Genomic DNA, 57,671 nt, shown 5'->3' on the forward strand with positions numbered 1-57,671 from the left:
GGGCGGCCACGGCGGTCGCGACGCGGCCGAGACCGGAGGCCTGCGCCGCCAGGACCACGGCGACGACGGTCAGCCCCTGCGTCAGCATGCCGAGGCCGAGCGCGGCGGCGTTGATCCGGGCCTGCCCCCGCTCCAGCCGGGACAGCCGCGCGTCGGCGTCCATCGCCGCCGCAAGCGCCCGGTCGCGCGCGCCGTACGCCGCGAGGTCGGCCGCGCCGTGCACCAGGTCGGCCACCCGGGCGGCCAGGTCGGCGCGGGCCGGGGCGATCCGCGCCGACCAGCGCCGCGCGGCGGCGGCCGTGCCGGCAGGCAGCAGCACCTCGGCGACGAGCAGGCCGGCGGCGAGCGCGAACGCGGCGGCGGGCAGCAGGAAGCCCGCGATGACGACGGCGGCGACGCCGGTGATCAGCGCGGCGGCGGCCGGCAGCAGGCAGCGGACGAGCAGGTCCTGCACGGCGTCGGTGTCGTCCACCATCCGGCTGAGCAGGTCGGCCCCGCGCTGCGGCAGCGGCCCGGCCGGGATCAGCGCCCGGTAGAGGCGCTCACGGGTGCCCGCCTGGGCGCGCAGCGCGACGTCGTGCCCGGCCAGGCGCTCGCCGTAGCGGAACACGCCGCGGGTGGTCGCGAACGCCCGCACCGCCACGATCGCGACCGACAGCGCCGCCAGCGGCGGCTGCTCGGCGGCCCGCGTGATCAGCCAGGCGGCCGACGCGATGAGCGCGACCCCCGCGAGGTCGGCCGCCGCCCCGGCGAGCGCGGCGAGCACGAGCCGCCTGCCCATGCCCGTGCCTGCGACCACCGACCACGGGGAGAACTCCGCGCGGCTCATCGGGCCTCCCCGCCCCGCACCGGAACCGGGTGGACGAGGACGCCGCCGTCGAGGCGGACGACCCGGTCGGCCAGGTCGATCATCGCCGGACGGTGCGCGACGATGATCGCCGTACGGCCCTCGGCCAGCCGGCGCGTGGCCGCCACGACCGCCGCCTCGCTCCTGCCGTCGAGCCGCGCCGTTGGCTCGTCCAGCAGCAGCACCTGGGCGGCGGGGCGGCAGAAGGCCCTGGCCAGGGCGACCCGCTGACGCTGGCCCGCCGACAGGTTCGCGCCGCGCTCGCCGAGCGGGGTGTCGTATCCCTGCGGCAGGGCGCTCGCGAACTCGGCCACCTGCGCCGCCTCGGCGGCGGCCCTGATCTCGTCGGGACCTGCGGCCGAGCCCAGCGCGATGTTGTCGGCCACCGAGGTCGCGAACAGGTGCGGGCGCTGCGGCACGAAGGCGAGCCGCCGCCGCCACTCGTCCAGGTCGAGATCGGCCAGGTCGGTCCCGTCGGCCAGCACCCGCCCCTCGGACGGGGTCACGAACCCGAGCAGCAGGTGCAGCAGCGTGCTCTTGCCCGCGCCGCTCGGGCCGGCGATCGCCACCCGCTCACCCGGCCGGATGACCAGCGAGACGTGGTCGAGCGCGGTCTCCTCGCGGCCCGGATAGCGCACGGTGACGTCCTCCAGCCGGATCTCCGGCGGCCCGTCGTCCGGGGTCGCACGCCGCGCGCTCCGCCTCGCTCCGGCCGGTGCCGCCGCCCGCCCGGCCTCCCGCGCGGTTTCGGCGGCGGCCTCGCCCGGAGGGCCGATCACCGCGAACGCCTCGTCGGCGGCGGCGACGCCCTCCATGGCGGCGTGGAAGCGCGTGCCCATCGCGCGCAGCGGGAGGTACGCCTCGGGGGCCAGCAGCAGCACGAGCAGCGCCGTACGCAGGTCGAGCGAGCCCGACAGCAGCCGCAGCCCCACGGGCACGGCCACCAGCGCCAGCGACAGTGACGCCACGAGTTCGAGCACCAGCGACGACAGGAACGCCACCCGCAGCGTGCGCATGGTCGCCGCGCGGTGCGCCTCGGCCACCTCGCGGATCACCGACGCCTGATAGCGGGCCCGGCCGAACGCCCGCAGCGTCGGCAGGCCGCGCACGACGTCGAGGAAGTGGCCGCCGAGGCGGGCCAGCGCGCGCCACTGCCGTTCGGTGACGGTTTTGGTGGTCCACCCGACCAGCGCCCCGAAGACCGGGATCAGCGGCAGCGTGAGCACCACGATCACGGCGGTGGCCAGGTCGGCCACGAAGAGCCGGACCACGACCGCGAGCGGCACGATCCCGGCCACGGCGACCGACGGCAGATAACCCGTCAGATAGGGGTCGAGCGCGTCGAGCCCCCGGCCCGCGAGCGTCACCAGCTCGCCCGACCGGTACGCCGGGCCGAGACCCTCCACCCGGCCGAGGAGGAGCCGCCGCAGGGCCGACTTCAGCGCGGTGGCCGCGCGGCCCGCGAGCACACCCTGCGCCCATCCGAGCAGCCCGCGGCAGGCGACGACGAGCGCCAGGGGAAGCAGGGCGGCGACGGCGAACCGGCCCGACAGCACCCCGGCCAGCAGCTCCGCCTGCACGAGCACGAGCAGCCCGGCCAGCACCGCCGCCACCAGGCAGCAGGCGAGATGGACGCGGACGCCGCGCTCGGCACGGGCCAGCCGGAGGAGGTCCTTGTGCAACGGTCCCCAATCAGAAGAACGTCGGCAGCGCGCCCCTGGAGAAGGTGCGCCACACCCATACTTGCGCGCCCACGAGGATCGGGGCGATCGGCACCACCATGACACTGAGCACACTCAGTGTCTGATCCGGGGCGGCGTTGCCGAGCATGTGGCCGGTCGCGGCCGCCATGACCAGCACCGCGGGCGCGGCGGCGGCGCAGGCCGACAGCAGCAGCGTCCGCCCGGTGCCCGGCGCGCCCTCCTGGAGCCGCCAGGCCGCGAAGGCGCGGCCGTGCCAGGCGAGCAGCGCGAGCAGCGCCAGGCCCCCCGCCACGGCGGGCACGTCGAAGGGCGAGGCGGGCAGGCCGCGCACGACGGCCATCAGGATCGCGCCCCAGGCGAGCGCCAGCCCGGCCGAGCCCGCCCACAGCGCGCCGTCCCACACCAGCCGCCAGGCGGCGCCGCCGGCCCTGCGGCGGAACCACAGCCCCGCGTCGCGCACGATCCAGGCCAGCAGCAGGGCGACGACGAGGGGATACATGCGGCTGAGCGCCCGGCCCTCCAGCACGGGGAACGCGCCGAACAGCACGCCCGCGAGCGCGACCAGCCACACCTCGTTGGCGAGCACGAACGGGGCCATCGCGCCGACGAGGCGGTCGCGGGCGGCCGGGGCGCGGCCCAGCACGGGCAGCAGCACGCCGAGCCCGATGTCGAAGCCCTCCAGGGCGAAGTAGCCGGCCAGCAGGACGGTGAACGTCAGGAACCAGAAGATGTCCATGGGAAGCGTGTCCTCTACAGCGAGGGGGCGGGGACGGACCCCGCGGTGACGGGAGCGTCCGCGGCGCCGAGCATGACGCGTCCAGGGCCGCGCCGTACGGCACGGGCGATGAGGACGTAGTCGACGAGGGCGAGCAGTGCGAGCACGCCGGCGAATCCCGCGAAGGAGGCGGTGATGTCCGCCCGGGTCAGCCCGGGGGTGAGGGCGTCGGCCACGGAGAGCTTGCCGTAGACGAGCCAGGGCTGGCGGCCGACCTCGCGGACGAGCCAGCCAGCGATCGCCGCGACGAACGGCAGCGGGGTCATGAGCATGAGGAACGGGTGCAGCCGGCGTGAGCGGGCCAGCACGTCACGGATGAGCAGCGGCGTCAGCACGAACATCACCCCGAACTGGCCGAGCTGCCCGATCATGATCATCAGTTCGAGCGAGACGCCGGGGACCGCGCCGTGGAACTTGTCCGGCTGGAGGGAGCCGACCGGTCCGAACTGGGCGTACCCGAACCCGACCGTGAACAGCGACCCGACGAAGGCGGTCAGCACGCCGATGCGCAGCGACCGGTAGAAGAACTCGCGCTCGGGGGTGCGCCGGAACAGGTGGTAGGCGCTGGCGCCCATGACGACGAACCCGCCGGCCCACAGGCCGGCGCTCAGCACGTGGGGGAGCGAGAAGACGAGGGCCGTGTTGGTGAACAGGGCGCCGAAGTCGCGCAGCACGAGCCGTCCGCCCACCTCCTGTGATCCTGCCGGGTTCTGCAGGAAGGAGTTGGCGACCATGATGAACAGCGCCGAGGCGTACGCCGTCAGCGTCACCAGCCAGATGCAGGCCACGTGGAGCCCGCGCGGCAGCCGGTGCCAGCCGAAGATCCACAAGCCGAGGAACGTGGACTCCAGGAAGAACGCCAGCAATGTCTCCATGGCCAGCGGCGCGCCGAACACGTCGCCCGCGTAGTGGGAGAGCCCGCTCCAGCTCAGCCCGAACTGGAACTCCATCACGAGCCCGGTGACGACGCCCAGCGCGTAGTTGATCACATAGATCTGCCCCCAGAAGCGGGTCATCCGCTCGTACAGGGGGTTCCCGCCGATGGCATAGCGGGTGTGCATGATCGCCACCAGCGGGGCCAGTCCCAGCGTGAGCACGACGAACAGGAAATGGAGTGCTCCCGTGACCGCGAACTGCGCACGGGCGAGATCGACGACGTCCATGATTTCTCCATGCGTAGGCTGTCTACATATAGACAGCCTACATGTAGACTCGACGCATGACTAACCGGGATAGGCTGCGGCCGTGAACGCCGATGCGCTCCGGGGCCATATGGACGCCCTGCTGCTCTCCGTGCTGGAGCGTGAGCCGCTGCACGGCTACGCGATCATCGAGGCGCTGCGCGAGCGCAGCGGCGGTGCGCTCGACGTGCCGACGGGCACGGTCTATCCCGCGCTGCGCAGGCTGGAGCGCGCCGGGCTGCTCGCCGGCGAGTGGGCCTCCGACGGAGGCCGCAAACGGCGGACCTATCGCCTCACCGACGCCGGGCGCACGGCGCTGGCGGGGGAGCGGTCGGCCTGGCGGTCGTTCACGACCGCGATAGGGAGGGTTCTCGACCCGCTGCGCTGAGCGCGGAGATCGCCCGGGTGCAGCGCAGGCAGTGCGCGGCGTTGTACAACTGGGCGATCGCGCACGCGTAGCTGACCATGGCCACGCCAAGGCCGGGCAGGTAGTCGGTGAACCCCACCGGGCCCTGCGAGGCCACCGCCAGCGTGATGCCCATGACCCCGATCAGCGGCGTCTGGATCCAGACGAACACCCCGAGCCACCGGGTGAGCCGTTCGGGCCCGGGGACGTGCCGCGATCCGCGCCCGAGCGCGAGCAGCGCGAGGCCGCCCACCACGCCCACGCCGAGCTGGAACGCGTCCACCGTCCTGGCGAGCGGCCCGAACCACACCGGCTTGATCTGCTCGATGTGCGGGCTCTCGGGGAAGATCCGCCAGATCACCGCCCACAGGAACGCGGTCAGCGGCACGCTGAGGAACAGCAGCACCGCCGTCCGCCTGCCCTGGCTCACCGCCAGCTCCCCCTGGAAACCCGGCGCGATCTCGGCGACGGCGCCGAAGTCGGTCACCGCCAGCCGTTCCGCCTCGTCCCGGGGGAGACCCTCGGCCTCGTACGCCTCGGCCGCGTCGAGCAGGCTGTCGCGCGCCTCGGCCAGCAGGTCGCGCTTGGCCCGGCCCGGGCCCCGCAGCGTGTGACGCATCGACGCGACGTACTCGTCGATCGGACCCGCGTTCCTCATCATCCCTCCCCGGTCTGCCGCAAGCGTACGGGCGGGACGTGCCGCCCGCATCAGGGGCATCCCTGACCCGGGCCTAAGGTCCCACCCGGTCCGAGCCGTACGGCACTGCCGTCGCGGGGGCGGCGGGCGCTTTGCTTGAGCAGGCGGGACGGGCAACGAGACGGCCGGCGAAGGCCTCCGGACGGGCAAAGGGGATGAGCTGCACCGCTCCGGTTCGCAGATACGCTGTTTCGAGGTGAACCCCGCCCCCAAAACATGGCCCTGTCCCTTTTGCGGCGCGAGGGACACGGGGGTTTTCTGGGTACAGGGATGCTCATGGGCGGTGTCTTCTGACCGTTTCGCCGCGGCAACACCCTGTTAACCCTGGTCGGCGAGACTGAGAGCGGAGAGCGAGGCGGAACGTGAACCAGCCGAAGATCGTGGTGGGCATCAACGGGTCGATGGCGTCGCAGGCCGCACTGCGGTGGGCCGCCGCCGAGGGTTCGCTGCGCGGCGCGCGGGTCGAAGCGGTGTACGCCTGGGAGTGGACGGGCGGGCTGCACGCCCACTACGCGCCGATCGCGAGCCGCACCTCACGGGAGGACGAGCGCAGGACCGCCCTCGACATCGCCGCCCAGGCCGTCGCCGAGCTCGGCGAGCGTGACGTCGAGCCGGTCGTGATCGAGGGGCCGCCCGCCCAGGTCCTGCTCCGCGCGACCGAGGGCGCCGACCTGCTGGTGCTGGGCGCGCACGAGGCCGAGTCGGAGCCCTACCCCGTGCTCAACCCGGTCGTCTCCGCCTGCCTGCTGCGGGCCAGGTGCCCGGTCGTCGTCGTGCTGCCCGGAATGGAGCACGACCGCCGTCCCGGGGTGCTCGCCGGAAGCCGGTCCTGACCCCTGTCTGATGCCGGGGGCCGGACGTCCTCCCGGTATCGGGACTTTCCGCCCTGCCGGAGCGCACGGCACGGGCGGACTCTGAGCGTATGGACCCCAGCAGCCCGGTCGACGCCCCGGGCATCGTCGTCGGGTACGACGGCTCCGACTTCGCCATGCAGGCGCTCGACTGGGCGATGGACGAGGCCGAGTTCCGCGGCTCGGCGATCACCGTCTGCCATGCCTGGCAGTCGCCGTACGGCACGGACGACGAGGAGGCGCGCCGGTCGCTGCAGCACGCGGCCGAGCACGTGCTGTGGCACGGCGCGGAGTGCGCCCGGCAGTGCACGAGCGGCGTCCGCGTGCGGGAGGACCTGTTCGAGGGGCCGGCCTCCGACCGGCTCGTCGCGCTGTCGGAGACGGCCGACCTCGTCGTCGTGGGATCGCGCGGCCTGAGCGGCGTGGCCCGGCGCGTGATGGGGTCGGTCGCGGGGCACGTCGCGACGCACGCCCTGTGCCCGGTGATCGTGGTGCGCGGCCGGGGGCCGCTGCCGCATCGCAGGCACCCCGGCCCGATCGTCGTGGGCGTCGGCGGCGGCGACGACCACGTCCTCGCCTTCGCCTACCACGAGGCCGCCCTGCGCGGGCTGGAGCTGATCGCGGTGCACGCCTGGCGCTACCCGGCCGCGGCCTGGAGCGCGGGCATGGCGCCCATGGTGATGTCCGACGTCCCCGGCAGGGAGGCCGTCGAGGCGCTGGAGGCCGCCGTGAAGCCCTGGCGCGCGCGATATCCCGAGGTGCGCACGCTGCTCAGGCCGGTCGAGGGGCCCGTGCTCGACGTGCTGGCCGGCGCCTCACCCGGCGCGACCATGCTGGTCGTCGGCGCGACCCGCGCCCGTGGAGTGCTCGGCAGGCTCGGGTCGGTCACCCGGCCGCTGATCGACGCGGTCACCTGCCCGGTCGCCGTCGTCCACTGCTGAAGCGCGGCGGCCGCGTGAGGACCGATCCATCCCGGATCGCGCCGCGCAAGGGCAGCAGCCCTACGGTTGCGACGTCTGCTAATCGGCAAATTCATACAAGTTTGTGATAAAGACACTTTTTGGTCCTGGTGTCGAGGTGATCTCCCCCTAAAGTCCGGGGCATGCGTGCTCTATCCCGGGCCTGCCCCGATGACCACCTCGGTGGCCGCGACTCGAGACGCGGTGTCGGCCGCGCCGCTCGCGCGGTCGCCGCGTTCGCGGCCGCAGGCCTCCTGACCGCCGGAGTCACGGTCGCGTCGACGTCGCCAGCCTCGGCCGAGCCGGGCGACGTGGTGATCAGTCAGGTGTACGGAGGCGGCGGCAACTCCGGCGCCCCCTACACCAACGACTACGTCGAGCTGTTCAACCGCGGCACCGCCGAGATCTCGCTGGACGGCTGGTCCCTCCAGTACACGAGTGCCACCGGGACCGGCCAGTTCGGCTCCCAGAAGCAGAACCTGTCGGGCTCGCTCGCCCCCGGGCAGTATCACCTGATCCAGCTCTCCGCCGGAACGACGCCGAGCGGCCCCCTGCCGTCCCCCGACACCGTCGGCACGCTGAGCCTGAGCGCCACGGCCGGCAAGGTCGCGCTGGTCCGCTCGACCACCGGCCTCGCCTGCAACGGCGGCTCCTCACCGTGCACCCCCGAGCAGACCGCGCAGATCGCCGACCTCGTCGGGTACGGCACGGCCAACTACTTCGAGGGCTCGGCGGCGGCCCCGGGCCTGAGCAACTCCACCGCCGCCGTGCGCGCCGGCGGCGGCTGCGCGGACACCGACGACAACGCCGCCGACTTCACCGCGGGCACGCCCGCGCCGCGCAACACGGCGACGCCGCCCGCTCCGTGCGGCGGCGTCTCCCCGTCGCCGTCCGCGACCCCCTCCGCCGGCCCCTCCGCCTCGCCGTCGCCGTCGCCCTCCCCGTCGCCCACGCCCACCGGCGATCCGTGCGACGTGCCGGCGAACCGGCAGATCGCCGAGGTCCAGGGCAGCGGCGACGCCTCCCCGCTCGCCGGGCAGACCGTCCGCGTCGAGGGAATCGTGACCGGCGACTTCCAGACGACCGGTCAGCAGAGCGGCTTCTACTTCCAGGACCCGACGCCGGACGCCGACCCGGCCACCTCCGACGGCCTGTTCGCGTTCGCGCGGGACACCCTGAAGGACGTGAAGGTCGGCGACCGGGTGCTCGTCACCGGCCGGGTCACCGAGTTCAACGGGCTCACCGAGCTGTCCCCGGTCACGGCGGTGGACGTCTGCGGCACCGGCACGATCACGCCGAAGGCCTACGACCTGCCGCGGGCCGGCGACGACACCTTCGAGCCGTACGAGAACGTGCTCGTGACCTTCCCCGAGGCGCTGACCGTGACCGACCACTACAACCTCGGCCGATACGGCGAGGTGACGGTCGCGGCGGGCGGCAGGCTGTTCCAGCCGACCGACCGCAAGGGCGTGGACCCCGCGCTGGACGCCCGCAGGACGCTGCTCGTCGACGACGGCTCGAACACCGAGAACCCGGCGACGATCCCCTACACGAGCCCGGAGGTCGTCCGGCTGGGCGACACCGCGAAGGGGATCACCGGCGTGCTGAGCTACGGCTTCGGGGCCTACCGGCTGGAGCCGACCAAGCCGATCACCTTCCAGCGGACCAACCCCCGCATGCCCGCGCCCGCGCCGGTCGGCGGGAACGTCCGCGTCGCGAGCCTCAACACGCTCAACTGGTTCACGACGCTCGGCTCGCGCGGCGCCAACACGGCCGAGGAGCAGCAGCGGCAGCTCAAGAAGATCGTCGCCACGCTCAAGGGCCTGAACGCCGACGTCGTCGGGCTCATGGAGGTCGAGAACAACGGTCAGACCGCCGTCGACGCGCTGGTCGCCGCACTGAACGCGGAGGTGGGCGCGGGCACGTACGCCGCGCTGACCCACCCCTACCCGGGCACCGACGCGATCCACGTCGCCGCGATCTACAAGCCGGCCAAGGTGACCCCAGTCGGGGCGACGCGGTCGTCGGCCGACCCCGTCTTCCGGCGGCCGCCGCTGATCCAGACCTTCCGCCGGGTGGGCGGCGGCCAGCCGTTCACGCTGCTCGTCAACCACTTCAAGTCCAAGGGCTGTGACGCGGAGGCCCCCAGCGGCGACACGGACCAGGGCGACGGCCAGGGCTGCTACAACGCCGAGCGCGTACGGCAGGCCAAGGCCGTGCTCGGCCTCATCGGCTCGATGGACCTGCCGAACCCGCTGGTGATCGGCGACCTCAACGCCTACGGCGAGGAGGACCCGATCCACATCCTGGAGAAGGGCGGCCTGACCAGCCTGTCCAAGCGGTTCGTGCCCGAGGACCAGCGCTACAGCTACCTGTTCGGCGGGCTGTCGGGCGAGCTCGACCACGCCATGGCCGGCAAGCAGCTGACCAAGCGGGTGACCGGGGCGACGATCTGGCACGTCAACTCCGACGAGTCGCGCATCCTCGACTACAACCTGGAGTTCAACCCGCCGAGCCTCTACCGGCCCGACGCGTTCCGCTCCTCCGATCACGACCCGTTGCTGATCGGGCTGGAGCTGCCCGGCGGCAAGCCCTGACGACCGGCACGCGAAGGGGCCCCCGTCGCCGGGGGCCCCTTTCCGTTCGTCAGGCGTCGGGATCGACGATGTCCCGCTTGGTCTGGGGCGGCTCGCCCGGCTTGCCGCCGAGACGCGGATAGCGCAGGTCGAAGGCGGGCCGCTCGGAGCGGATCGACGGCATCGACAGGAAGTTGTGGCGCGGCGGCGGGCAGGACGTCGCCCACTCCAGCGAGTTGGCATGCCCCCACGGGTCGTTCACCGTCACCTTCTCGCCGTGCCGTACGGTCCACCAGATGTTGTAGAGGAACGGCAGGGTGGACAGGCCGAGCAGGAACGCGCCGAGGCTCGACACCTGGTGCATCCAGGTGAAGCCGTCACTGGCCGCGTAGTCGCCGTACCGCCGCGGCATGCCCTGCGCGCCGAGCCAGTGCTGGATGAGGAACGTCAGATGGAACCCGATGAACAGCATCCAGAAGTGGATCTTCCCGAGCGGCTCGTTCAGCATCTTCCCGGTCAGCTTCGGCCACCAGAAGTAGAAGCCGGAGAACATGGCGAACACCACCGTGCCGAACACCACGTAGTGGAAGTGGGCGACCACGAAGTAGGTGTCGGTCACGTGGAAGTCCAGCGGCGGCGACGCCAGGATCACCCCGGTCAGCCCGCCGAGCAGGAACGTCACGAGGAAGCCCACCGACCACAGCATGGGCGTCTCGAACGTGAGATGGCCCCGCCACATCGTGCCCGTCCAGTTGAAGAACTTCACCCCGGTGGGCACGGCGATCAGGAACGTCATCAGCGAGAAGAACGGCAGCAGCACCTGGCCGGTGGCGAACATGTGGTGCGCCCACACGGTGACCGACAGCGCGGTGATCGCGATCGTCGCGCCGACCATCCCGACGTACCCGAACAGCGGCTTGCGGCTGAAGACCGGGATCACCTCGGTGACGATGCCGAAGAACGGCAGCGCGATGATGTAGACCTCCGGGTGGCCGAAGAACCAGAACAGGTGCTGCCACAGCATCGGGCCGCCGCTCGCGGGGTCGTAGATGTGCGAGCCGAGCTTGCGGTCGATCTCCAGCGCCAGCAGCGCGGCGGCGAGCACCGGGAAGGCCAGCAGCACGAGGATCGAGGTGAAGAACACGTTCCACGTGAAGATCGGCATCCGGAACATCGTCATGCCCGGGGCGCGCATGCACATGATCGTCGTGATGAAGTTGACCGAGCCGAGGATCGTCCCGAGGCCCGACAGCGCCAGCCCCATGATCCACAGGTCCCCGCCGAGCTGCGGGGTGAACGACGCGGACGACAGCGGCGTGTAGGCCGTCCAGCCGAACGTCGGCGCGCCGCCCGTGAGCGACGACGCCAGCACCATCAGGCCGCCGAACAGGAACATCCAGTAGCTGACCATGTTGAGCCGGGGGAAGGCCACGTCGGGCGCGCCGATCTGCAGGGGCATCACCGCGTTGGCGAACCCGGCGAACAACGGCGTCGCGAACAGCAGCAGCATGACGCTGCCGTGCAGCGTGAACAGCATGTTGTATTGCTGCAGCGTGACGAACTGCATGCCCGGTTCGAACAGCTCCGCGCGGATGACCATGGCTTCCAGGCCGCCGACCAGGAAGAAGAAGAACGCGGTGATCATGTAGAGATTGCCGATCACCTTGTGGTCCGTGCTCGACAGCCACGAGACGAGCAGGGCGCCGGGGCCCTTCTGTCCCGTCAGGTCGGTCGGCCGTACGGCGTGAGTCGTCATCGGCGTGCTCCTTCTACGTCAAGGAGGTCTGCTGCCCAATCACACGAGGCTCATCGCGAAATGGAATGCTGGGATCGACCGGCTGGTTATGCCCGCTGAAGACCGAGCGAAAGGAGTCGCCCGTGGCGACCATCGAGGTAACTGAGAAGAACTTCAACGACATCGCCGACAATGGCATCGTACTGCTCGATTTCTGGGCGTCCTGGTGCGGCCCCTGCCGGTCGTTCGCGCCGATCTTCGAGAAGGCGTCCGAGGAGCACACGGACATCACCTTCGGCAAGATCGACACGGAGGCGCAGCCGGGCCTGTCGGAGGGCTTCGAGATCACCGCGATTCCGACGATCATGGCGATCCGCGATGGCATCGTGGTGTTCGCCCAGCCGGGCGCCCTTCCCGCGCCCGCGCTGGAGGACCTGATCAGCCAGCTCCGCGCGCTCGACATGGACGCCATCCGCGCCCAGATCGAGGCGGAGGCCAAGAACTCCTGAGGCAGCGGGCCGCGCCCCCGGAAACGGAAACCGCCGTCACCCCGTCCGAGCGATCGGAGGGCGACGGCGGGTTCAGCGGTCCTGTGCCGGTGCCGGTCAGCTCGACCGGTAGAGCTCCGCGACGCGGAAGGCGAGGTCGAGCGACTGGCCGCGGTTGAGGCGGGGGTCGCAGGCGGTCTCGTAGCGCAGCGCCAGGTCCTCCTCCACGATCGCGTGCCCGCCGCCCACGCACTCGGTGACGTCGTCGCCGGTGAACTCGATGTGGATGCCGCCGGGGTGGGTGCCGAGCGCGTGATGCACCTCGAAGAAGCCCGCGACCTCGTCGAGCACGTCGTCGAGGCGGCGGGTCTTGTGCCCGCTCGGCGCCTCGAAGGTGTTGCCGTGCATCGGGTCGCACACCCACGCCACGGTCGCGCCGCTCGCGTTGACCTTCTCCACCAGCGTCGGCAGCGCGTCGCGGACCTTGCCCGCCCCCATCCGGGTGATGAAGGTGAGCCGCCCGGGCTCGTTGTCGGGGTTGAGCTTGTCGATCAGCGCGATGGCCTCTTCGGGCGTGGTCGTCGGGCCGAGCTTCACGCCGATCGGGTTGCGGATGCGGCTGAAGAACTCGACGTGCGCCCCGTCGAGCTGGCGGGTGCGCTCGCCGATCCACACCATGTGCGCCGACACGTCGTACGGCAGGCCGGTGCGCGAGTCGATCCGGGTGAGCGCCCGGTCGTAGTCGAGGATCAGGGCCTCGTGGGAGGAGTAGAACTCCACGGTGTGGAACTCCTCCGGGTCGGCCCCGCAGGCCCGCATGAACGAGAGCGCCTGGTCGATCTCCCGGGCGAGCTGCTCGTAGCGCCGCCCCGCCGGGGACTCCGCCACGAAGTCCTGGTTCCACGCGTGGACCTGGCGCAGGTCGGCGTAGCCGCCCTTGGTGAAGGCCCGCGCGAGGTTCAGCGTGACGGCGGAGGAGTGGTAGGCGCGCAGCAGCCGGTTGGGGTCGGGACGGCGGGCCTCGGCGGTGAAGTCGAAGCCGTTGACCATGTCGCCCCGGTAGGCCGGCAGCTCCAGGCCGTCGCGGATCTCCGTGGGCTTGGAGCGCGGCTTGGCGAACTGCCCGGCGAGCCTGCCGATCTTGACGACCGGCACGCGGCCGGCGTAGGTCAGCACGATCGCCATCTGCAGCAGGGTCTTGAGCTTGTTGCGCACGTTCTCGGCCGTCGCGCCCGCGAAGGTCTCGGCGCAGTCGCCGCCCTGCAGGACGAACGCCTCCCCGCGCGCCACGGCGGCCATGCTCTCCTTGAGCTGGTCGCACTCGCCGGCGAACACGAGCGGGGGCAGGGACGCCAGCTCCGCTACGACCTTGTCCAGCTCACCGCGGTCCGGCCAGTCCGGCTGCTGGGCCGCGGGAAGATCACGCCAGGCGTCCAGGGCAGGGCCGCTCACGGGGTCGAGGTTCGTTGCGCTCACGGGAACCAAGGTTATTGCACCCGGTCCTGTGCGGGCCCCGTCCTGTCCATTTGCTGAGATCTTTTTTCTCGCAGCGGAAGACGTACGTGCTCGGGCAGGACGCCGAGACCGATGAACCGCGGCACCAGCGAGCGCACCGCCGGCACGCGGGTGAGAGCCGGGATCCGCCCCACGGGACCGGCGAGCGCCGGCCGGATGAGGCGGTCCTGCACCACCCGCTGCGCGGTCTGCACGACGATCGTGGGCACCTTCCTGCGGCGCTGGACCCTGGCGAGCACGGCGGCGGGCACCCGGCCGCGCAGCAGGGCGGGCCCGACGACGTTGGCGGCGGCGACGGCGTCCGCCACGGCGAGGTTGATCCCGACGCCGAAGACCGGCGACATCGCGTGGGCCGCGTCGCCGATCAGCAGCAGCCCGGGCAGGTGCCAGCGGGTGAGCCGGTTCACCTCGACGCTCAGCACACCGGTCTGGTCGAAGCCGTGCAGCTCGCCGGTCCTGCCGCCGAGGAAGGGCAGCAGCCGTCCCACCTCGCGGCGCAGCTCGCCGACGCCCTTCGCCTCCAGCGCGGCGAAGCCGCCCTTGGGGATGATGTAGGCGAGCTGCCAGTAGGTCTCCCTGTTGATCGCGACCATGAGCCGTCCGGCGGACGCCCGCAGGAACGGCTGCTCGGGATCGCCCTCCGCCCGCGGCAGCCGGAACCACACGACGTCCATCGGGGCGCCGAAACGCTTGGGCGCCAGCCCGGCCGCCCGGCGCACGTCGGAGTGCCGGCCGTCGGCGGCGACGGTGAGCACGGCCCTGATCTCGTGCTCCTCGCCCCGCTCGTCGCGGTAGCGGACCCCGCGGACCGCGCCGTCGTGCCGTACGAGGTCGACGACCTTGGCGTTCATCAGGAGGTGGAAGTTGGGATAGGCGGCCGCCTCGCGGGTGAGGAGGTCGAGGAAGTCCCACTGTGGGACGAAGGCGATGTACTGGTACTTCCCCGGCAGGCGCCGCAGGTCGGCGATGGGCACCTCGCCGTCGTCGGTCCGCATGGACAGCGTGTGCGCCTTGCGGTGCGGCAGCCGGTGGAACGCCTCGCCCAGGCCGATCTCGTCCAGGATCTGGAGGGTCGAGGGATGGATGGTGTCACCGCGGAAGTCGCGCAGGAAGTCCGCGTGCTTCTCCAGCAGAGTGACATCGACGCCCGCGCGTGCCAGGAGCAGTGCGAGCATGGCCCCCGCGGGCCCGCCGCCCGCGATCACACATGTCGTCTCCATAATTCATCACCCGCTGAAATTGTCTCACGCGGGGGGCCGGGCCGCCAGATGTGGGCCTACCGGAGCGCGTGCGGGACCGCTATTTTGTGATCAATGGAGTCGGCCTTTATGGAGTCCGCTGTGAGTGCTCGTGTGAGTCACCTGCCCCGCGTCGCGGCCGGGACGATGGTCCTGTCCCTCGTGGCCTCGCTGACCGTAGGGGCGCCCGCGGCCCTCGCGGCGACCGGCGACTCCGAGCCGCACACCGGCAACGGGTGCGGCTCGCAGTCCCTCACGCTGGAGGCGTGACCTCAGACGTGCGCGTGGTTCCTCGCCCCCGCGCGCAGCAGGTCGAGGCAGGCGGCCAGTGACCGCGTGGTGATGTCCCTGATGCGGGCGTAGGACTCCTCGGGATACTGCCGGGGGCCGTCCTCCACCAGCATGATCAGGTAGAGGTAGACCCGATAGAGGGCGATCCGTACGCGCGCGGCCTGGTCCAGCCGCACGGGGCCGGCCTCCTGCCGGTAACCCATGAGCATCGGGTCGTCCTCGCGCAGCTCGTCGAAGATCGTCGGAGTGACGAAGTCGGCGAGCGGGTCGCCCCAGAACGCCCTCTCGTGGTCGATGAGCGCCTGCACGCGGTTGTCGCCGTCCAGGAACACGTTGCCCGGCCACATGTCGAAGTGCACCAGCGACGGCGTGGTGACCTGGTCGAGGACGTGCGCGTTCATGTGGACGAGCCCGACGATCTCCACGATCGTGGCGGGGAGCGGGGTGTTGTAGTAGACCGCGTCGTCCAGCAGGGCGCCGACCATGATGAGGAACGCCTCCCGCCAGGTCCGGCCGGTCAGCCCGGCGTACGGGTAGCCGAAGACGCCCGTGCCCGGGATGGAGTGCAGGCGGGCGAGGTGGCGGCCCAGCTCGAACCGGAGCGCGCCCTCCTCCGCGGGGCTGAGCGTCGTCCGGTTCCACGGCACCCCGTCGAGCGCGGACAGGATGAGGTAGTCGCCGCCCAGCAGCGGGTCGTCGAACGACGCCTTGAGCAGGGCGGCCATCGGCAGCCCGGCGGGCTGGGCGAGGTGGTAGACCATCGCCTCGGTGCGCAGCAGGTGGCGCTCGTAGGCCAGCAGCCGCAGGTCGGGCGGCGGCCCCACCTTGAGCACCACCTGACGTCCGTCGTCGAGGCCGAGCCGCCAGACGGCGTTCGCGAAGCCGTCGGTGAGCTCCTCCGACGAGGTCACCCCGCAGCCGAGCGCGTCGCGGGTGACCTCGTCGAGCCGGGCGGGGGACAACCGCCTCTTCGTCCTGCTGTCCATTCAGCCTTCCAATGACGCAGTGGTGACCGCGATGGCCCACGTGGCCTCGTGCTTGTCCCCCGGCTGCAAAACGATCAGGTCGGTGCCCGAGTTGAACGCGTCGGGCGGGCAGGTCATCGGCTCCACGGCCAGCCCCTGGTGGCCCAGCCCCGTGCCGGTGCAGATCTGGACCCACGGCAGCACCGCGGGGTCCCAGGTGAGCTCAACCCCGCCCTCCGGCCCCAGCACGCGTACGCGTCCCTCCGTCACGCCCGTGAAGGCGTGGTCGACGGCGGTGTCCCCGATCACGCGCGGCGTCCTGAAGTCGTAGGGCGTTCCCTCGACCTCCACCAGGTCGGTGGGGGCGAGCAGGTCGTCGGTGAGCAGCACCCGCCCGGCCGGCAGGCCGAGCTCGTAGGCGGTGACGTCGGGCCCGGCCAGCAGCCACGGGTGCGGCCCGCAGCCGTACGGCGCCGCCGTCTCGCCCACGTTCTGCGCCGTCAGCGTGGTCGACAGGCCCTCGGCGGACACCGAGTGGCGCACCTCGAGGGAGATCCTGTGCGGGTAGCCCTCGGTGGGCTCCACGACGTGCGTCAGCCGTACGTGGCCGTGGTGGTCCTCCACCGACAGCAGCTCCGCGCACTTCCAGTCGACGCCGGAGACGAGGCCGTGCAGGGCGTGGCCGCGGTCGGGCTCGTTGACCGGCAGGTGGCGGCGCTGCCCCTCGAAGACGTACGTGCCGCCGACCACCCGGTTGGGCCATGGCGCCAGGATGGTGCCGCTGTAGTAGGGGACCGGCCCGCCTTCCGGCCAGCTCGTCAACAGTCCGCGGCCCTCGTGGCGCAGCACCCGGAGCGCGCCGCCCCGCTCGCTGATCGTGGCCTGGTATCCGCCGCCGGCAATCGTGTAATCGGGCACGGGGGAGTCCTCTCGCTGACGCGACGTCAAGAAGCTGGTCATCTGACGGTATGCAGGGACTTTATCCCAGCTCATCGCCCTTGATCCAAGCGGGGTGGGAGGATTGTGGGAGCGCTCCCACTTCGGGTAAAGCTAAGTCTTTTCGGCGGACGCGTCAACTTATTCGCGGGATTATCGCGTAGATCGGTATAAGTGCACTGATTTGCCGCACAGCGGCACTTGCGTGCACGTGCATGGGCGAGCGCCCACCACCGCGTGCTGAAAGTTTCAGCGGTTCCGGGCAGCCGTCATCGCACCGCCGCGCGACGGGTCCCGGAGGCCGGTGTCCCGGAAAAGCATCCCGGAGACAGGAGGGCACAGGAGGCGGTGCCGGCCGGGCCTCTGGACAGGGCCCCGGACAGGGCGTGGCAGCAAGGGGCCCGGCGGCACGGTGCCTCCCGGCACTGCGCGCTCGGCACTGCGCGCTCGGCACAGGGCCCCGGAAGCCGGGCGCTCGGCACTGCGCGCTCGGCACAGGGCCCCGGAAGCCGGGCGCGGGGCATGCCGGCCCGAGTGGGCGGGGGAAACCGCTTCGCTCATCGGGCCGGCGTGCTCGCCGAGCGTGTTATCGGGTGCTGTTCATCGGGTCGTGTTGGTCGGGTGGTGTCGCTCCATGCTGTTCGCCGGGTCGTCGCGGGCTCGTCGCGGGCCCGGCGCGGGGGTCAGCGCAGCTCGCCGCTCTTCACCACGTCGCGGTACCAGAGCGCGCTGTCCTTGGGCGTACGCTGCTGCGTCGCGTAGTCCACGTATACGATGCCGAACCGCTGGCTGTACCCCTCGGCCCACTCGAAGTTGTCCAGCAGCGACCACACGTGGTAGCCCTCGACCTGCGCGCCGGCCTCCATGGCGCGGTGCATCGCGCTCAGGTGGGCGCGCAGGTAGGCGATCCGCCGGTCGTCGCGGACCCGGCCGTCGGCGTCGACCCCGTCCACCGTGGCCAGGCCGTTCTCGGTGATGACCATCGGCACGCCCGGGTAGTCCCGGTGCACCCGGACGAGGATGTCGTGCAGGCCCTCGGGGTAGATCTCCAGCCACTCGGCCTGGGCCCGCTCGTGCAGGAAGACACGTTCGCCCTTGCCGTCCACGAAGACCGGCGTGTAGTACTGCACGCCGAGGACGTCGATGGGCTCGCTGATGACGCCGAGGTCGCCGTCGAGGATGTGGTCGGCCATCGGGCCGCGCTCGGAGATCCAGCGCAGCGTGTCCTCGGGGTAGCGGCCCTTGAAGATCGGGTCGAGGTAGAGCCGGTTCTCCAGCCCGTCCTGGTGGTGCGCCGCCTCGCGCGCCTCCGGCGTGTCGTCGGCCGGGTAGGTCGGGTGCAGGTTGAGCGCCGGGCCGATGCGGCGTCCGGGGTGCCGCTCGTGCAGCACCCGCGAGGCGAGGCCGTGGGCGAGCAGCAGGTGGTGGCAGGCGACGAACGCGCGCGCGTCGTCCTTCACGCCCGGCGCGTGGGTGCCGAAGCGGTATCCGCAGTCGACCACGGTCTTGGGCTCGTTGATCGTCAGCCAGTCCCTGATCTCCAGGGCGTCGAAGCAGATCTCGGCATACTCGGCGAAGCGCTCGGCCGTGTCCCGGTTCTCCCAGCCCCCTCGGTCCTGCAGCTCCTGCGGCAGGTCCCAGTGGAAGAGCGTGGCCATCGGCCGGACGCCGCGTTCTGCCAGCCCGTCCACGAGCCGGCGGTAGAAGTCGAGGCCCTTCTGGTTGGGCTTGCCCGAGCCGGTCGGCTGGATCCGCGGCCAGGCGATGGAGAAGCGGTAGCTGCCCAGGCCCAGATCGGCGATCAGGTCGAGGTCCTCGTTGTAGCGGTGGTAGTGGTCGGCGGCGTGCTCTCCGCTGTCGCCGTCGCGTACGTTGCCGGGGACCGCGCAGAACGTGTCCCACACCGATGGCCCGCGGCCGTCCTCCGTGGTCGCGCCCTCGATCTGGTAAGCCGCGGTGGACGCGCCCCAGACGAAGTCGGCCGGAAACCGTGCGGGTGAGTTCATGGCTTCATCCATTCTCGGTGAGGAAACGCGCGGGTGATTCGAGCGCCGTGCGGAGCTCCCCGAGGAACTCCGCGGCATCGCGACCGTTGATGTAACGGTGGTCGTATGCGAGGCCAACTGTGGCGGTCTTGCGTACGGCGAAGCCCGGACCGTCCTGGACGACCTCCGGACGCGGTGCCGTCAGCGACAGCGCGCACGTCTGGCCGGGGAAGACGATCGGGACGGCGAACACGATGCCGTCGTGCGTGTGCAACGTGAGCGTGATGGCGCCTCCCTGGAGGTCGCGTTCCCGGAACGACCCGGTGAGCGCCGTCTTGCGGAAGCCGACCAGGTCACCGGCGATCTCGGACAGCGGCCGGTTGCCCGCGTCGCGGACGACCGGGATGAACAACCCCCGGCCCACGTCGACCGTCACGCCCACGTCGGCGGTGGCGGCCCTTCTCGCCCGGGGGCCGGGGCCGGGCGCCGCGAAGAACATCGGGAAGCGGTCGAGCAGCCCGCCGGTCGCCTTCACCACCATCTCGGGCAGCCCGACCAGCGTGCGCAGCCGGCGGGTGAGGTCGCGGGCGAGCGACAGGACCTCGGTCACGTCCACGTTCATCGCCGTGAAGGCCGCCGGGATCTCGCGCCGGGACCGTTCGACGACCTCGGCCGTCCGCTGCTGCGCCCGCGACAGCGTGATCCACTGCGCGTCGTCGTCATCCGCCAGGACGTCCCCTGCCTGGGCGTCCGCCGCCAGGACGTCCCTTGCCTGGGCGTCCGCCGCCTGGGCGTCCCCTGCCTGGGCGGCGTCCGCGGCGGCGGGGGAGGGCTCCTGCGCGGCGAGCAGCTCCTCGACGTCGGTCCGCCTGATGACCTTGCGGCCGAGGGCGTACACCCGATCCATGGCGACGCCGTGCGCCTCGATGAGTTCGCGCGCGGGCGCCGTGACGATCACCCCGGAGACGTCGCCGGGCGGCGCCGCGGTCTGCGGCCCGCCCGGGTTTCCGTCCGCGGCCTGCTGAGCGGCCTTCCCCGCGGCCTGCCGGGCGGGCCCGGCCGTGGTCTCCCCGGCGTCCTCGTCCGCGCTCGCGAGCAGGCGGGCGATCACCTGCCCGGGCTCGCACTCGGCCCCCTCGGCGAGCAGCCGCCGCAGGACGCCGTCCGACGGGGCCTCGACCTCCTCGGTCGCCTTCGACGTCTCGAGCAGCACGATCGGATCGCCGTCGCGCACCGTCTGCCCGTCCTCGGCCAGCCACTCGACCAGCACGTACGACGTGTCGTTGTTGTTGAGCTTGGGCACCCGGAAGTCGGTCACGACAGCGCCTCCCTCACCGCGGCCCTGATGCTGTCGGACTGCACGAGCACCTCACGTTCCAGATGGGGGGCGGCGGGGATCACCCCGTCCGCCGAGTTGACCAGCGTGATCGGGCCCCCGAGGCGGCCCCACAGGCGCGGATAGAGCGCCGTGGCCACCTCGGACGCCCAGGAGCCGCCCTCGGTGCCGTCGTCCACGACGCAGACGTGCGGCGCGTCCTCAAGCCCCGGCAGCCGCGGCACGGGATAGAGCTGGGCGGGCACCAGCAGCTCGCAGACCAGGTCGTCCTCCAGGAGGAGCGCCCGCATGGCGTCGAGCGTCCGGTGGACGAGCCCGCCGTGGGTGACCAGCGTGCAGTCGGGCCGGCCGGCGCCGTCGACGCGCACCCGCGCCACGTCGTCCACCAGCTCGACGGTGAACAGGTCGTCCACCTGGTGCATCTGCCGCGTGTAGAGCACCTTGTCCTCGAAGAACAGGCAGGGCCGCCCCAGGCCGAACATCCGGGCGAACAGCTCGCCCGCGTCGTGGAACGGCGTCATCTCGAACAGCGACAGCCCCGGCACGCCGATGAAGTGCTTCTGCGGGTTCTGGCTGTGGGTCGGGCCGTAGCCGCGGTTGCCGCCCGTGGGGCAGCGCACCACGAGCGGGATCGGCACCGGCCTGCCGTACATGGAGGTGGACTTGGCGGCGAAGTTCGTGATCTGGTCGAACGCCAGCGCCACGAAGTCGGCGAACATGATCTCGACGATGGCCTTGTCGCCGGCCAGGGCCAGCCCGGCCCCGACCCCGGCGATCGCGCCCTCGCTCAGCGGCGTGGACCTCACCCGGGAGCCGAACCGGCCGGACAGCCCGCGGGTCACCTTGAACGCGCCGCCGTACGGGTCGCTGACGTCCTCGCCGAGCAGGTGGACCGAGGGGTCGGACTCCATGAGGTCGTGCAGCGCCTGGTTGAGGTGCTCGGAGACCCTGGTCACGCCGCTCCCCCCGGCCGGGCGTGGGGCCGGGCGGAGACCTCGGCGACCACGCGTTCGACGAGCTCCCGCTGCTCGGCGTCGATCCGGGCGAACCGCTCGGGATCGGCCTCGGCGTACCGGTCGTACCAGTCGGACTCGCGGGCCCGGCGGATCTCCTCCGGCGGGCGGGTGTCGTCGCCCTTGCTGTGCGGTCCGAGGCGGTGGGTGGCGAACTCGACCACCAGCGGGGACGGCTCGGTCCGTACGGCGTCGACCAGCGGCGCGAGCGCCTGCCTGATCTCGCCGACGTCGGTGCCGGTGATGTGGTGGTGCCGCACTCCGAAGGCCGCCGCCCGGGCGGCGATCGTGCCGGCCATCTGCGCGGACGTGGGGGTCGACTGGGCGATGCCGTTGTGCTCGACCACGACGAGCAGCGGCACCCGCCAGAGGGACGCCATGTTCAGCGCTTCGTAGACGGCGCCCTCGCCCCAGGTGCCGTCTCCGATGTACGCGCAGGCGAGCGCGCCCGTTCCGGCCAGTTTGAGCGCCACCCCGGTCGCCACGGGCAGGCTCTCGCCCTGCACTCCGGTCGAAAGGAACCGCTGGTGGTAGATGTGCTGGCTGCCGCCGACGCCCCCGCACAGCGCGCCATCCCGCCCCATGATCTCTGCGAGCAGGCCGTACGGGTCGGGGTGGCGGGCGAGGAAGTGGCCGTGCCCCCGGTGGTTGCTGAAGACGAAGTCGTCGTCGCGGAGCAGGGACGACACCGTGACCGGGATGTACTCCTGCCCGAGGCAGGTGTGGGTGGTGCCGCTCAGCACGCCCTGCTCGAACAGGCGGAGCAGGGCGCGTTCGAAGTGCCGGATGAGCAGGAGTGAGCGGAGGTCCCCGTCGTTCAGGGCATGCCCCGGGCTCCGGGACGGTGCGGCGGTGACGATCACAGGTGGTCCGCTCCTGGTGCGTCTCTGGTCGAGGGGTGCGCTCGACGCCGGGCCCCGTTGCCAGGGACAGGAGCACCACGGCATCCAGCACAGGAGCAGCGGCATCCGTTGACAGGAGCGCCAGCACCCTTTCGACAGGAGTAACGGGATCACCCTGTCTGGGAGCGCTCCCACGGAGGGTAGGTGCGGTAAGGGTCCATGTCAATCCCTGGCCGAACAGCAATTTTGGGAGATTACGACCGCATTGTCCGTGATCTGCGGCAATATCCTCACATTCACCGTCTTGGGGCTAATAACGGACAGAAACTTCCATGACACTTGACGAACGAAAGCCGTGATCCCTAGCCTCCACTGCCGTGGGAGCGTTCCCACTACCGCGTCCGAAAATGGGGGTTAAGGCGCGAGCGGCAGTGGATTCCGCGCCGCGCCAGGCACCAGTATGGAAGCTTCCGGCGGTGATTCCGCCGCCGGGTCGTTGGTCCGCGTCTTCGCAACGAATCGCCGGCGTGCCGAAGCGCAGAGCGCATAGAGGAATGCCATGTTCTTAATTAAAAATTCAACAGAGGTGCCGGCGTCGTGACCCGGACCGGTCTCTCACCGGCGAAGCAGGCGCTGCTCGCGCAGCGGCTCAGGGCCGGGAAAGCCGCGAGGGTCACCGTGCCGCCGCGCCCGGCAGGCACCCCCCCGCCGCTTTCGCACGCCCAGGAGCGCCTGTGGTTCCTGGAGCAGTACGCCCCGGGCACCACCGCCTACACCGTCCCCTTCGCCGTACGGCTGGACGGCGATGAGATCGACGGCGAGGCTCTGGAGCGCGCGCTCGCCGAGGTGGCCCGGCGCCACGAGAGCCTGCGCACCCGGTTCGTCACCACCGACGACGGGACGCCCGAGATCGTGCTGGACGACGAGCCCGTCGTGGAGCTGCGGCTGACGGAGGCGGACGACCCCGCCGCCGCGCGGGAGGAGGTCCAGGCGCAGCTGGCCCGGCCGTTCGACCTGGCGACCGGCCCGCTGGTGCGGTTGCTCCTGGTCCGGCTCGGCGCCCGCGAGCATGTGCTGCTCCTGACCATGCATCACGCCGTCACCGACGGCTGGTCGTGCGACATCGTGCTGGAGGAGCTGCTCGCCCTGCACGAGGCGTACCGGACCGGCGCCGACGCCGGCCTCGCCGACCCGCCGGTGCAGTACGGCGACTACGCGCTCTGGGAACGCGGACGGACCCACGAGGACGACATCCGCTACTGGCGGGAGCGGCTGGCCGGGCTGCCGCCGCTCGAACTGCCCACCGACCTCCCGCGCCCGCCCGAGCAGGGGTCCGCGGGGGCGGCCCACGGCATCACGCTCGACCGCGAGCTGGCGGACGCGCTCACCGCGCTGGGCGGGGCCAACGGCGCGACGCTGTACATGACGCTGCTCGCCGCCTTCCAGGTGCTCCTCGCGCGCTACTCCGGCCAGGACGACTTCGCGGTGGGATCGCCCGTGTCGGGCCGCGACCTGCCGGAGCTGGAGCGGGTCGTCGGGCTGTTCATCAACTCGCTGCCGATGCGGGCCGACCTGTCCGGCGACCCGACCTTCACCGAGCTGCTCGGCCGGGTGCGCGAGACCGCGCTGGACGCCTACACGCACCAGGAGCTGCCCTTCGACCGGCTGGTCGGCGAGCTCGGCGTCGAACGCGACGTGAGCAGGTCGCCGGTGTTCCAGGTGATGTTCGCGCTGCAGAACTACCGGTCGGCACCGCTGCGCACCCAGGGCCTGACCATGTCGGCCTACCCGTTCGAGGTGACCGCCAGCCGGTTCGACCTCGCGCTCTACCTGATGGACCAGGGCGACGGCCTCCACGGCAGCATCACCTACCGCACCGAGCTGTTCCGCCCGGCCACGATCGCGCGGATGGCGGAGTGCTTCGAGCACCTGCTCAGGTCGATCGTCGCCGATCCCCATGCCCGGGTGTCCGACCTGGAGCTGCTCCCGGCGGCCGAGTGCGACCGCGTGCTCGCGTTCGCGGGGGCGGGCCCCGAGCCCGAGACGCCCCCGGCGGACGCGTTCGGCGGGGCCTCGTCGCTGCACGAGGCGATCGCCGCACAGGCGGCCCGCACCCCGTCCGCCACCGCCGTCGCCTGCGGCGGCGACGCCCTCACGTACGCGGAGCTGGACGCGGCGGCCGACCGGCTCGCCCGGCGGCTGCGCGGGCACGGCGTGGGGCGCGACGACCGTGTGGCGATCTGCCTGGAGCAGTCGACCGGGCTCGCGGTCGCGGTGCTCGGCGTGCTCAAGGCGGGCGCGGCCTACCTGCCGCTCGACCCCGAGCACCCGCGCGGCCGGCTCGAGTTCGTCCTGGCCGACGCCGCGGCGTCGATCGTCGTGACCAGCCCGGACCTGCGCGACCGGCTGCCGGACGACGTCACCGCCGTTCACCTCGGCGAGGAGGCGCCGGAGCCCGTCGACCCCTGGGAGCCCGCGACGCCGGGCGACCTCGCGTACGTGATCTACACCTCCGGCACCACCGGGCGGCCCAAGGGCGTCGCGGTGCAGCACCACGAGGTCATGGTCTATCTCGCCGGGGTGCGCGAGCGGCTGGGCGTGGAGCCCGGCTCGTCCTTCGCGTTGCTCCAGTCGCTGGCCTTCGACTTCGGCGTCACTGTCTTCTACCTGTGCCTGATGACCGGCGGCACGCTGCACCTGGTGCCCTCGCGCACCGCCGGTCCCGAGCTGGCGGAGATCTTCCGGCGGACCGGGATCGACTACCTCAAGATCACGCCGTCGCATCTGGCGGCGCTGCTCGCCGACGCTGGGCCGGGCGACCTGCTGCCGAGGAAGCTGCTGCTCCTTGGCGGCGAGGCGGCCCCGCGCGGCTGGGCGGCCGAGCTCGCGGCGCTGGGCCGCTGCCGGGTCGTCAACCACTACGGGCCGACCGAGGCCACCGTGGGCGTGACCACCTACGACGTCGCCCGGCTGCCCGCTCCCGACGGCCCGGCCGAGGCGAGCGTGAGCCTGCCGATCGGCTCGCCGCTGCCCGGGGCGCGGGCGTACGTGCTGGACGAGCGGTTACGCCCGGTGCCGGCCGGAGTGCCGGGGGAGATCTACCTCGGCGGCGACCGGCTGGCCCGCGGCTACCTGAACCGGCCGGGCCTGACCGCCGACCGGTTCCTGCCCGACCCGTACGGCCCGCCCGGGTCGCGCATGTACCGCACCGGCGACCTCGGCCGCTGGACCGACGCCGGCGACCTGGAGTTCCTCGGCCGCCGCGACCTCCAGGTGAAGATCCGCGGTTACCGGGTCGAGCTCGGCGAGGTCGAGTCGGTGCTGGCCGACCACCCGGACGTCGCCCAGGCGGTGGTCGAGCCGCGCGGCGAGCAGCTCGTCGCCTACCTCGTGCCCACCGCCGGAAACGCCGCCGTCGACGGCGCGCGGCCGGAGACCGCGGACGTGCGCGCGTGGCTGGCCGACCGGCTGCCCGCGTACATGGTCCCCTCGCGGTACGCCTGGCTCGACGAGCTGCCGCTCAAGTCGCACGGCAAGGTGGACCGCTCGCGGCTGCCCGAGCCGGAGGCCGACGTCGCGGCGGCCGAATACGTCGCACCGGCGCCCGGCCCCGAGGAGGACGTGGCCCGCGTCTGGGCGGAGGTGCTGGACGTCGAGCGCGTGGGGGCGCTCGACGACTTCTTCGCCCTGGGCGGCCACTCGCTGCTCGCGATGCGGGTCATCGCCCGGCTGCGCAAGGCGCATCCGGACCGGCGGATCACGGTGCTCGACGTGTTCAAGCACCGCACCGTCCGCGAGCTGGCCCGGCTGCTCACCGCCGAGGGGGACGTGCCGCGGTCGCTGCTGCACCGGCTCACCCCCGCCAGGGCCGCCGCCACGACCCTGGTGTGCGTGCCGTACGGCGGGGGCAGCGCCGTGGTCTACCAGCCGCTCGCCGACGCGCTGCCGGACGACTGGGCGCTGTATTCGGTCGCCGTGCCCGGCCACGAGCTGGGGGAGGAGGCACGGCCGTTCGACGAGGTCGTCGTCGACTGCGTGGCCGAGATCTCCGAGATCCTGGACAGGAACGGCGGCTCGCTCGTGCTGTACGGCCACTGCGGCCTCGGCGTCATGCTGTCCTCCGAGATCGCCCGGAGGCTGGAGGCGGACGGCCGCACCGTGGACGCGCTGTATCTCGGCGGCGTGTTCCCCTTCGCCCGGCCGGGCCGCGGCCTGAACTGGCTCGGGGCCTTCTTCGACCGCCTCACCAGCGACCAGCAGCGGGTCAACGCCCTGACCGCGGCCGGGCTCGACGTGGAGGAGCTCGGCCGGGAACAGATCAAGCTCATCGTGCGCAACCGCCGCGAAGGCACCCGCGCCGCCGAGCGCTACTTCACGCAGATCTTCGAGGAGGGCGGCGGCCCGGCGCTGCGCGCGCCGGTGATCGCCGTGGTCGGCGAACGCGACCCGGCGGCCGAGTTCTACCAGGAACGTTACAAGGAGTGGCACTGCCTGTCAGAACAGACGGCGTGCGTCGTCCTCGACGAGGCCGGTCACTTCTTCCTGCGCTACCGCAACGAGGAGCTGGCCGAGATCGTCACCGGCATCCACCGCAAGCTCGCCTCCGGGCGTACGGAGGGGATGGAGCGGGACGACACCCGCACCTGGTGGCTGGAGGGCGTCTCGCGCAGGTCCCCCGAGGCCGGGGCCGAGACGGGAACGGCCCTGGACGGCACGGGCGGCACGGGCGCGGGGCAGGACCGAGCGGACGGCGTGAACGGCGCGGCGGAGACGCGGGTGCGCGTCGGCCCGCCGCCCAGCATGCGGCGCTTCCTCGTCGTCGCGGCCGGGCAGCTCGTCTCGATGACCGGGTCCGCGCTGACCGAGTTCGCCATCCCGCTGTGGATCTATCTCACCACCGGGTCGCTCGCCAGGTTCGCGCTGTTCTCCGTGCTCGGCCTGCTGCCCGGCATGCTCGTCGCCCCGCTGGCCGGCGCCATCGTCGACCGGTTCGACCGGCGCAAGGTCATGATGGCAGGGGACGCCGCCGCCGGCGGCACCCAGCTCATGCTGGGACTGCTGCTGTGGACCGGCAACCTCCAGGTCTGGCACATCTATCCGCTGCTGGTCTGCCTGTCCGTCGCGCTCACCTTCCAACGGCTCGCGTACGGCTCGGCGATCCCGCAGCTCGTGCCGAAACGGTTCCTCGGGCACGCCAACGGCGTCGTCCAGATGGCCACCGGCACCGCACAGCTCATCGTGCCGCTGATCGCGGTCGGGCTGATGGCGGCGATCGGGTTGGAGGGGATCCTCGTCATCGACGTGGCCAGCTACGTCGCCGCCACGCTGACCGTCGCGCTGATCCGCTTCCCGGCGACCATGGCCTGGAAGCGGCGCGAGAGCGTGCTCGCCGAGATGCTGGGCGGAATCCGCCACTCCTGGGGCAACCGGGGCTTCCGCGCGATGCTGTTCTACTTCGCGGTGCTGAACATCTTCCTGTCCCCGCTGTTCATGATGATCTCGCCGCTGGTGCTGTCGTTCGGCACGCTGGCCGAGGTCGGCCGGGTGTCGTTCGCGGGCGGGCTCGGCGCGTTCCTCGGCGGCCTGGCCATGGCCGCGTGGGGCGGGCCGCGCCGCAGGCGGCTGCTCGGCGTGCTGCTGTCGACGCTAGCGCTGTCGGTGTTCTGCCTGCTGACCGGGCTGCGCCCCGACCTGTTCCTCATCGCGGTCGGCGCGTTCGGCATGTCGCTGTGCCTCACCCTGCTGAACGGCGTCTACGCCACGATCATCCAGGTCAAGGTGCCGCAGCGGTTCCACGGCCGGGTCATCGCGCTCAACACGCTGGTCGCCTGGTCCACCCTGCCGATCGGGTTCGGCCTGGTCGCGCCGTACGGCGCGCAGGTGTTCGAGCCGCTGCTCGCCCCGGACGGGCCGCTCGCGAACACGGCGGGCGTGCTGCTCGGCACCGGCGCGGGACGCGGCATCGGCTTCATGTACGCCTGCTTCGCGGTGGCTATCGCGGTCATCGCGCTGGTCGCGCTGCGGGTCCGGGTGCTGCGCCGGTTCGACGTCGAGGTGCCCGACGCCCTGCCGGACGACATCGTCGGTTACCAGGCGCTGACCGAGCGCATCGCGGCCGCCCGTACGGAGGCCAAGACGGAAGCCCGGACAGGCGACACACGGGCGGACGACACCAGGGCAGGCCGCGAGCCCGAGAAGGAGCACGCATGACGGGGACGCCGAGGACGACGAGGACGACGAGGGCGCGCGGCGTGCCCACGCTCACCGTGCCGGAGCTGCTGCGGCTGCGCGCGGAGCAGGAGCCCGACGGCGTCGCGATGATCGTCGAGGGACACGGGGCGCTCACCTTCGCCGAATGGGACCACAGGTCGGCCGCGCTCGCCGCCGGGCTGGCCGCCCGGGGCGTCGCCCCGGGAGACCGGGTGGCGCTGCACTTCGGCAGCCGCGACTGGATCGACTTCGCGGTGGCGTTCTTCGGGGTACTCAAGGCGGGCGCGGTGGCCGTGCCGATGTCGGACCGGCTGGCCCCGGCCGAGCTGCGCTACATGGCCGGTCACTGCGCGGCGTCGGCGGTGCTGCTCGGCCGCGATCTGGCGGCGCCAGAGGGAGAGCACTGGAGCGCGACCCCGGCGGAGCTGGAGGCCGGTTTCGATCCGGAGACGGCGCCGGATATGCCGCGGGTGCGGCCCGGCGACCTGGCGCAGATCCTCTACACCTCCGGCACGACCGGGCGGCCCAAGGGGGTCGGCGCCAGCCACGCCAACCTCGCCTACGGGTGCGTCACGCAGCCCAAGCACCGCAGGTTCGCCCACTCGCGCCATCTGCTGCACGCCTTCCCGATCGGCACCAACGCCGGGCAGACCATGCTGATCAACGCGCTGGACGCCCGGCCGGCCGTGCTGACCCCGGCGAGGTTCACCCCCGGCCGGTTCGCCCGGCTGATCGAGACCTACCGCCCGGGAACCGTGTTCCTGGTGCCGTCCATGGCGATCGAGCTGCTCGACGCCGGGCTGCACGAGCGGCACGACATGTCCAGCGTGGTGCTGCTCGGGTCGGCGGCGGCCGCGCTTCCCCCCGCCTTGTCGGAACGGCTGTCGGCGGCCTTCCCGAACGCGACCGTGACGAACTACTACACGTCCACCGAGGCCGCCCCCGCCCAGACGATCATGATTTACGACCGTACGCGGCCGGCCGCGCTGGGGCGGCCCGCGTTCGGCGGCTCGCTGCGCATCACCGACGAGGAGGGCAACCCGCTCCCGCCCGGGGAGACCGGCGAGGTGTGGATGCGGTCGCCCACCGCCACCCGCTCCTACTACGGCGACGCCGAGGCCAGCGCCCGGTCGTTCCGCGACGGCTGGGTGCGCATGGGCGACGTCGGATACGTGGACGCCGACGGCTACCTCTACCTCGTCGACCGGGAGAGCGACGTGGTGAAGACCGGCGCGTTCAAGGTGTCCACGCTCCAGGTGGAGGCCGCGCTTCACGAGCACCCGGGCATCGCCGAGGCGGCCGTGTTCGGGCTCCCGCATCCGGTGCTGGGCTCCGTGCTGGGCGCCGCGATCGTGCCCAGGACGAAGCCGAGCACGGAAAGCCCCGGGTCGTCCGAGAGCCCCGGGTCGTCCGAGAGCCCCGGGTCGTCCGAGAGCCCCGGGTTGTCGGAGAGCCCCGGGTTGTCGGAGAGCGAGGTGCGCGCCTTCCTGATGGACCGGCTGGCCTGGCACGAGCTGCCCGAACGGGTCCTCGTGGTCGACAGCCTGCCCAGGAACCAGTCAGGCAAGGTCATCAAGAAGGAGCTGCCCGCGCTGCTGGGCGGCCTGAGCAGCACGACGGAAGGCGAGTGAGATGTCACCGACACTCATCGGCGAGGGGGAGCAGGCCTCCCTCGCACAGCACGGCATGTGGATAACGGAACGGATGGGCTGCGGGGGCCGGGTGTACCACATGCCGCTGGCCGTCCGTTTCGACGGCCCCCTCGACGTCGACCGGCTGCAGGCCGCCTGCCGCGACGTCGTACGCGCGCATCCCCAGCTGGCCGCGGCCCTGGGGGAGCGGGACGGCGAGGTGCGCCTGGTGCCCGCCGCCGTGCCGCCGCCGATCGGCTTCGAGGACGCCTCCGGGTTCGAGGACGCGGGATACGAGGCGGGCGAGCTGGTCGACCGCGAGACGTCGCTTCCCCTGGACCTGGGCGCCGGGCCGGCCGCCCGGTTCACCGTGTTCCGGCTCGCGCCGGAACGGCACCTGCTCGTCTTCGTCGCCCACCACGCCGTCTTCGACGGCATGTCGAAGGACATCCTGGTGCGCGACCTGGCCGCCGCGTACGCCGGGCGGCCGGTGCCCGCCCTTCCCCTGACGCACGGCGAGATCGCCGAGCGGGAGAACGCCCGGGTGGCCGAGCTGCTCGGCGAGGCCGCCGAGTTCTGGCGCGACCGCTGGAACGACCGGCAGGATCTGCGGCTCCCCGGGTTGTCCGGGGTCTCTATCCGCGCCGCTGCCGGTGAAGCCGTCGACTTCGCGCTGCCCGCCGATCTCGCCGTCGCCGCGGACAAGCTGGGCGTCACCCGGTTCGAGCTGGTGCTCGCCGCCGTGCACACCCTGCTCGCGGCGTACGGCAACGAGGACGCGGCGGTGGCCGTCGACCTGTCCACCCGGACCGAGGAGACGCGGGACCACATCGGCCTGTTCGTCAACGAGCTGCCGGTGCCCGCCCCCGCCCCGGCCGGGAGGTTCGCCGACTTCGCCCGTGCCGTACGCGACGAGCTGCGGGCCACGTACCGGTTCCGGCAGGTGCCGCTCGCGCGTGCCGTCGGCGGCGTGAGCCCGCGCACCGCGCTGACGCCGGTGTCGGTCAGCTACCGCAGGCGCGACGCGAGCGCGCCGGAGTTCCCCGGCGTCGCGGCGTCGGTGGAGTGGATGGCGTTCAACCAGGCGGTGCGCGGCACGCTGCACCTGCAGGTGGTGGACGCGCCGGACGGCGTCGCGGCCCGGCTGCAGTTCAACCCGCTCGTGCTGAGCCGATCCGGCTGCGAGAGCGTCGCCGAGCACCTGCTCGCGCTGCTGCGCGCGGTGGCCGCCGCCCCGGACGCCGACGTGGCCGACCTGCCCCTCCCTGCTGTGGTCGAGCCGTCCTTCGGCCGGGTCGAGGAGCCGTCCGCCTCGGCGCGGGGCGGAGCGGCGGACGCCGTGCCGTACGCCGCCGAAGTGGGCGAGATCTGGCGCGAGGTGCTCGGCATGCCGGAGATCGGCCCGGACGAGGACCTGTTCGACCTCGGCGGGCACTCGCTGTCGATCACCCAGATCATCGCGAAGGTGCGCGAGCGGATGGACGTGGAGCTGTCCTTCGACGTGTTCTTCGACGACCCGACGATCAACGGCATCGCGGCGGAGGTCGCCCGGCTGCGGGAGGAGGCGTGATGCGGGAGCGCGTGGCCGAACTTGTGGCGAAGGCGAGCGGCGGCGACCTGGCCGTCGCCGACATCCTGGCGGCGGAGTGCAGCCTGCCCGCGCTCGGCCTCACCTCGATCGCCTACCTGCGGCTGATCGACATGCTGGAGACCGAGTTCGACTGTGACGTCGACCTGGACGGCGGCCACCTCGACACGCTCGACGGCCTGGTCGAGCACATCGCGGGGCAGCGGAAGTGACCGCGAGCCCGCCGGCGCAGGTCACCGGCCTCACGCCGCTGCCGCCGCGCACCGTGGAGTTCCGCGGCGCGCGGGGCGGGCAGGCCGCGCTGACCTGGGGCCAGCAGGGGATCTGGCGCTCCACGCAGTGGCTGGACGACGGCGACCCCTACTTCAACCTGGCCTGGACCCTGCCGGTGACCGGCGCGGCCGGTCTGGACGCCGTGCTGCGCGCCGTGGGCCGTCTCGTCGAGCGGCACGAGACGCTGCGCACGGCGTTCGTCCGCGTCCGGGACGACGCCGGGGAGAACGGCGCCGGAGAGAACGACGCGGGAGAGAACGACGCCGGAGAGAACGAGGCCCGGGAAGACGACGGGACGGACGGCGAGAACACGGTTCGCGAGAGCACGGTTCGTGAGGACACGGTTCGTGAGGACACGGTTCGTGAGGACACGATCCAGAGGGTGAGCCGCGAGGGCCGGCTCACCGTCGGCGTGTACGAGGCGGCGGCCAAGCCGATGAGCGCGGCCAAGGCGCTGGCCGCCGAGCTGGCCGCCACCGGGTTCGACTACGCGGCCGAGCTGCCGATCCGGTGCGCGGTCGTCTGCCAGCGGGGCCGGCCGCGTGCGCTGGCGCTCGCGCTGTCGCATCTCGCGCTCGACGGCTGGTCGCTGAACATGGTGGCCGCGGAGTGGCCGCGGCTCGTCGCCGGGGAGGACCTGCCCGCCCCGAGCCGGCAGCCGCTCGACCAGGCGGCCTTCGAACGGTCGGACCCGCCGCCCGGCGGCCAGGCGCTGCGGCACTGGCGGACCGGTCTGGCGTCCGCTCCGCGTTCGATGTTCGACTTCCCGATGCGGGAGCCCGAGGAGCCGCGTTTCGTCCGGCACGGGATGGACTCCCCGGCGGCGGCCGTCGCCGCCGAGGCGCTCGCCGCCCGCCACGGTGTGACGACCTCCAGCGTGCTCACGGTCGCGAGCGCAGCGCTGCTGGCCGCCGTCACCGGGCACAGTACGGCGGCGCTGCAGCTCATCGTGTCGAACCGGCACCACCCGGGCATGGAGGCGATGGCCGGGCCCGCCGCCCAGGACGGGCTGTGCGTCATCGAGCTGGGGACCGGCACGTTCGCCGACGCGCTGCGGCACGGACACCGCAGGACCATGGCGACCTACCGGAACGGGCACTACGACCCCGCGCTCGTGCACGCCGCGTGGGACGCGGAGGCGTGGAGCCGCGGCGCCGACATCGACCTGGACGCGTTCTTCAACGACGTCAGGCAGGGGGGCCGCTGGCAGGGCCTGCCGGCGGCCGATCCCGGGGACGCCGCGGCGCTCGCCGCGCTGCGGAAGCGGACCCGCACGTTCTTCGTCGGCGCCTACTCGAAGGTCAAGGCGCGGATCTTCTTCGCCACCGGCCCGTCCCCGTCCACCTGCGAGTTCTACGTGCTGGTGGACACGGCGTTCCTGCCCGGCGACGTCGCCCTGCGGATGCTCACCGGCCTGGAGGAGCTGCTGGTCCGGGCGGTCTCCGAGGACGTGCCGCTGGACCAGGTGGCGAAGATCGCGGGCCTGGACCCGGTGGCGCGCCCCGCCGGATGGACGGCGATCGGCCACGACTGGGTGGACGTGCCGGAGACCGAGGCGCTGCTGCGTCGCGCGTGCGGCACCGACCTCGCCGCGGTCGTGATCGAGCACACCGCGGCGGACGCCGGAAACAGCGCCGCAGATGCCCCCGGAGACAGTGCCGCAGGCAGCGCCGGAGATGCGGACGGCGACAGTGCCGGAGGCGGCGCTGCAGACAAGGCCGGAGATGCGGCCGGAGACGGTGCCGGCGACAGCGCCGCGGACGGCACCGGAGATGCGGCTGGCGACGGTGCCGCAGGCAGCGCTGACGACAGGGACGGCGAGGGGGGCGCGGCCCGGCTGACGGGGTATCTCGTCGCGCGTCCCGGGCTGGACACGCCCGAGGCCGTCCACGCCGCCGTGATGCGCGCCGCGGCAGGCCGGACCGACGTGCTCGCTCCCCACCACTACGTCCTGTGCGCCGCGCCGCCGGCCGGACCCGACGGCTGGCCCGCCTGTCCCCGCCGTGCCGAGGGCGGCGGCCGGGGCCCCGACATCAGCAATGACCGTCTTGGGAAGGTGACATGACCGACTCCCCGATGCTCGTGGTCGTCAACGACGAGGAGCAGTACTCCATATGGTGGAGCGACCGCGAACCGCCCGCCGGGTGGCGGGCCACGGGCTTCACGGGCACCCGGCAGGAATGCCTGGACCACATCGAGACCGTGTGGACCGACATGCGGCCCCTAAGCGCGCGCGACCCGGAGACGCGGAGCGTACGCGACCCGGCGACGTCGGGCTCCCGGGACAGATGACCAGCGCGGAGCGCCGCGCCGCGCTGATCGAGAAGCTGGCCGGGCTGCCCCCCGAGCGGCGGGCGGCGCTGCTGCGCTCCCTCGGAGCCGCTCAGCGGGAGCCCGGCGGACAGGAGTGGCCGCTGTCGCCGGGCCAGGAGCGCCTGTGGTTCCTCAGCCGCTTCGACCCCGGCGACACCAGTTACAACACGCCCTGGTGCATGCGGCTGCGCGGGCCGCTCGACGTGGCCGCGCTGACCGCGGCGTTCACCCGGATCGTGGCGCGGCACGAGGTGCTGCGGACCCGCTTCCGGCTGCGCGGGGACGCGCCCGTGCAGGTCGTGCTGCCGCCGGGGCCGGTGCCGGTGGAGCGGCTCGCGGTGTCCGGCGAGGCGGACCTCGACGGGGTGCTGAAGGAGTTCGTCGAGCGCCCGTTCGATCTGGAGAACGCGCCTCCCCTGCGGGTCGGCCTTGCCGAGGCGGGTGAGGACGACGCGGTCGTGTGCATCGTCCTGCATCACATCGTGATGGACGGCTGGTCGCTCGACGTGCTCCTGCGCGAGCTCACGGAGTGTTACGCCGCCGGGCGCGAGGGACGTGAGCCCGAGCTGCCGGAGCTGCCCACGCAGTATCCCCGCTTCGCCGTACAGGAGAGGCAGCGGGACCACACGGCGGGCCTGGCCCACTGGACGAGCCGCCTGGCCGGTGCGCCCGCGCTGGACCTTCCTGCCGACCGTCCCCGCCCGGCCCGCTGGTCGGGGCGCGGCGGACGCGAGGAGCTGCTGCTGCCGCCGGACGAGATCACGCCGCTGGAGAAGGTGGCCAGGAAGCGGCGCTGCACGTCCTTCATGGCCCTGGTCGCCGCCTATCAGGCGACCCTCGCCCTGGCGTCGGGCCAGACCGACTTCTGCGTCGGCGTGCCGGTGGCCGGCCGGTCGCGCAGCGAGCTGGCTCCGCTGATCGGCTACTTCGGCAACACGATGGTGCTGCGTGCCGACCTGTCCGGCGACCCGTCGTTCCACGAGCTGCTCGACCGGGTGCGGGAGGCGACCCTGGCCGGGATGCGGCACGCGGAGGTGCCGTTCGAGCACGTGCTGGCCGCGCTGCGGGTGCCCCGCGACATCAGCAGGCCGCCGCTGTGCCAGGCCATGTTCAACCTGCACAACCTGCCCAAGGACGATCTGCTGGGGACCCGGATGGCCGACCTCGAACGCGAGGTCTACGTGGTCCCGCCCAGCCACACCAAGTCGGAGGTCTCGATGGACCTGTGGCGGGGCCCGGAGGGGCTGGGCGGCGTCTTCGACTACAGCAGCGATCTGTTCACGCCCGAGACCGCGCGCCGCCTCCTCGGCGGCTTCGCCGAGGTCGTACGGCGTGCCGGGGCCGACCCGGACCTCCCGCTGTCCGCGCTGGGCGGCCCGTTCCCGAAGTGAAAGGTGTGGAAAGTGAGTGACGCGGTGAGCGGCGTGACCTTCCCTGATACGGCGCTCGCGCTGATCCGCCGGTGGCGTGACGCGAGCCCCGACGCGGTCGCGGTGAGCGGCGCCGACGGCGTGCTGACCTATCGGGAGCTGCACGACAGGGTCGACCGGCTGGCCGCGCTGCTGCGCGCCCGCGGCGTCGGCCCCGAGGTTCCGGTGGGCCTGTGCCTGGAGCGCTGCCCCGGCATGGTCGTCGCCCTGCTCGCCGTGTGGCGGGCCGGCGGCGCGTACGTGCCGCTCGACCCGGGCTTCCCCGAAGAGCGGCTCCGGTTCATGCGGGAGGACGCGGGCATCCGGCTCGTGCTGGCCGGCCGGGGCGTCGAGTCGCGGCTGCTCGACGGCGTCCCCGACGTCGTCGAGCTCTCGCAGGACGGCGTTCCCCTGGCAGGCGGGGCGTCGGCTGACGGCGACGCGCCGGCCGACGGCCCGACGGGCGACCTGGCCTATCTCATGTACACCTCCGGTTCCACCGGCAGGCCCAAGGGCGTCGCCGTGCCGCACGGCGCGGTGGTCAACCTGCTGGAGTCCTTCGCCACCCTGCTGGAGCTCACGCCCCGGGACGCCTGGCTGGCGGTCACCACATTGTCGTTCGACATCTCGGTGCTGGAGCTCCTCCTGCCGCTGACCTGCGGCGCACGAGTCGTGGTCGCGTCCGGGCACGAGACGGCGGACGGCCGGGCCCTGCGGGCGCGTGCCGTGACCGAGGCCGTCACGATCATGCAGGCGACCCCGGCGAGCTGGCGCATCCTGCTCGAATCCGGCGGGGTTCCCGAGAACATCACGACCCGGCTGTGCGGCGGCGAGGCGCTGCCCCGCGACCTCGCCGACGCCCTCCTCGACGGCGGCGCCCGGCTCTGGAACGTGTACGGCCCGACCGAGACGACGGTCTGGTCGACGGCCGGGCGCGTCAGCCCGTCACCCGCCCCCATCGACCTCGGCGAGCCCATCGGCAACACGACCGTGCACATCCTCGGCCCCGGCGGGCGTCCCGTGCCGCCCGGCGAGGCCGGCGAGCTGCACATCGGCGGCGCCGGTCTGGCCAGGGGATATCGCGGCATGCCGGGCCAGACGGCCGCCAGGTTCCTGCCCGACCCGTTCTCCGGAGTGCCGGGGGCCCGCCTGTACGCCACGGGCGACCTCGCCAGGATCGAGAACGGCAGGCTCTGCTATCTCGGCCGGGCCGACCAGCAGGTGAAGGTGCGCGGGTTCCGGATCGAGCTCGGCGAGATCGAGAGCGTGCTGCGGGCCGCGCCCGAGGTCGCCGACGCCGCCGTCGGCGTCTGCGACGGCCCCGACGGGCTCCCGCGCCTGGTCGCCTACGTCGTACGCGCGACCGGGGAGGCCGGAGAGCAGGCGGAGCCCGGGGAGGCGGGGGAGGCCGGCCTGTGGCCGTCGCTGCGTGACCGGCTGCGCCGCGACGTGCCCGAATACATGGTGCCCGCGCACCTCGTGGTGCTGGACGCCCTGCCGCTCACCCCCAACGGCAAGCTCGACCGCAAATCCCTGCCCGTGCCCGAGTGGACCCGGGCGCGGAGCCGGCCGTACCGGCAGCCGTCCACCGCGCTGGAGGAGGACCTCGCGACGATGTGGGGGGAGGTGCTCGGCATCGCCGAGCCGGTCGGCGTCGACGACGACTTCTTCGAGCTCGGCGGGCACTCGCTGACCGCCACCCAGATCATCGCCAGGATCCAGGCGCGCTTCGCGACCAACGTGCCGATCGTGGTGCTGTTCGAGAACCCCACGGTGGCCGAGCTGGCGGCGGCGATGGACCGGCTCGACGACGACGACCTGGACCTCGCCGACATCGCCGCGCTCCGCGACGAGCTCGACGGCCTCAGTGCCGAGGACCTGGCGGCCGTGCTCGACGAGATGGCGTCGGACAAATGAGGGCGCCCCTGTCTCCGAGCCAGGAACGGCTCTGGCTGCTGCAGAGGCTCGACCCCGCCGACGCCTCCTACACCATGTACAACGTCCGCCGGCTGCGCGGACCCCTCGACGAGGCCGCCCTCGAAGGGGCCCTCGCCGACGTCGTGGCCCGCCACGAGGGCCTGCGCACCCGGTTCGAGGAGGAGGACGGCGTCCCCTGGGCGGTCGCCGAGCCGCCGGGGGCGGCGGGCACCGTCCCGCCGGTCCAGCGGATCCGGGCCGACGACGAGGAGCACGCCCGGCGGATCGTCGCCGAGCGGGTGAACGCGCCGTTCGACCTCGCCGAGGGCGTGCCGCTGCGCGTCGCGCTCATCACGATCGGCGCGCTCGACCATGTGCTGTGCGTCACGATGCACCACATCATCGGCGACGGCTGGTCGCTGGGGATCCTCTTCGACGACCTGGCGGAGTGCTACACCGCGCGCCTGCACGGGCGTGCGCCGAGCCTGGCGCCGCTGCCGGTCCAGCCGTCCGACTACGCCCGCTGGCAGCGCCGCCGCGCCGAGCGCGCGGTGCCGTACTGGCAGGAGCGGCTGGCCGACCCGCCGCCGCCCGACCTGCCCTGCGGCATGGGCAACGGGGGCGAGGGCCAGGGGGACTTCCAGGTCGTCCGGCTGGGCCGGGAGATCGCGGCCGAGCTCGATCGGCTCGCCCGCGAGAACAGGACCACGCTGTTCACCGTGCTCATGGCGGCCTACCAGGTGCTGCTCCACCGCCACACCGGCCACACCGACGTCCTCGTCGGCACGGCCGTGGCGGGCCGCGACCGGGTCGAGCTGGAGCCGATGATCGGCTATCTCTCGCAGACCGTCGTGCTGCGCGGAGACCTCGACGGCGACCCGTCGTTCACCGAGCTGCTGGCGCGCACCCGGCAGGAGGCGCTGACGGCGCTGAGCCGGCCCTCGGTGCCGTTCGAACGGATCGGGCATCCCGCCGAGGCGCTGATGCCGACCATGTTCATCCTGCACACCCAGGACCTGGGACTCAGCCGGGCGTTCGGCGACCTGTCCGTCGGCTACTTCCCGGACGGATATCGGCAGGTCAAGCTCGGCCTGTACGCCGAGGCGTGGTTCGAGGACGGCGAGATCGTCGTGTCGTTCGGCCACGACGGGTCCAGCGGGTCCCCGCACGAGGCGGAGGCCGTCCGCAGGCTCGCCGACCGTTTCCTGCTCCTGGTCGAATCGGCGGTGGCCGAGCCGCGCCGCCGGATCTCCGAGCTGCGCGTCTGGACCGGGGACGACGAGGCCGACATCCGGGCCATGGCCGGCGACGGCGCCGACACCGCCGGGGCCGCGGGTTCCGAGACGGTGCCCGAGATGATCGCGGAGGTCGTCCGGCGCACGCCGCACGCCGTCGCGGTGGTCTGCGGGGAGACCGAGGTCACCTACGGCGAACTGGACCGGCGGGCGGCACGGCTCGCCGCCGCGCTGCGGGCCCGGGGCGTGCGCCCCGGCGAGGTGGTCGGCGTCTGCCTGCCCCGCTCGGTCGAGGCGATCACCGCGTTGCTCGCCGTCTGGCGGGCCGGTGCGGCCTACCTGCCGTTCGAGCCGGAGGAGCCGGAGGAGCGGCTGGCCTTCTCGCTCGCGGACGCCGGGGCGACGCACGTGATCACGACCCGGGCGCTGCCCGCCGGGCTCACCGCCGTCGGCCCGCTGGCCGGCGAGGACGAGGCGGCCCTCGGCGACCGGGGCGAACCACAGGAGACGCGCCCGGGCGACCTGGCCTACGTGATCTCCACCTCCGGCTCCACGGGCAGGCCCAAGGGCGTCGCCGTCGAGCACCGCGCCATCGCGGCCCGGATCCGGTGGATGCGGGAGGAGTACGGCCTGGCCCCCGGAGACCGCGTCGTCCAGTTCGCGTCGCTGAGTTTCGACACCCATCTCGAAGAGGTCTTCCCCACGCTCGCCGCCGGAGCGGCCCTGGTGCTGCTGCCCGGCGGGGCGGCGACGCTGCCCGACCTGCTGGCCGCCCCGGGCGGCGAGCGGGTCACGATGCTCGACCTGCCCACCGCCTACTGGCACCACCTGGTCGAGGAGATCGACCAGATCGCCTGGCCGCCCGCGCTCCGCCTGGTCGTCATCGGCGGCGAGCAGGCGTCCGGCGGCGCGGTGGCGCGGTGGCACGGCCGGTTCGGCGACCGTGTCCGCCTGGTGAACACCTACGGCCCGACCGAGGCGGCGGTCATCGCGACCGCCACCGACCTCGGCCCGACGCCGTACGGCAGGCCCCCGATCGGCCGGCCGGTCGGCGCGACGACGGTCCACGTGCTCGACGCGGCCGGGGCGCCGGTGCCGAAGGGCGTGATCGGCGAGCTGGTCATCGGCGGCGCCGGGGTGGCGCGCGGTTACCTGCGCCGCCCGGCGCTCACGGCCGCCGCCTTCGTCCCCGACCCGCTCGGGCCGCCCGGATCGCGGAGATACCGCACCGGCGACCGGGCGCGCTGGAACCAGGACGGCACGCTGGAGTTCCTCGGACGGCTCGACGGGCAGCTCAAGGTCCGCGGCTTCCGCATCGAGCCGGGCGAGGTCGAGGCGCGGCTGCTCGACCATCCGGGCGTCGGCCAGGCGTTCGTCACGGTCCACGCCGAGGAACTGGTCGCGTACGTCACCGGGACCGCGACCGGGGAGGAGCTGGCCGCGCACCTCGCGCGGACCCTGCCGCGCCACCTCGTGCCGACCGCCTGGGTCGTGCTCGACGCGCTGCCGCTCACCAGCCGCGGCAAGGTGGACCGCGCGGCCCTGCCCGCGCCGGTGCGGGCCTCGTCGGCCGGGCACGTCGCGCCCAGCACGGACGCGGAGCTGCTGGTGGCCGAGATCTGGTCGGAGCTGCTCGGCGTGGACACCATCGGCGTGAACGACGACTTCTTCACGCTGGGCGGGCACTCGCTGCTGGCCACGAGGATCGCGGCCCGGCTGCGCCGGGCGACCGGGGTGGAGGTCCCGGTCCGGACGATCTTCGAGCGGCGCACCGTGGCCGAGCTGGCGGTCGCGCTGGAGGACCTCCTGGTGGCCGAGCTGGAGGAGATATCGGACGAGGAGGCCGAGCGGCTGCTCTCGTCCGCCGACCTCTGACCGCGCGGCGGGCGTCCACGTCGTCCGGGCGCCCGCCGCACGTCCTGCGGGCGCCGGGTCGTCCGGTCAGGAGGCCGGCGCGTCCAGGTAGTCGCCGTGCTCCAGGTCGTCGAGCAGGCCCGGGTGGGCGGGCGACCAGCCGAGCAGCTCCCGCGTGTACGCGCTGGAGACGGGCCCGTCGAAGCCGTAGACGGTGGCCATGAACGGGCTGACGTAGTGCGTGGCGGCCTCCTGCGGGGTCAGCGAGACCGTGGGCACCCCCAGACCGCGGGCGATCGTCTCCGCGATGCTCCTCATCGTGACGCCGCTTTCCGCCACGCCGTGCAGCACGCTGCCCGCGGGCGCCTTCTCCAGCGCGAGCCGGAACAGGACGGCCGCGTCGAGCCGGTGCACCGCGGGCCACCGGTTGGCGCCGTCCCCGACGTACGCCGAGACGCCGGTCTTCCGCGCGGTGGCGATGAGCATGGGGATGAACCCGTGGTCGCGGGGACCGTGGACGGTGGGGGCCAGGCGGACCACGCTCGCGAGCACTCCCCGGGCGGCGAAGTCCAGGCAGGCCCGCTCACCCGCGATGCGGAAGCCCGCGATCCCGGCCGTGTCGGGCTCGTCCTTCTCGGTGGCCTCCCGGCCGGCGGGCATGACCAGGGTGCCGGAGGTGACGACGAACGGCTTGCCCGAGTGTTCCAGCGGCCGGCCGAGCGTCTCGATCGCGGTCCGGTCGCGTCTCATCATGTCGTCGAGGTCGGAGAAGTCGCCGCCGTAGGCCATGTGCAGGACTCCGTCGGCGGCCTCGGCCCCCCGGCGCAGACTGTCGAGATCGTCCAGAGAGCCGCGGTGGGGTGCGGCGCCCAGCGACTCCAGCCGGGCGGCGGCGGCGTCCGAGCGCGCGAGACCGGTGACGGTGTGACCGGCCGCGATGAGTTCGGCGACGACCGCGGGGCCGGTCTGGCCGGAACCGCCGGTGACGAAGACATGCATGTGACACTCTCCCACATAACGTCAGTGACTGGCACTAAGTAGCGCCAGTCGCTGACCTTACGTAGTGCCAGTGACTGGCGTCAAGTAGCGCCAGTGACTGACATATGCGGTATTCTCGGAGGGTGCCACGAAGCGGAGCAGAAGCGCGCCGCCGTCTTCAGCAGGCGGCCCTGGAGCTATATCGGGAACGCGGGTTCGACCAGACCACCACCGCCGAGATCGCCGCCAGGGCCGGCGTGAACGAGCGCACGTTCTTCCGGCACTTCCCGGACAAGCGCGAGGTGCTCTTCGACGGCGAAGCCGACCTGCGCGCCGCGCTGACACAGTCGGTGGCCGAGGCGCCTGATGACCTGCAGCCGCTCGAAATCCTGCTCCGCGCCTTCCGGAAGGCCGAAGGGATTCTCGAGGGCAACCGCCCGTTCGCCGAACCACGCCTGCGGGTCATCGCGGAGACGCCGGCACTGCGGGAACGCGATCTGGCCAAGGCCGCGTCGATGAGCGAGGCCCTGGCGGAGGCGCTGCGGCGGCGCGGCGTCCCCGACCGGCTGGCCGACCTGGCCGCGCAGACCGGCTGGGCCGCCTTTCACCATGCCATGCGGGACTGGATCGACGACCCCTCGCGGAGCCTGGACGCACATCTTCTCCAGGCCTTCGACGACCTGCGCGCCCTCTCCCTGACCGTCCCACCGGCACAGGCATCAACGCAGGCATCGGCGCTGGCGCAGGCGCGGCCCGGAGACTGACGTCACTGCCCCCCATGACCGCCGATCGCCCTGGCTCACGGCAGGGACCGCGCGAAGCTGTGCCGCGAAAACAGAACCGCCGCGCACCCCGGAGGGTGCGCGGCGGTCTCGTGGTCGCCGTCGCGCGTCAGGCGGAGGCGCGGATCACCAGGTGCGTGTCGAGGATGACGACCGGCTGCTCCAGCGGCTCGCCGTTGATCCGGGCGATCAGGAGCTGGACCATCTGCCGGCCCATCGCCTCGGTGGGCTGGTGCACGCTCGTGAGCTGCGGATCGGTGTGCAGCGCCACCTTGGAGTCCTCGAAGCCGATCACCGCGACGTCGTCGGGCACGCTCAGGCCCTGCTCCTTCAGCACCCGCAGGGCGCCGACCGCCATCGGGTCGGAGGCCGTGAACACGGCGTCCAGATCGGGGTGACGGGCGAGCAGATCGCGCATGCCCGCCTCCCCGCTCTCCTCGGAGAAGTCGCCGTACGCGACCCGCTCGGTCATCCCGGTGGCCAGCAGCGCGTCGCGGTATCCGGCGAGACGGTCGACACCCACGCCCATGTCCTGCGGACCGGCGATGGTGGCGATCTTGGTACGGCCCTTGGAGAGCAGATACTTGACCGCCTGCCGGGCGCCGGCCCGGTTGTCCATGTCGACGAAGCTGTACGGGTTGAGCCCGACCGGGCGGCCACCGAGCACGGTCGGCACGCCCAGCTCCTCCAGCCGTCCCGGCAGGGGGTCGGCACCGTGCACCGAGGTGAGCAGCACGCCGTCGACGTGCTGGCCGGTCAGGTAGTGCTCCAGCCGGTCGTGCTCGGCACGGTTCTGCGCCATCGTGAGGATGAGCTGGAGGCCGGTCTCCGCCAGGGCGGAGCCGATGCCGCGGATCAGCCCGGCGAAGTACGGCTCGTCGAAGACACGCTGCTCCGACTCCGACACCACCAGAGCGATGGTGTCGGTCCGGTTGGTCACGAGGGTGCGCGCCGCCCGGTTGGGCACGTAGCCGAGCTCCTGAATCGCCAGTAACACCGCGTCGCGGGCACGGTCGCTCACCTTGGGCGAGCCGTTGATGACCCGCGACACGGTGCCGCGACCGACCCCGGCGCGCGCGGCGACCGCTTCCAGAGTCGGCCGGCCTCCGGAACGGCGGTCCCCGTTCATCTATACTGCCCCCTTATCGAGTCTGCGCTTATTGTGCCCGACCCAGCAGGCCGCCGTGTCTGATGGTGTCGGCATACCACAAAGCGCTTGATTTCATGGTCCTCGCCTGGGTCTCGTAGTCGACGTACACGAGACCGAAGCGCTTGCCGTAGCCCCAGGCCCACTCGAAGTTGTCCATCAGGGACCAGGCGAAGTAGCCCTGGAGCGGGATGCCCGACTCGATGGCCGTGTGGCAGGTCCTCAGGTGGGCCTCGATGTAGGCCACCCGCTCGGGGTCGTGGACGGTGCCGTCCTCGCCGATCACGTCGTCGTAGGCCGCGCCGTTCTCGGAGATGTAGAGCGGGATCCGGGGGTACTCGTCGGAGATCCGCCGCAGCATCTCCAGCAGGCCGCTGTCGTCGACCTCCCAGCCCATCGAGGTGACCGGGCGGCCGCCGTTGACGAAGCCCACGTGCTCGCTGCCGATCCACGGAGACCCGGAGTCCGTCGGCGCGGCGGCCGCGGAGGCGGCGCCGCCGGGCGCGCCCGAGACGGTGAAGCGGCTGTAGTAGTTGATCAGCAGCATGTCGATCGGGGCCGCGATCGTGGCGAGGTCGCCGTCGTGGATGAACTCCATGTCGGACAGGCTGCTCAGGTCGGCCAGCACGTCCTCCGGGTAGGAGCCCTTGAGCAGCGCGTCCAGGAAGAAGCGGTTCTGCAGCCCGTCGATGCGGCGGGCGGCGTCCTGGTCGGCCTCGCTGTTCGTGGCGGGCGTGACCGGATAGACGTTGACGCAGCCGCCGATCAGCGAGTCGGGGTTCTGCGCCCGCATCGCCTGGACGGCCAGGCCGTGCGCGAGGTTGAGGTGGTGCGCGGCGCGCAGCGCGGCGGCCGGCTCGCGCCGTCCGGGGGCGTGCTCGCCCGAGGCGTAGCCGAGGAACGCGGCGCACCAGGGCTCGTTGACCGTGCTCCAGTTCTTGACCCGGTCGCCGAGCTCGGCGTGCACGGTCGCGGCGAAGTCGGCGAAGCGCTTCGACGTGTCGCGCGACGGCCACCCGCCCGCGTCTTCGAGTGCCTGGGGGAGATCCCAGTGATAGAGCGTCAGCCACGGGTCGATGCCGTAGCTGAGCAGCTCGTCGACGAGCCTCTTGTAGAAGTCGAGGCCCTTGCTGTTGTACGCGCCGGAGCCGTCGGGCTGGATCCGCGGCCAGGAGACGGAGAACCGGTAGGCCGTGAGGCCGAGGTCCGCCATCAGCTTGACGTCCTCGCGATACCGGTTGAAGTGGTCGATGGCGATCTCGGCGGTGTCGCCGCCGACGATACGCCCGTCCTGACTACAGAAGGTGTCCCAGATGGAGCGTCCCCGCCCGTCGGCGGTGAGAGCGCCTTCGATTTGGTAAGCGGAGGTGGCGGCGCCCCAGACGAACCCGGTGGGGAACATCACGCTGGGGGCCTCTGCCTCGGGACGTGTGCCTTGCGTTGTCACGCCTTGACCGCACCTTCCATGAGTCCGCCGATGATCTGTCGGCCGAACGCGATGAAAACGACGATGAGCGGGAGGATCGACATGAGCGTGCCGCTGAAGATCAGCACGTAGTCCGTCCCGTACTTCGCGTTGAGCGAGTTGATGGCGACCTGGACCGTCGGGTTGTCCGGCGTCAGCACGATCAACGGCCACATGAAGTCGTTCCAGATCAGCATGAACGTGTTGATGCCCAGCACCGCCATGCCCGGCCGTACGGCCGGCAGGACGACGTTCCACCAGATCCGCAGGGTGGAGGCGCCGTCGACGCGGGCGGCCTCGACCAGCTCGTTGGGCACGGCCTGCTGGGTGTACTGCGTCATGAGGAAGACGCCGAAACCGTTGAGCAGGTACGGCAGGATCACAGCCTTGATCGAGCCGACCCATTCGAGGCTGACCATGAGCCGATAGAGGGGGACGATGCCCATCTGCTGCAGCGGGACCATCATGGTCAGCAGCACCAGCAGCAGCAGGACCTTGCCGCCCTTGAAGTTCAGCCGGGCGAACGCGAAGCCGGCGAACGTCGAGATCACCACCACCGAGACCGTCACCGTGCAGGCGATGATCAGGGAGTTGGTGAGACCGGTCAGGTAGTGCGCGTCGGGGTTGGACAGCACGCGCTGGATGTTCTCCCCGAGCTTGCCGCCGGGCAGGAACGGCGGCGGCATGTCGGTCGCCTCGGTGTTGGTGCGCGAGGCGATGACGATCATGTAGTACAGCGGGAACGCCGAGATGATGATCGTGACCGCGAGGATGAGCCTCGTCATCGGCGTGGCGTTCCAGAGGCCGGCGGTACCTCCCGGCGCCTTGGCGCGGCGCCGCCGCGTGGTGGCGGGCGCGGAGAGCGTGGTCACTTGTTGCCCCCGATCCGGCGGATGAGCAGGAAGTTGATGGCCGATCCGATGAGGATGAGCAGGAACAGCAGCCAGGCGGCCGCGGAGGCGTAGCCGTAGTCGAACTCGCGGAAGCCCTGCTCGAAGATGAACATCGACACGGTCTGGAACTGGCTGTTGGTGCCGCCGTGGACGTTGCCGTTGTAGAACGTGGTCGGCTCGGAGAACAGCGTGAGGCCGCCGATGGTGGAGTTCAGGACCACGAAGATCATCGTGGGCCGGAGCATCGGGATCGTGATCTGCCAGAACTGGCGCCGCCGCGACGCGCCGTCGATCGACGCCGCCTCGTAGAGGTCCTTCGGGATCGTCTGCATGCCGGCCAGGAAGATGATCGCGTTGTAGCCGGTCCAGCGCCAGTCGATCATGGTCGCGATGGCGAGCCAGGAGGGGAGACGCTCGGCCTTCCAGTCGATGGGATCGACCCCGAACCAGCCCAGAACCCAGTTGATCACGCCCCAGTCGCGCCCGTAGAGCTGGGTGAAGACGACCGCCACCGCGACGACAGAGGTGACCAGGGGGAGCAGGACGCCCAGCCGGACGAACAGCTGCGCCTTGATCCGCTTGTTCAGCGCGTTGGCCAGCATCAGGGCCAGCAGCATCTGCGGAACCGTCGCGATGATGAACATCGCGAGGGTGTTGACGACCGCCCTCCAGAAGGCGGCGTCGTCGAGCATGGCGGCGTAGTTGCCGAGACCCGTCCACTCGACCGTGCCGGTGAGGTCGTAGTCGAAGAACGAGTAGTAAAGGGTGAAGCCCAGCGGGAAGAGCCCGAAGATCAGGAAGAGCAGGTAGTAGGGAGAGACCAGGAGGTACGGCGCGGCCTTGAGGTCCAGCCAGGTCATGAAGGACCGGCCCGGTCTCGACCGGACATGCTTCCGATTGGGCGGCATCGGTGCCCGGGTGGGTTGCCCGGCGTCGACGTGCAGGCTCATAAGTTACCTTTCGGGTGAAAGCAGGCGACCGGCCCGCCGGCGGGGGTGCCGCTGCGGCGGACCGGTGCTCACCTGGCGGGCGTGATCAGCCCGCGGCCTTCACGGCGTCGTCGACGAGCTTCTTCCAGCCGTCGGCGTACGGCACGGAGCCGTCGTCGATGGCGGAGACGACCGACTCGATGGCGTTCTTGACCTGGGCGTGCTTCACACCGAGGAAGACCGGCTGGAGCGCGGAGGCCGACTTGGCGAAGATCTCACCGACGGGGGCGTCGTTGAAGTACTCGTTCTTCGCGCCCTGGACGGCCGGGTCCTGCTGCGCCTGGATGTTGGACGGCATGTTGCCGGCGTAGGTGAAGACGCTGACCTCGGCCTCCTTGCCGGTCAGGTAGTCGAGGACCTGCGCCGCCTCCTTGGGGTGCTTCGACTGCTTCGGCACGGCGAGCCAGGAGCCGCCCCAGTTGCCACCGTCGCCGGGCACCGCCGCGACGTCCCACTTGCCCTTGAAGTCCGGTCCGGCGCCGCCGTCGCCGCTGACCGCGCCGAGCATCCACGACGGGCAGCCGAGGGTGGCGAACTGCGACTTCTTCATGCCGGTGTTCCACTCCGGCGTGAAGTTGCGCAGCTTGGCCGTGAGGCCCTCCTGGCTGATCCTCTGGGCGAAGTCGTACGCCGTCTTGACCGCCGGGTTCTTGTCGACGATCAGGTTGTTGTCCTTGTCGAAGTAGGAGACGTTGCCGTTCTTGGCGGCCTCCTGCACCAGGACCACGTTGTAGAGCGTGTTGGTGCCGTCGACGAACTTCGTGTCCTTGATCTTGTCCTGGAACTTGTGGGCGACCTTGATGAAGTCGTCCCACGTCGGCCAGAGCTTGCTGACCTCGTCACGGTCGGAGGGCAGGCCCGCCTTCTCGAACAGGTCACGGCGGTAGCACAGGCTCATGCCGCCGACGTCGGTGCCGAGGCCGAACAGCTTGCCGTCGGCGGTGACGCCGTTCTCCCACTTCCAGGCGGCGAAGTCGCCCTTGCGGTTCTGCAGGCCGAACTCGCCCAGGTCGGCCCACCACTCGGGGTGCGCCTTGGCGAGACCCATGCCGCCCTCGTCGATGCCGACGACGTCACCGGCGCCCGCACCGGACTGCAGCCACTGGATCATCTGCGGCCAGTAGACCTGCTCGAACTGGTCGGTCAGGTTGTCGTACTTGATCTGGATGTCCTTGTGCTCGGCGTTCCACTTGTCGACGGCTTCCTTGTAGCCGAAGTTCTTGCCGCCGCCGAACGTCTGGAGCGTGATGGTGACGGGACCGGCCGCCGCCGAGGACCCGCCGCCCGACGCCGTGCCGGTGCTGTCGTCCGACCCGCAGGCGGCGGCGCCGAGAGCCAGCGCCGCCACCGCGGCGACCGCGAGCAGCCTGCCGCGGCGCGAGTGTGCAATCATTCCGGACCCCTCTCAGGTGGTATCCCGAATCGTCTGTGGGAGTGCATCCCAGGCCGGTCCCCGATCTCACGGCCCGCGATCGATGGTTGTGCTCGGTGCTCCCGCCCTGTGCCGAGCACGTTGGGAGCGCTCCCACGAAGGGTCCTCTATGAGCAACCGAGGCGTCAATATGCCGAAACCTAACTGTTACTCCCAGGGTGGTTAGAGCTGGTCAATGGGACATACTAGGACATACCACGCTTGGGAGCGCTCCCATATCCATATGGGCAGAAATGAATAGCGGACGCCCCCAACGTGCCGGGGCGTCCGCCCTTATCCGTTCCGCCGCCTCACCCGCCGGGGGCGCCCGCCGTGCCCACGGACACTCCGCCGCTCACCGAGACACCTGTGCCCGAAATCACAGGACCCGCGGCGTCCGCCAGCCGGCAGACCGGTCCCGAGCAGGCCCGCAGCAGCGTGAGCCGGGCCGACAGCGCCGTGATCAGGCCCGGGTCGGCCGTCGCCGCGAGGTTGTGCAGCTCCGCCGGGTCGGCGCGCAGGTCGTAGAGCTGCCGCTCCCCGGTCTCGTACTCCACGTACGCGTATCGGTCGTTCCGCAGCATCGCGTACGTGGGAGGCGAATGCGGCGAGTAGGAGGGATGGTAGAACTCGGTGAGCACGGCGTCGCGCCAGGGGACGGCCTGCCCGCGCAGGAGCGGGACGAGCGAGCGGCCCTCGGCCGTGGGCGGGACCACGGCCCCGCCCAGCTCGGCGAACGTGGGCGCGAGGTCCACCGTCGAGGTGAGCCGGTCGATCACGCCCCCGGCCGGCACGCCCGGGCCGCGCACCACCATCGGCACCCGGATGTCCTCCTCGAAGGGCGTGGTCTTGCCCGGCCGCAACCGGTGCTGGCCCAGGTGGAAGCCGTTGTCGGAGGTGAAGAAGATGTAGGTGTCGTCGAGGCGGCCCGCCCGGCTCAGCGCCTCGACCAGCGCGCCCACCATGTCGTCCACGCCGAGCATGGCGCGCAGCCGGTCGCGGTGGACGCGGTCGATCCTGCGGATGTCGGCGGCCGACAGCGGCGTGCGCTCACGCAGCCAGCCGGGCTCGGCGGACACGTCGGCCTGGTCGAACGACGCGGTCCGGGGCGCCTGCTCCCCGGCGAAGGCGGCGGCGTGACGCGGCGCGTGGTGCGCGGGCAGGTGCGGCGCCACCGGGGCGAGGTAGAGGAAGAACGGGGCGTCCCCCCGCGTGGTGTCGGTCGCGAACGCCGTGGCCTTGGCGCTCAGCACGTCCTCCAGGTAGTCCTCGGGGGCGTGGCCGTAGCGCCGGATCACACCGTTCTCGTTGAGCGCGTAGCCGTACTCCTGGTAGAGCCGGGTGACCGGAACGTGCCACTCGTCCCAGCCGGGCGGGATGTAGGTGCGCGGCGCGCCCTCGGGATAGTTGTTGAGATATTTGCCCATGAGCGCGGTGCGGTAGCCCGCGTCGTGCATCCACGTCCCGAGGGTGGACGCCTCCAGTGGCCGGAACTTCGGGAATCCGCCGGTCGGCGACCGGTTGCTGTCCACGTGGTGGCTGTGCATGTACTGCGAGCGCAGGATGGACGAGCGGGAGGGGCAACACCAGGGATTGGTGACGAAGAAGCGGGACAGCGTGGTGCCCTGGCGCACCAGCAGGTTGGTGATGTTGGGGAACCGGCTCAGGTCGGCCGCGTCCAGGTCGTCGGCGAGGATGAGCACGATGTTGGGCCGTTGGGCCGCGAGCGCGAGCGCGAGTGCGGGGGCGGGCGCGCGGGACGCGCCGGTGAGCCCGAGGCACAGCAGGAGCGCCGCGGCGAGCCCGGCCCACAGCTTTCTCGATGGTCGTGGTTGGGGCACGGCAGCAATCATTGCCACGCGTTCGCCTGGGGAAACGTACGCAACGTGATCGCGTGACCGCGGCGCGTCCCGGTTCATGGAAAAATCTGGTCGATCCTCCCTGCCTCAGCCGACCACGGCGGGGTCGGGGCCGAGACGGCGACCCTCGTCGAGGCCGTTGATGGTGGCCATGTCCTCCGGGCTCAGCGCGAAGTCGAAGACGTCGATGTTCTCCCTGATGCGCGACGGCGTCACCGACTTCGGGATCACCACGTTGCCGAGCTGGATGTGCCAGCGCAGCACCACCTGCGCCGGCGTCTTGCCATACTTCGCGCCGATCTCGGCGAGGACGGGCAGATCGAGCAGGCCCTTCCCCTGGCCGAGCGGGCTCCACGCCTCGGTGACGATGCCGCGTTCGGCGTGGAAGCCGCGCAGCGCCCGCTGGGCGAACAGCGGGTGCAGCTCGACCTGGTTCACGGCGGGGGTCACCGTGGCCTCGGCGAGCAGGCGCTCCAGCGTGTCCACCCCGAAGTTGGACACCCCGATCGCCCGCACCCGTCCGTCGGCGTACAGCTTCTCCAGGGCCTTCCACGTCTCGACGTACTTGCCGCGCCGGGGCGCGGGCCAGTGGATCAGGTAGAGATCGAGGGTCTCCAGGCCGAGCCGCCGCATGCTCTCGTCGAAGGCGCGCAGCGCCTCGTCGTGGCCCTGCTGGTCGTTCCACAGCTTGGTGGTGACGAACAGCTCCTCGCGAGGGACGCCCGAGGCGCGCAGGGCGCGGCCGACACCCTCCTCGTTGCCGTACAGCGTGGCGGTGTCGATGCTGCGGTAGCCGGATTCGATGGCGGTCGTCACGGCCTTCTCGGCCTCGTCGTCGGTCATCCGCCACACCCCCAGGCCGAGCTGAGGCATCCGCACGCCGTTGTTGAGAGTGATCGCGTTCATGCGTCCCATGCTGCCGTAACGCGCCGAGGCGATCCCTTCGGGGTCTGTTCACCGTGCGTTCCCGTCCCCGTCGTGTCGGGCGGCTAGGTTGAGCGCGTCGTGAACGTTTCTTTACGGGGCGTGGAGAACGAGGGACGGCGCCACGCCGCCGAGCAGGGGCAGGCCGTCGCGTGGGTGGAGTCCCCCCTGCAGTTGCTGTGCGCCGTCGAGGCGCACCACGCGGGGCTCCTCGGGCCCGTCACCACCGTGGTGCCGCGGGCCGGGCTGCCGGCCCTGCGGCTGACCCTCCGCGAACTCGACCGGCTCGGGCTGCCCGAGGGGCTGAGGGTCGCCGAGCCGGCCGCGCGGGCTCCCCGGCCCGGCCGCGTCTGGGCGGTGGGCGACGCCTTCTCCGGGCGCGTCCAGCTCGCCCTCGTCACCGCGCTCCCCGGCCGCACGGTGCTGGTGGACGACGGGCTGGCCACGATCCGCCTGCTCGAACTGCTGGTCGCGCGCGGCCCGCTGCTGCGCGCCCGCGGAACCCCCGGCCTCGGCCGCAAGGTGCTCGCCACGGCCGCCGGGTTGCGCCTGCGCACCCGCAGGCCCACGGTGTTCACCGCGCTCCCGGTGCCCGCCGGCCTCGCGGCCGCGGTGGAGGGCACGGGCGCCCGGCTCGTACGGCACGACTTCGCCTGGCTGCGCGCCCAGCCCGCCCACCGGCCGCCGCCGGAGCGCACCGTCGTGCTCGGCACCTCGCTCGTACGCAACGGGCTCATCCACCGCGACCGCTACCTGCGCTGGCTGGAGCGGATCGACGAGCCCGTCGCGTACTTCCCCCACCGGCGCGAGGACCCCAGGGACCTCGACCGGGTGCGCGGGATCGTCGGACTGACCGTGTACGACGCCGGGGCGCCCGCCGAGATGACGCTGCGCGACCTGCGGCCGGACCAGCGGGTGCTGAGCCTGCCGTCCACCGCGGTGACCTCGCTGCGCGTCCTGCTGTCGGCCCGGGGCGTACGGGTGGAGACCGTCGACGTGCCGGACGACTGGTGGACGGCGTCGGCCGTCCCGTCGCTGCGCTCCCACCTCCAGCTCTTCGCGCACGAACCTCAGCCCCACCTGCACGATCCCGGAAAGGTCGCTCCTTGACCCGTCTGCTCGCCGTGGCCGACTCCGACTCGTATCTCAAGTGGGCCGCGGGCCTGCTGGACGCGACTCCGGAGGACTGGGTCACTGACCTGGCCGTCGTCCGCACGCCCATCACTCCCTCCGCGGCGCAGATCGCCGCCGCGGTGAGCGGCACCCGCGCGCAGGGCGAGGGGCTTCCCCAGGTGCTGGCGGCGCGGCAGCTGCGCCGGGCCGCCGAACGGTTCCGGCCCGACGCCGTGCTGCTGGCCTGCACCGGGCCGGTGGTGGACGCGCTGGCGGCCGAGACGCTGGCCGGGCTGCGGCCCCGGCTGGTGCTGGTGTCGGGGCTGCCCGGCATCTCGGTGCCCGCGACGGAGAAGGCCTGGCTCTTCCGCAGCGGCTGCGATCTGTTCGTCGTGCACAGCGGCCGGGAGGTCGCCGAGTTCTCCGAGATCGGCGCGCGGCTCGGCGGGGGAGGGGCGGTGGCGCTGGCCCGCCTGCCCTACCTCGATCACCTGGCTCGCGGCCCGGCCGCGCGGACCCCCGACGGCGTACGCGACCGCGTCGTTTTCGCGACCCAGGCCAAGGTGCCCAGGCGGCGCGAGGAGCGGGAGCGGATCCTGCTCGCCCTGGCCGAGCTCGGCAAGGCCAGGCCCGACCTCGACGTGGTGGTCAAGCTGCGGGCCCGCGACGACGAACGGCAGACGCACAACGAACGGCACCACTACGAGCGGCTGTGGACCGTGATGGAGGCCGAGGGCCGGGTGCCCGCGGGCGCCGTGCGCTTCGCCGCCGGGCCGATGCACGAGCATCTGAGCCGCGCCGCCGGGTTCGTCACGGTCAGCTCGACGGCCGCGCTGGAGGCGATCGCCGGTCACGTGCCGCTGCTCGTGCTGTCGGACTTCGGGGTCAGCGCGGAGATGATCAACCTGGTGTTCGATGGCAGCGGCTGCCTGGGCACGCTCGACGACCTGGTCAAGGCGGACTTCCGGGTCCCTGCCGGGGAGTGGTGCCGGGCCAACTACTTCCACGACCCCTCGGCCGGCGACTGGACCGGCCGCGTCGCCGCGCTGGTCGCCGCGGCCCGCGCGGGGACGCTGGAGCCGGCCCGCTCGCTCCTCGACGGTCCCGGGCACGCCGCCGCCCGCCGCCGCGCCCGGCTGCGCCTGGAGGTGCCGCCCAAGGTCCTGCGGTACGGCTACCGCGCCAGGCGCCGCATGCGCCGCGTCCTCAAGGCGCTGTAGACGATCACAGCGGGAGCGTCGCGGTGAGCAGCCCGGCGGCCTTGCGGACGTCGGCGTCCAGCGGCCGGTCGGGATCGGCCGCGGGGATCGCCTCGGCCAGGGTGTCGAGGAGCGCGGCGCAGCCCGAAGCCGTGGGGCGGCGGGCGCCGACATGCGCCGCCTGCCGCAACCCCACCGCCAGCGACCCGCAGAGCAGGCGCAGCAGTCCGGCCATGTCGTAGGCGCGCAGGGCGGCCTGAGTGCCGAACGGCACCACGTCCTGGTTGTGCAGGTTGGTCGGCAGGCTCTGCATACTGGCGGGCACGGCGGCGCGGCGGAGCTCGGCGACGAACGCGGTCGTGGCGAGCTGCACCCCCTGCATCCCGTGCTGACGGCCGGGCCCGGCGGCGAGCATGGGGGGCAGACCGCCGTTGCGGGCCGGGTCGACGAGGAGGTCGAGCTGCCGCTCGGCGAGGTTGCCGAGCTGAGCGGTGACCATCGCCAGGACGTCGGCGGCGAACGCGGCCGGCTGCCCGAAGAAGTTGCCGCCGTGCACGACCAGGTCGTCGTCGGGGAAGAACAGCGGGTTGTCGCTGACACTGGACAGGTCGGCCGCGACGACACCGTCCACGTAGCGCAGTGCGTCCTCGGCGGCGCCGAGCAGTTGCGGGGAGCAGCGGATGCTGTACGGCTCCTGCAGCGGACGCGTGCCGGAGGGGACGGTCCCGGCGAGGATCTTGCGCATGCCGTCGGCGACGTCGATCGCGCCGGGATGGCCGTAGGCGCCGAGCAGGCGCGGGTGGAGGAAGCCCGGGTCGCAGCCGAGCAGATCGGCCAGCAGGCAGGTGAGCGCCTGCAGCGCGCGGTGCGAGGACCGGACGCTGTCCAGGGCCAGGGCGGTCGCGGCGGTGGTGAGGGAGGTGCCGTTGACGAGCGCGAGCGCGTCCCGGCCGTCGAGCGTCAACGGGGTCAGCCCGGCATGGCGCAGCGCCTCGGCCGCGGGCATCCGCGAACCGTCGAGATACGCCTGTCCCCGGCCGCGCAGCGCCTGGGCGGCGTAGGCGAGCGGGATCAGGTCCCCGCTCGCGCCGACCGACCCGTAGCGTGGGATCGCCGGGACGAACGTCGTCGCGAACATCGCGGCGAGCCCGTCGACCACGTGTGCGGACACGCCGGACGCCCCCTGGGCGAGCGACCACGTGCGCACGAGGATCGCGGCCCGGCTCACCTCGTGGGGCAGATCCGGCCCCTGCCCGGCGCCGAGGTGGGCCAGGGTGTTGTCACACTGGTCCGCTTCATCCTCCCGGCCGGCGAACCCGACGAGGGCGCCGAATCCGGTGGTCGCGCCGTAGACCGGACGTTCCTCCTCCCGTACGTCGCGGAGGAAGCCACGGCCGCGCTCGACGCGGTCACGGACGGACGCGTCGACCACGACGGACACCGGTGCCGCGGCGCGGCGCAGGTCGGCTGAGCGCAGCGGAGCGCTGAGGTCGATGATGCCTTCGACGACGGGCATGTCCGGACTGTAGGCAGCCGATTCTCAGAAACCTATGAGAATCGGCTGCCTACAGTCCGGCTCATGGCGCATGACTACCTGATCATCGGGGCCGGGCCGGCCGGGCTGCAGCTCGCCGCGGAGCTCGAACGCGGCGGTCACGACTATGTCGTCCTGGAGCGCGGAGCCGGCCCGGGCACCTTCTTCACCCGGTTCCCGCGGCACCGCAAGCTGATCTCCATCAACAAGGTGCACACGGGGTACGACGACCCGGAGCTGCGGCTGCGGATGGACTGGAACTCGCTGCTGAGCGACGATCCCGGCCTGCTGTTCACCCGCTACAGCGACAGGTACTTCCCGCAGGCCGACGACCTCGTGCGTTACCTGTCCGACTACGCGGCGGCGACCGGCGTCCGGGCGCACTACGGCGTCGACGTCTTCCGGATCGGCCGGGACGACAACGGGTTCACCGCCACCGACCGCGACGGGCGCGCGTGGCGGGGGCGGCGGCTGGTCGTGGCCACCGGAGTCTCCCAGCTCTACGTCCCGCCGATCCCGGGCATCGAACTCGCCGAACGCTACGACACGTTCGAGACCGACCCGCGGTCCTTCGCCGACCAGCGGGTCCTGGTGATCGGCAAGGGCAACTCGGGGTTCGAGACCGCCGACGCGCTCATGGAGCACGCCGCGGTCATCCACGTCGCCGGGCCCCACTCCATCAGGATGGCCTGGCAGTCGCACTACGTCGGGCACCTGCGGGCGGTGAACAACAACTTCCTCGACAGCTACCAGCTGAAGTCCCAGAACTCGGTGCTCGACGGCACGGTGGAGAGCATCGAACGCCGTGCCGACGGCCGCTACCGGGTGATGTTCCGCTATGCCCGCACCGTGGAGGCGCTGCGCGAGCTGTTCTACGACCGGGTGATCGTGTGCACCGGCTTCCGGTTCGACGCCTCGATCTTCGACGACGGGTGCCGGCCCGCGCTGGTCATCGACGACCGTTTCCCCGAGCAGACCCCCGCGTACGAGTCCGTCAACGTGCCTGATCTGTACTTCGCCGGCACGCTCACGCAGCAACGCGACTTCAAGAAGGCCACCAGCGGGTTCATCCACGGTTTCCGGTACGGGGTGCGCGCGCTCTACCGGATCCTGACCACCCGTTATCACGGCGGGACCTGGCCGGCCGAGCGGGTCGAGCCCACGCCCGACGCGATCGCCGACGCGATCATCGCCAGGGTCAACCGCTCGTCGGCGCTGTGGCAGCAGTTCGGGGTGCTCGGCGACGTCGTCAGCGTGTCCGGAGCCACCGCGCTGTACCAGGAGGAGGTCCCGGTGGCGTACGTCGCGGACGGCGGCCTGGGACGCGCCCCGCACACGTTCGTCGTCACCCTGGAGTACGGCCCGCACCACGACGCCGTCGACCCCTTCGACGTCTCGATCCCCAGGGTCGCCGAGAACGACGCGGTCCACGCCTATGACGCGAGCTACCTGCACCCGGTGGTGCGGCACTACCGGGACGGCGCGCCGGCCGGCGTCCACCACCTCGCGGAGAACCTGGAGAACCAGTGGAACCTGCCGCACGTGCACCAGCAGCCCCTGGCCGTCTTCGTCAAGGAGTGCCTGGCCGATGCCGGCTGAGCCGTACCCGCGCGCCGTTCTGGACCTCCTGGCCGCGGCCGGGGACCGGCCCGTCTTCGAGCACGGCGCCCGTGTCGTCACCGGTGCGCGGATGCTCGGCCTCGTCCGGCGGATCGCGGCCGGGCTGCGCGCCGCGGCCGTGGGGCCCGGGGACGGCCTCGCCCTGGTGCTCGGCGTCACCCCGGAGGCGTTCGCCGCGACGATCGCCGCCTACGTCGTGGGAGCCCGGGCCGTCGGCGTGCGGCCCGGGCTGCCCGGCGGCCAGGTGCGCCACATGCTCCACCAGGACATCGCCGCGGTCGTGACCGACGCGGCCACCGGTCCGGAACACGCGCGGCGCACGCTGACCGTCTCCGAGCTGCTGGCCACGCCGGACGAGGACGGTCCGCTGCGCCTGTCCGGACGGCCGGAGGACGTCGCCCGGCTCGTCTACACCAGCGGCAGCACCGGCACCCCCAAGGCCTGCGCACAGACCTACGCCGCCATGAACGCCGCGTGGACGGCCCGTCCGGCGGCGTGGCCGCCCGCCATCCGCGAACTGGCCTCCCGGCTGCGGCGCTACCTGGTGTTCGGGTCGCTGAGCAGCCAGGTGATGATGGAGTACGGCGTGCTCACGCTCGCCGCGGGCGGGACCATGGTCGTCGCCGACCCGCCCGCGTTCCCCGAAGCGATCACCAGGTATCGGGCGACCGCGAGCGTCATCACCGTGCCCCGCCTGAACAGACTCGTCGCCGCCCAGCGCACCGCCCCGGCCGACCTGAGCAGCCTCCGGGCGCTCATGGTGTCCGGGTCGCCGCTGGAGGCGTCCCGGCTGCGCGAAGCGTCCGACGTGCTCGGCCCGGTCGTGTTCCACGGTTATGGGCAGACCGAGACCGGCACGATCTCCATGGCCACGCCGCGGGACGTCCCCCCGTCGGTCGGGTTCCCGCCCGACGCCGTCGACGTCGAGATCCGGGACGCGGACGGGCGGCCCGTCCCGCCCGGCGTCGACGGCGAGCTGTACGTCCGT

Annotated in this window: 43 protein-coding genes (2 of these 43 cut by a window edge); 20 read left to right on the plus strand and 23 right to left on the minus strand. The window is 72.2% G+C overall.

Annotation, left to right across the window (positions count from 1 at the left end):
• The 4 genes in view from cydC to HCK04_RS16900 are tightly spaced (at most 14 nt apart) and all read right to left on the minus strand, a layout consistent with a single transcriptional unit that may run on beyond the window.
• Nucleotides 1–829 carry the beginning of a thiol reductant ABC exporter subunit CydC gene (cydC, locus tag HCK04_RS44220; RefSeq protein WP_312845746.1) on the minus strand. Its footprint begins 890 nt before the window's first position, so the window shows 829 of its 1,719 coding nt (coding positions 1–829); it begins with the start codon at nucleotides 827–829; the stop codon falls past the left edge of the window.
• Nucleotides 826–2,529: a thiol reductant ABC exporter subunit CydD gene (gene cydD / locus HCK04_RS44225; RefSeq protein WP_142648293.1), complete on the minus strand. Its 1,704-nt coding sequence runs from the start codon at nucleotides 2,527–2,529 to the stop codon at nucleotides 826–828. The genes cydC and cydD overlap by 4 nt, the downstream gene beginning before the upstream one ends.
• A gap of 10 nt (nucleotides 2,530–2,539) precedes the next feature.
• Nucleotides 2,540–3,286, minus strand: a complete 747-nt coding sequence (locus HCK04_RS16895; RefSeq protein WP_142648294.1) for a cytochrome d ubiquinol oxidase subunit II — start codon at nucleotides 3,284–3,286, stop codon at nucleotides 2,540–2,542.
• Between the two features lie 14 nt (nucleotides 3,287–3,300).
• On the minus strand, nucleotides 3,301–4,488 hold the full coding sequence (locus HCK04_RS16900) for a cytochrome ubiquinol oxidase subunit I (protein ID WP_142648295.1): 1,188 nt from the start codon (nucleotides 4,486–4,488) through the stop codon (nucleotides 3,301–3,303).
• An 82-nt stretch (nucleotides 4,489–4,570) separates the two neighbouring features.
• Between HCK04_RS16900 and HCK04_RS16905 the strand changes: the two genes are divergently transcribed.
• Nucleotides 4,571–4,894: a helix-turn-helix transcriptional regulator gene (locus HCK04_RS16905; RefSeq protein WP_142623248.1), complete on the plus strand. Its 324-nt coding sequence runs from the start codon at nucleotides 4,571–4,573 to the stop codon at nucleotides 4,892–4,894.
• Here the strand turns inward: HCK04_RS16905 and HCK04_RS16910 are convergent.
• Entirely contained in the window at nucleotides 4,854–5,570 is a 717-nt protein-coding gene (locus HCK04_RS16910; RefSeq protein WP_142648383.1) for a permease prefix domain 1-containing protein, read from the minus strand. The two genes, HCK04_RS16905 and HCK04_RS16910, sit on opposite strands and share 41 nt — an antisense overlap.
• Nucleotides 5,571–5,971: 401 nt before the next feature.
• Here HCK04_RS16910 and HCK04_RS16915 point away from each other — a divergent pair, with 401 nt between their 5' ends.
• The 3 genes from HCK04_RS16915 to HCK04_RS16925 all read left to right on the plus strand — a co-directional run bounded on the left by HCK04_RS16915 (nucleotide 5,972) and on the right by HCK04_RS16925 (nucleotide 10,016).
• Entirely contained in the window at nucleotides 5,972–6,442 is a 471-nt protein-coding gene (locus HCK04_RS16915; protein ID WP_142648296.1) for a universal stress protein, read from the plus strand.
• 89 nt (nucleotides 6,443–6,531) lie between these two features.
• Complete coding sequence (locus HCK04_RS16920) at nucleotides 6,532–7,401, plus strand: universal stress protein (protein ID WP_142648297.1); 870 nt, start codon at nucleotides 6,532–6,534, stop codon at nucleotides 7,399–7,401.
• A gap of 161 nt (nucleotides 7,402–7,562) precedes the next feature.
• Complete coding sequence (locus HCK04_RS16925) at nucleotides 7,563–10,016, plus strand: ExeM/NucH family extracellular endonuclease (RefSeq protein ID WP_142648298.1); 2,454 nt, start codon at nucleotides 7,563–7,565, stop codon at nucleotides 10,014–10,016.
• Between the two features lie 49 nt (nucleotides 10,017–10,065).
• On the opposite strand, the gene ctaD is transcribed toward HCK04_RS16925, so the two are convergent.
• Nucleotides 10,066–11,751 carry a cytochrome c oxidase subunit I gene (gene ctaD, locus HCK04_RS16930; RefSeq protein ID WP_142648299.1) on the minus strand — a complete coding sequence of 562 codons (1,686 nt, stop codon included), beginning with the start codon at nucleotides 11,749–11,751 and terminating at the stop codon, nucleotides 10,066–10,068.
• 122 nt (nucleotides 11,752–11,873) lie between these two features.
• Between ctaD and HCK04_RS16935 the strand changes: the two genes are divergently transcribed.
• Entirely contained in the window at nucleotides 11,874–12,239 is a 366-nt protein-coding gene (locus HCK04_RS16935) for a thioredoxin domain-containing protein (protein ID WP_142648300.1), read from the plus strand.
• Nucleotides 12,240–12,335: 96 nt separating this feature from the next.
• Here HCK04_RS16935 and HCK04_RS16940 read toward each other — a convergent pair whose 3' ends face one another.
• Together HCK04_RS16940 and HCK04_RS16945 are read right to left on the minus strand one after the other, a co-directional pair.
• Entirely contained in the window at nucleotides 12,336–13,670 is a 1,335-nt protein-coding gene (locus HCK04_RS16940) for a 3-deoxy-7-phosphoheptulonate synthase class II (RefSeq protein ID WP_142648384.1), read from the minus strand.
• A 35-nt stretch (nucleotides 13,671–13,705) separates the two neighbouring features.
• Complete coding sequence (locus HCK04_RS16945; protein WP_142648301.1) at nucleotides 13,706–14,953, minus strand: FAD-dependent oxidoreductase; 1,248 nt, start codon at nucleotides 14,951–14,953, stop codon at nucleotides 13,706–13,708.
• 120 nt (nucleotides 14,954–15,073) lie between these two features.
• On the opposite strand from HCK04_RS16945, the gene HCK04_RS16950 reads away from it, so the two are divergent.
• Nucleotides 15,074–15,241, plus strand: a complete 168-nt coding sequence (locus tag HCK04_RS16950; RefSeq protein ID WP_168065994.1) for a hypothetical protein — start codon at nucleotides 15,074–15,076, stop codon at nucleotides 15,239–15,241.
• A gap of 2 nt (nucleotides 15,242–15,243) precedes the next feature.
• Here the strand turns inward: HCK04_RS16950 and HCK04_RS16955 are convergent, their stop codons facing one another.
• The 6 genes from HCK04_RS16955 to HCK04_RS16980 all read right to left on the minus strand — a co-directional run bounded on the left by HCK04_RS16955 (nucleotide 15,244) and on the right by HCK04_RS16980 (nucleotide 22,360).
• Nucleotides 15,244–16,248: a phosphotransferase gene (locus HCK04_RS16955; protein WP_142648302.1), complete on the minus strand. Its 1,005-nt coding sequence runs from the start codon at nucleotides 16,246–16,248 to the stop codon at nucleotides 15,244–15,246.
• A complete protein-coding gene (locus tag HCK04_RS16960) occupies nucleotides 16,249–17,145 on the minus strand; it encodes an aldose 1-epimerase family protein (protein ID WP_260617306.1) in 897 nt (298 codons plus the stop codon).
• 701 nt (nucleotides 17,146–17,846) lie between these two features.
• Complete coding sequence (locus HCK04_RS16965; protein WP_205830355.1) at nucleotides 17,847–19,169, minus strand: GH1 family beta-glucosidase; 1,323 nt, start codon at nucleotides 19,167–19,169, stop codon at nucleotides 17,847–17,849.
• Between the two features lie 4 nt (nucleotides 19,170–19,173).
• On the minus strand, nucleotides 19,174–20,466 hold the full coding sequence (locus HCK04_RS16970; RefSeq protein ID WP_142648305.1) for a 2-oxo acid dehydrogenase subunit E2: 1,293 nt from the start codon (nucleotides 20,464–20,466) through the stop codon (nucleotides 19,174–19,176).
• Nucleotides 20,463–21,440: a transketolase C-terminal domain-containing protein gene (locus HCK04_RS44230; RefSeq protein WP_142648306.1), complete on the minus strand. Its 978-nt coding sequence runs from the start codon at nucleotides 21,438–21,440 to the stop codon at nucleotides 20,463–20,465. Before HCK04_RS44230 ends, HCK04_RS16970 begins: the two co-directional genes overlap by 4 nt.
• Nucleotides 21,437–22,360: a thiamine pyrophosphate-dependent dehydrogenase E1 component subunit alpha gene (locus HCK04_RS16980; protein WP_260617307.1), complete on the minus strand. Its 924-nt coding sequence runs from the start codon at nucleotides 22,358–22,360 to the stop codon at nucleotides 21,437–21,439. The genes HCK04_RS44230 and HCK04_RS16980 overlap by 4 nt, the downstream gene beginning before the upstream one ends.
• A 576-nt stretch (nucleotides 22,361–22,936) precedes the next feature.
• Here HCK04_RS16980 and HCK04_RS16985 point away from each other — a divergent pair.
• The 9 genes from HCK04_RS16985 to HCK04_RS17025 are packed head-to-tail and all read left to right on the plus strand — an operon-like array spanning nucleotide 22,937 to nucleotide 40,790.
• Nucleotides 22,937–28,549 carry a non-ribosomal peptide synthetase/MFS transporter gene (locus HCK04_RS16985; protein WP_142648307.1) on the plus strand — a complete coding sequence of 1,871 codons (5,613 nt, stop codon included), beginning with the start codon at nucleotides 22,937–22,939 and terminating at the stop codon, nucleotides 28,547–28,549.
• The gene (locus HCK04_RS16990; RefSeq protein ID WP_142648308.1) at nucleotides 28,546–30,180 is read left to right on the plus strand and encodes an AMP-binding protein; all 1,635 of its coding nucleotides are present in this window, start codon (nucleotides 28,546–28,548) and stop codon (nucleotides 30,178–30,180) included. The genes HCK04_RS16985 and HCK04_RS16990 overlap by 4 nt, the downstream gene beginning before the upstream one ends.
• Nucleotide 30,181: 1 nt before the next feature.
• Nucleotides 30,182–31,750: a condensation domain-containing protein gene (locus HCK04_RS16995; RefSeq protein ID WP_142648309.1), complete on the plus strand. Its 1,569-nt coding sequence runs from the start codon at nucleotides 30,182–30,184 to the stop codon at nucleotides 31,748–31,750.
• Nucleotides 31,750–31,980, plus strand: a complete 231-nt coding sequence (locus HCK04_RS17000; protein ID WP_142648310.1) for a phosphopantetheine-binding protein — start codon at nucleotides 31,750–31,752, stop codon at nucleotides 31,978–31,980. The genes HCK04_RS16995 and HCK04_RS17000 overlap by 1 nt, the downstream gene beginning before the upstream one ends.
• Complete coding sequence (locus HCK04_RS17005) at nucleotides 31,977–34,106, plus strand: condensation domain-containing protein (protein WP_142648311.1); 2,130 nt, start codon at nucleotides 31,977–31,979, stop codon at nucleotides 34,104–34,106. The genes HCK04_RS17000 and HCK04_RS17005 overlap by 4 nt, the downstream gene beginning before the upstream one ends.
• Nucleotides 34,103–34,333, plus strand: coding sequence for an MbtH family NRPS accessory protein (locus tag HCK04_RS17010; RefSeq protein ID WP_142648312.1), 231 nt, complete (start codon nucleotides 34,103–34,105; stop codon nucleotides 34,331–34,333). Before HCK04_RS17005 ends, HCK04_RS17010 begins: the two co-directional genes overlap by 4 nt.
• The gene (locus HCK04_RS17015) at nucleotides 34,330–35,745 is read left to right on the plus strand and encodes a condensation domain-containing protein (RefSeq protein ID WP_168065996.1); all 1,416 of its coding nucleotides are present in this window, start codon (nucleotides 34,330–34,332) and stop codon (nucleotides 35,743–35,745) included. Before HCK04_RS17010 ends, HCK04_RS17015 begins: the two co-directional genes overlap by 4 nt.
• A gap of 12 nt (nucleotides 35,746–35,757) precedes the next feature.
• Nucleotides 35,758–37,680, plus strand: a complete 1,923-nt coding sequence (locus HCK04_RS17020) for a non-ribosomal peptide synthetase (protein ID WP_168065998.1) — start codon at nucleotides 35,758–35,760, stop codon at nucleotides 37,678–37,680.
• Nucleotides 37,677–40,790: a non-ribosomal peptide synthetase gene (locus HCK04_RS17025; RefSeq protein WP_142648315.1), complete on the plus strand. Its 3,114-nt coding sequence runs from the start codon at nucleotides 37,677–37,679 to the stop codon at nucleotides 40,788–40,790. The genes HCK04_RS17020 and HCK04_RS17025 overlap by 4 nt, the downstream gene beginning before the upstream one ends.
• Before the next feature lie 66 nt (nucleotides 40,791–40,856).
• Here the strand turns inward: HCK04_RS17025 and HCK04_RS17030 are convergent, their stop codons facing one another.
• The gene (locus HCK04_RS17030) at nucleotides 40,857–41,768 is read right to left on the minus strand and encodes an SDR family oxidoreductase (RefSeq protein ID WP_142648316.1); all 912 of its coding nucleotides are present in this window, start codon (nucleotides 41,766–41,768) and stop codon (nucleotides 40,857–40,859) included.
• Between the two features lie 122 nt (nucleotides 41,769–41,890).
• Between HCK04_RS17030 and HCK04_RS17035 the strand changes: the two genes are divergently transcribed.
• Nucleotides 41,891–42,511, plus strand: coding sequence for a TetR family transcriptional regulator (locus HCK04_RS17035; RefSeq protein ID WP_142648317.1), 621 nt, complete (start codon nucleotides 41,891–41,893; stop codon nucleotides 42,509–42,511).
• Between the two features lie 127 nt (nucleotides 42,512–42,638).
• Here HCK04_RS17035 and HCK04_RS17040 read toward each other — a convergent pair whose 3' ends face one another.
• From HCK04_RS17040 to HCK04_RS17070, 7 genes are all read right to left on the minus strand, one after another.
• Complete coding sequence (locus HCK04_RS17040) at nucleotides 42,639–43,658, minus strand: LacI family DNA-binding transcriptional regulator (RefSeq protein ID WP_142648318.1); 1,020 nt, start codon at nucleotides 43,656–43,658, stop codon at nucleotides 42,639–42,641.
• A gap of 28 nt (nucleotides 43,659–43,686) precedes the next feature.
• On the minus strand, nucleotides 43,687–45,078 hold the full coding sequence (locus HCK04_RS17045) for a GH1 family beta-glucosidase (protein ID WP_142648386.1): 1,392 nt from the start codon (nucleotides 45,076–45,078) through the stop codon (nucleotides 43,687–43,689).
• A 41-nt stretch (nucleotides 45,079–45,119) separates the two neighbouring features.
• A complete protein-coding gene (locus HCK04_RS17050) occupies nucleotides 45,120–46,013 on the minus strand; it encodes a carbohydrate ABC transporter permease (RefSeq protein ID WP_142648319.1) in 894 nt (297 codons plus the stop codon).
• The gene (locus HCK04_RS17055; RefSeq protein ID WP_240971508.1) at nucleotides 46,010–46,894 is read right to left on the minus strand and encodes a sugar ABC transporter permease; all 885 of its coding nucleotides are present in this window, start codon (nucleotides 46,892–46,894) and stop codon (nucleotides 46,010–46,012) included. The genes HCK04_RS17050 and HCK04_RS17055 overlap by 4 nt, the downstream gene beginning before the upstream one ends.
• Before the next feature lie 175 nt (nucleotides 46,895–47,069).
• Nucleotides 47,070–48,416 carry an extracellular solute-binding protein gene (locus HCK04_RS17060; RefSeq protein ID WP_142648321.1) on the minus strand — a complete coding sequence of 449 codons (1,347 nt, stop codon included), beginning with the start codon at nucleotides 48,414–48,416 and terminating at the stop codon, nucleotides 47,070–47,072.
• Between the two features lie 329 nt (nucleotides 48,417–48,745).
• Nucleotides 48,746–50,287, minus strand: coding sequence for a sulfatase (locus HCK04_RS17065; protein ID WP_168066013.1), 1,542 nt, complete (start codon nucleotides 50,285–50,287; stop codon nucleotides 48,746–48,748).
• Nucleotides 50,288–50,380: 93 nt separating this feature from the next.
• Nucleotides 50,381–51,199, minus strand: coding sequence for an aldo/keto reductase (locus HCK04_RS17070; protein WP_205830357.1), 819 nt, complete (start codon nucleotides 51,197–51,199; stop codon nucleotides 50,381–50,383).
• A gap of 99 nt (nucleotides 51,200–51,298) precedes the next feature.
• Here HCK04_RS17070 and HCK04_RS17075 point away from each other — a divergent pair, with 99 nt between their 5' ends.
• Both HCK04_RS17075 and HCK04_RS17080 read left to right on the plus strand, forming a co-directional pair.
• Complete coding sequence (locus HCK04_RS17075) at nucleotides 51,299–52,327, plus strand: hypothetical protein (RefSeq protein ID WP_185948982.1); 1,029 nt, start codon at nucleotides 51,299–51,301, stop codon at nucleotides 52,325–52,327.
• On the plus strand, nucleotides 52,324–53,550 hold the full coding sequence (locus tag HCK04_RS17080) for a DUF6716 putative glycosyltransferase (protein ID WP_142648323.1): 1,227 nt from the start codon (nucleotides 52,324–52,326) through the stop codon (nucleotides 53,548–53,550). Before HCK04_RS17075 ends, HCK04_RS17080 begins: the two co-directional genes overlap by 4 nt.
• A gap of 4 nt (nucleotides 53,551–53,554) precedes the next feature.
• Here the strand turns inward: HCK04_RS17080 and HCK04_RS17085 are convergent, their stop codons facing one another.
• On the minus strand, nucleotides 53,555–55,045 hold the full coding sequence (locus HCK04_RS17085; RefSeq protein ID WP_142648324.1) for an aromatic amino acid ammonia-lyase: 1,491 nt from the start codon (nucleotides 55,043–55,045) through the stop codon (nucleotides 53,555–53,557).
• 63 nt (nucleotides 55,046–55,108) lie between these two features.
• On the opposite strand from HCK04_RS17085, the gene HCK04_RS17090 reads away from it, so the two are divergent.
• Together HCK04_RS17090 and HCK04_RS17095 are read left to right on the plus strand one after the other, a co-directional pair.
• The gene (locus tag HCK04_RS17090; protein ID WP_142648325.1) at nucleotides 55,109–56,662 is read left to right on the plus strand and encodes an NAD(P)-binding domain-containing protein; all 1,554 of its coding nucleotides are present in this window, start codon (nucleotides 55,109–55,111) and stop codon (nucleotides 56,660–56,662) included.
• A protein-coding gene (locus HCK04_RS17095) for a fatty acid--CoA ligase family protein (protein WP_142648326.1) crosses the window boundary here: on the plus strand, nucleotides 56,652–57,671 show its 5' portion. It continues 471 nt past the right edge of the window; 1,020 of the gene's 1,491 nt are visible here — the first part of the coding sequence; it begins with the start codon at nucleotides 56,652–56,654; the stop codon falls past the right edge of the window. The genes HCK04_RS17090 and HCK04_RS17095 overlap by 11 nt, the downstream gene beginning before the upstream one ends.

The sequence above is a fragment of the Microbispora sp. CL1-1 genome (assembly GCF_012034195.1).
Taxonomy (GTDB): domain Bacteria; phylum Actinomycetota; class Actinomycetes; order Streptosporangiales; family Streptosporangiaceae; genus Microbispora.

Bases quoted from the DNA above. Each gene is read 5' to 3' on its own strand.
- HCK04_RS17060 (WP_142648321.1), bottom strand. From the start codon at position 48,416: ATGATTGCACACTCGCGCCGCGGCAGGCTGCTCGCGGTCGCCGCGGTG.
- HCK04_RS16990 (WP_142648308.1), top strand. From the start codon at position 28,546: ATGACGGGGACGCCGAGGACGACGAGGACGACGAGGGCGCGCGGCGTG.
- HCK04_RS16900 (WP_142648295.1), bottom strand. From the start codon at position 4,488: ATGGACGTCGTCGATCTCGCCCGTGCGCAGTTCGCGGTCACGGGAGCA.
- HCK04_RS17045 (WP_142648386.1), bottom strand. From the start codon at position 45,078: ATGTTCCCCACCGGGTTCGTCTGGGGCGCCGCCACCTCCGCTTACCAA.
- HCK04_RS17065 (WP_168066013.1), bottom strand. From the start codon at position 50,287: ATGATTGCTGCCGTGCCCCAACCACGACCATCGAGAAAGCTGTGGGCC.
- HCK04_RS16920 (WP_142648297.1), top strand. From the start codon at position 6,532: ATGGACCCCAGCAGCCCGGTCGACGCCCCGGGCATCGTCGTCGGGTAC.
- HCK04_RS16910 (WP_142648383.1), bottom strand. From the start codon at position 5,570: ATGAGGAACGCGGGTCCGATCGACGAGTACGTCGCGTCGATGCGTCAC.
- HCK04_RS17015 (WP_168065996.1), top strand. From the start codon at position 34,330: ATGACCAGCGCGGAGCGCCGCGCCGCGCTGATCGAGAAGCTGGCCGGG.
- HCK04_RS16945 (WP_142648301.1), bottom strand. From the start codon at position 14,953: ATGGAGACGACATGTGTGATCGCGGGCGGCGGGCCCGCGGGGGCCATG.
- HCK04_RS17055 (WP_240971508.1), bottom strand. From the start codon at position 46,894: ATGACCTGGCTGGACCTCAAGGCCGCGCCGTACCTCCTGGTCTCTCCC.
- HCK04_RS17030 (WP_142648316.1), bottom strand. From the start codon at position 41,768: ATGCATGTCTTCGTCACCGGCGGTTCCGGCCAGACCGGCCCCGCGGTC.
- HCK04_RS17000 (WP_142648310.1), top strand. From the start codon at position 31,750: ATGCGGGAGCGCGTGGCCGAACTTGTGGCGAAGGCGAGCGGCGGCGAC.
- HCK04_RS17070 (WP_205830357.1), bottom strand. From the start codon at position 51,199: ATGAACGCGATCACTCTCAACAACGGCGTGCGGATGCCTCAGCTCGGC.
- HCK04_RS16965 (WP_205830355.1), bottom strand. From the start codon at position 19,169: ATGAACTCACCCGCACGGTTTCCGGCCGACTTCGTCTGGGGCGCGTCC.
- HCK04_RS16955 (WP_142648302.1), bottom strand. From the start codon at position 16,248: ATGGACAGCAGGACGAAGAGGCGGTTGTCCCCCGCCCGGCTCGACGAG.
- HCK04_RS16995 (WP_142648309.1), top strand. From the start codon at position 30,182: ATGTCACCGACACTCATCGGCGAGGGGGAGCAGGCCTCCCTCGCACAG.
- HCK04_RS17010 (WP_142648312.1), top strand. From the start codon at position 34,103: ATGACCGACTCCCCGATGCTCGTGGTCGTCAACGACGAGGAGCAGTAC.
- HCK04_RS17090 (WP_142648325.1), top strand. From the start codon at position 55,109: ATGGCGCATGACTACCTGATCATCGGGGCCGGGCCGGCCGGGCTGCAG.
- HCK04_RS17085 (WP_142648324.1), bottom strand. From the start codon at position 55,045: ATGCCCGTCGTCGAAGGCATCATCGACCTCAGCGCTCCGCTGCGCTCA.
- HCK04_RS16895 (WP_142648294.1), bottom strand. From the start codon at position 3,286: ATGGACATCTTCTGGTTCCTGACGTTCACCGTCCTGCTGGCCGGCTAC.
- HCK04_RS17025 (WP_142648315.1), top strand. From the start codon at position 37,677: ATGAGGGCGCCCCTGTCTCCGAGCCAGGAACGGCTCTGGCTGCTGCAG.
- ctaD (WP_142648299.1), bottom strand. From the start codon at position 11,751: ATGACGACTCACGCCGTACGGCCGACCGACCTGACGGGACAGAAGGGC.
- HCK04_RS16925 (WP_142648298.1), top strand. From the start codon at position 7,563: ATGCGTGCTCTATCCCGGGCCTGCCCCGATGACCACCTCGGTGGCCGC.
- HCK04_RS17040 (WP_142648318.1), bottom strand. From the start codon at position 43,658: ATGAACGGGGACCGCCGTTCCGGAGGCCGGCCGACTCTGGAAGCGGTC.